This window comes from Parashewanella hymeniacidonis, from assembly GCF_016900895.1.
GTDB lineage: Bacteria > Pseudomonadota > Gammaproteobacteria > Enterobacterales > Shewanellaceae > Parashewanella > Parashewanella hymeniacidonis.
In genome coordinates this window covers 1-57,671 of sequence record NZ_JAFEUN010000003.1, presented here as the reverse complement: position 1 = coordinate 57,671, position 57,671 = coordinate 1, and the positions used below count along the sequence as shown (strand labels likewise).

The 57,671-nt window shown below is 39.4% G+C and carries 43 protein-coding genes and 3 tRNA genes (1 of these 46 running past the window's edge); 27 read left to right on the top strand and 19 right to left on the bottom strand.

Annotated elements, in window-relative coordinates; genetic code table 11:
• The 3 genes from JQC92_RS01255 to JQC92_RS01245 all read left to right on the top strand — a co-directional run.
• Positions 1-1,222, top strand: partial view of a type I restriction-modification system subunit M gene (locus JQC92_RS01255; RefSeq protein ID WP_204997935.1) — the 3' portion only. It extends 1,229 nt beyond the left edge of the window; the window shows 1,222 of its 2,451 coding nt (coding positions 1,230-2,451); its start codon lies off the left edge, out of view; its stop codon occupies positions 1,220-1,222.
• A gap of 11 nt (positions 1,223-1,233) precedes the next feature.
• A complete protein-coding gene (locus JQC92_RS01250; RefSeq protein WP_204997934.1) occupies positions 1,234-2,502 on the top strand; it encodes a restriction endonuclease subunit S in 1,269 nt (422 codons plus the stop codon).
• Positions 2,503-2,566: 64 nt separating this feature from the next.
• A complete protein-coding gene (locus JQC92_RS01245; RefSeq protein WP_204997933.1) occupies positions 2,567-3,154 on the top strand; it encodes a hypothetical protein in 588 nt (195 codons plus the stop codon).
• 21 nt (positions 3,155-3,175) lie between these two features.
• Here JQC92_RS01245 and JQC92_RS01240 read toward each other — a convergent pair whose 3' ends face one another.
• Positions 3,176-3,889, bottom strand: coding sequence for a Crp/Fnr family transcriptional regulator (locus tag JQC92_RS01240; RefSeq protein WP_204997932.1), 714 nt, complete (start codon positions 3,887-3,889; stop codon positions 3,176-3,178).
• 172 nt (positions 3,890-4,061) lie between these two features.
• On the opposite strand from JQC92_RS01240, the gene JQC92_RS01235 reads away from it, so the two are divergent.
• From JQC92_RS01235 to parC, 9 genes are all read left to right on the top strand, one after another.
• Entirely contained in the window at positions 4,062-4,730 is a 669-nt protein-coding gene (locus JQC92_RS01235) for a hypothetical protein (protein ID WP_204997931.1), read from the top strand.
• A 197-nt stretch (positions 4,731-4,927) separates the two neighbouring features.
• The gene (locus JQC92_RS01230) at positions 4,928-6,202 is read left to right on the top strand and encodes a hypothetical protein (RefSeq protein ID WP_204997930.1); all 1,275 of its coding nucleotides are present in this window, start codon (positions 4,928-4,930) and stop codon (positions 6,200-6,202) included.
• Positions 6,203-6,368: 166 nt separating this feature from the next.
• The gene (locus JQC92_RS01225; protein WP_204997929.1) at positions 6,369-7,808 is read left to right on the top strand and encodes a DUF262 domain-containing protein; all 1,440 of its coding nucleotides are present in this window, start codon (positions 6,369-6,371) and stop codon (positions 7,806-7,808) included.
• Between the two features lie 2 nt (positions 7,809-7,810).
• Complete coding sequence (locus tag JQC92_RS01220) at positions 7,811-9,784, top strand: DUF262 domain-containing protein (protein WP_204997928.1); 1,974 nt, start codon at positions 7,811-7,813, stop codon at positions 9,782-9,784.
• Positions 9,785-9,795: 11 nt separating this feature from the next.
• Complete coding sequence (locus tag JQC92_RS01215) at positions 9,796-12,555, top strand: NERD domain-containing protein/DEAD/DEAH box helicase (protein ID WP_204997927.1); 2,760 nt, start codon at positions 9,796-9,798, stop codon at positions 12,553-12,555.
• Complete coding sequence (locus tag JQC92_RS01210) at positions 12,548-13,969, top strand: tetratricopeptide repeat protein (RefSeq protein WP_204997926.1); 1,422 nt, start codon at positions 12,548-12,550, stop codon at positions 13,967-13,969. The genes JQC92_RS01215 and JQC92_RS01210 overlap by 8 nt, the downstream gene beginning before the upstream one ends.
• A gap of 18 nt (positions 13,970-13,987) precedes the next feature.
• Positions 13,988-17,089, top strand: coding sequence for a type I restriction endonuclease subunit R (locus JQC92_RS01205; protein WP_204997925.1), 3,102 nt, complete (start codon positions 13,988-13,990; stop codon positions 17,087-17,089).
• A gap of 257 nt (positions 17,090-17,346) precedes the next feature.
• Positions 17,347-18,495, top strand: a complete 1,149-nt coding sequence (locus JQC92_RS01200; protein WP_204997962.1) for a PQQ-dependent sugar dehydrogenase — start codon at positions 17,347-17,349, stop codon at positions 18,493-18,495.
• Positions 18,488-20,761 (top strand): DNA topoisomerase IV subunit A, encoded by a 2,274-nt coding sequence (gene parC, locus JQC92_RS01195; RefSeq protein ID WP_204997924.1) that lies wholly within the window; start codon positions 18,488-18,490, stop codon positions 20,759-20,761. The genes JQC92_RS01200 and parC overlap by 8 nt, the downstream gene beginning before the upstream one ends.
• 56 nt (positions 20,762-20,817) lie before the next feature.
• On the opposite strand, the gene JQC92_RS01190 is transcribed toward parC, so the two are convergent.
• On the bottom strand, positions 20,818-22,185 hold the full coding sequence (locus JQC92_RS01190; RefSeq protein WP_204997923.1) for a hypothetical protein: 1,368 nt from the start codon (positions 22,183-22,185) through the stop codon (positions 20,818-20,820).
• A 175-nt stretch (positions 22,186-22,360) separates the two neighbouring features.
• Complete coding sequence (locus JQC92_RS01185) at positions 22,361-22,747, bottom strand: hypothetical protein (RefSeq protein WP_129948533.1); 387 nt, start codon at positions 22,745-22,747, stop codon at positions 22,361-22,363.
• A 137-nt stretch (positions 22,748-22,884) separates the two neighbouring features.
• On the opposite strand from JQC92_RS01185, the gene JQC92_RS01180 reads away from it, so the two are divergent.
• Both JQC92_RS01180 and JQC92_RS01175 read left to right on the top strand, forming a co-directional pair.
• Positions 22,885-23,763, top strand: a complete 879-nt coding sequence (locus JQC92_RS01180; RefSeq protein ID WP_204997922.1) for an AraC family transcriptional regulator — start codon at positions 22,885-22,887, stop codon at positions 23,761-23,763.
• 163 nt (positions 23,764-23,926) lie between these two features.
• On the top strand, positions 23,927-24,532 hold the full coding sequence (locus tag JQC92_RS01175; RefSeq protein ID WP_239480261.1) for a fumarylacetoacetate hydrolase family protein: 606 nt from the start codon (positions 23,927-23,929) through the stop codon (positions 24,530-24,532).
• On the opposite strand, the gene JQC92_RS01170 is transcribed toward JQC92_RS01175, so the two are convergent.
• The 6 genes from JQC92_RS01170 to rsgA all read right to left on the bottom strand — a co-directional run bounded on the left by JQC92_RS01170 (position 24,521) and on the right by rsgA (position 32,014).
• Entirely contained in the window at positions 24,521-25,447 is a 927-nt protein-coding gene (locus JQC92_RS01170) for a D-2-hydroxyacid dehydrogenase (protein WP_204997920.1), read from the bottom strand. The genes JQC92_RS01175 and JQC92_RS01170 overlap by 12 nt on opposite strands.
• A 25-nt stretch (positions 25,448-25,472) precedes the next feature.
• Positions 25,473-26,159, bottom strand: a complete 687-nt coding sequence (locus JQC92_RS01165) for a glycerophosphodiester phosphodiesterase (RefSeq protein WP_204997919.1) — start codon at positions 26,157-26,159, stop codon at positions 25,473-25,475.
• The gene (locus tag JQC92_RS01160; RefSeq protein WP_204997918.1) at positions 26,159-29,380 is read right to left on the bottom strand and encodes a mechanosensitive ion channel domain-containing protein; all 3,222 of its coding nucleotides are present in this window, start codon (positions 29,378-29,380) and stop codon (positions 26,159-26,161) included. The genes JQC92_RS01165 and JQC92_RS01160 overlap by 1 nt, the downstream gene beginning before the upstream one ends.
• 92 nt (positions 29,381-29,472) lie before the next feature.
• Positions 29,473-30,009, bottom strand: a complete 537-nt coding sequence (locus JQC92_RS01155) for an RNA methyltransferase (protein ID WP_204997917.1) — start codon at positions 30,007-30,009, stop codon at positions 29,473-29,475.
• A gap of 68 nt (positions 30,010-30,077) precedes the next feature.
• Positions 30,078-30,941 (bottom strand): archaetidylserine decarboxylase, encoded by an 864-nt coding sequence (gene asd / locus JQC92_RS01150; RefSeq protein ID WP_204997916.1) that lies wholly within the window; start codon positions 30,939-30,941, stop codon positions 30,078-30,080.
• 14 nt (positions 30,942-30,955) lie between these two features.
• Entirely contained in the window at positions 30,956-32,014 is a 1,059-nt protein-coding gene (gene rsgA, locus JQC92_RS01145) for a small ribosomal subunit biogenesis GTPase RsgA (RefSeq protein ID WP_204997915.1), read from the bottom strand.
• A gap of 86 nt (positions 32,015-32,100) precedes the next feature.
• Here rsgA and orn point away from each other — a divergent pair, with 86 nt between their 5' ends.
• From orn to JQC92_RS01115, 6 genes are all read left to right on the top strand, one after another.
• A complete protein-coding gene (gene orn, locus JQC92_RS01140; protein ID WP_204997914.1) occupies positions 32,101-32,646 on the top strand; it encodes an oligoribonuclease in 546 nt (181 codons plus the stop codon).
• 114 nt (positions 32,647-32,760) lie between these two features.
• Positions 32,761-32,836: transfer RNA gene (locus tag JQC92_RS01135), tRNA-Gly, on the top strand.
• A gap of 19 nt (positions 32,837-32,855) precedes the next feature.
• Positions 32,856-32,931 (top strand) — tRNA-Gly (locus tag JQC92_RS01130).
• A gap of 19 nt (positions 32,932-32,950) precedes the next feature.
• Positions 32,951-33,026 (top strand) — tRNA-Gly (locus tag JQC92_RS01125).
• Positions 33,027-33,368: 342 nt separating this feature from the next.
• Positions 33,369-35,249, top strand: a complete 1,881-nt coding sequence (locus tag JQC92_RS01120) for a DUF294 nucleotidyltransferase-like domain-containing protein (protein WP_204997913.1) — start codon at positions 33,369-33,371, stop codon at positions 35,247-35,249.
• 16 nt (positions 35,250-35,265) lie between these two features.
• Entirely contained in the window at positions 35,266-35,988 is a 723-nt protein-coding gene (locus tag JQC92_RS01115) for a 3'-5' exonuclease (RefSeq protein ID WP_204997912.1), read from the top strand.
• Between the two features lie 36 nt (positions 35,989-36,024).
• Here JQC92_RS01115 and JQC92_RS01110 read toward each other — a convergent pair whose 3' ends face one another.
• A complete protein-coding gene (locus JQC92_RS01110) occupies positions 36,025-37,596 on the bottom strand; it encodes a BCCT family transporter (RefSeq protein WP_204997911.1) in 1,572 nt (523 codons plus the stop codon).
• Positions 37,597-37,892: 296 nt separating this feature from the next.
• Here JQC92_RS01110 and JQC92_RS01105 point away from each other — a divergent pair, with 296 nt between their 5' ends.
• From JQC92_RS01105 to JQC92_RS01095, 3 genes are all read left to right on the top strand, one after another.
• Complete coding sequence (locus JQC92_RS01105) at positions 37,893-38,954, top strand: hypothetical protein (protein WP_204997910.1); 1,062 nt, start codon at positions 37,893-37,895, stop codon at positions 38,952-38,954.
• Between the two features lie 154 nt (positions 38,955-39,108).
• Complete coding sequence (locus JQC92_RS01100; protein ID WP_204997909.1) at positions 39,109-39,426, top strand: hypothetical protein; 318 nt, start codon at positions 39,109-39,111, stop codon at positions 39,424-39,426.
• Positions 39,427-39,917: 491 nt separating this feature from the next.
• Entirely contained in the window at positions 39,918-41,102 is a 1,185-nt protein-coding gene (locus JQC92_RS01095) for an MFS transporter (protein ID WP_204997908.1), read from the top strand.
• On the opposite strand, the gene JQC92_RS01090 is transcribed toward JQC92_RS01095, so the two are convergent.
• On the bottom strand, positions 41,086-41,868 hold the full coding sequence (locus JQC92_RS01090) for an AraC family transcriptional regulator (RefSeq protein WP_204997907.1): 783 nt from the start codon (positions 41,866-41,868) through the stop codon (positions 41,086-41,088). The genes JQC92_RS01095 and JQC92_RS01090 overlap by 17 nt on opposite strands.
• Positions 41,869-41,968: 100 nt before the next feature.
• Here JQC92_RS01090 and JQC92_RS01085 point away from each other — a divergent pair, with 100 nt between their 5' ends.
• The 3 genes from JQC92_RS01085 (at position 41,969) to JQC92_RS01075 (ending at position 45,757) form a co-directional block, all read left to right on the top strand.
• A complete protein-coding gene (locus JQC92_RS01085; protein ID WP_204997906.1) occupies positions 41,969-43,165 on the top strand; it encodes an MFS transporter in 1,197 nt (398 codons plus the stop codon).
• A gap of 700 nt (positions 43,166-43,865) precedes the next feature.
• On the top strand, positions 43,866-45,119 hold the full coding sequence (locus JQC92_RS01080) for a DUF418 domain-containing protein (RefSeq protein ID WP_204997905.1): 1,254 nt from the start codon (positions 43,866-43,868) through the stop codon (positions 45,117-45,119).
• Positions 45,119-45,757, top strand: coding sequence for an HAD hydrolase-like protein (locus JQC92_RS01075; RefSeq protein WP_204997904.1), 639 nt, complete (start codon positions 45,119-45,121; stop codon positions 45,755-45,757). Before JQC92_RS01080 ends, JQC92_RS01075 begins: the two co-directional genes overlap by 1 nt.
• 80 nt (positions 45,758-45,837) lie before the next feature.
• On the opposite strand, the gene JQC92_RS01070 is transcribed toward JQC92_RS01075, so the two are convergent.
• The 8 genes from JQC92_RS01070 to JQC92_RS01035 all read right to left on the bottom strand — a co-directional run bounded on the left by JQC92_RS01070 (position 45,838) and on the right by JQC92_RS01035 (position 56,604).
• Complete coding sequence (locus JQC92_RS01070; RefSeq protein ID WP_204997903.1) at positions 45,838-47,478, bottom strand: phosphoethanolamine transferase; 1,641 nt, start codon at positions 47,476-47,478, stop codon at positions 45,838-45,840.
• A gap of 219 nt (positions 47,479-47,697) precedes the next feature.
• Complete coding sequence (locus tag JQC92_RS01065; protein WP_204997902.1) at positions 47,698-48,582, bottom strand: DUF3014 domain-containing protein; 885 nt, start codon at positions 48,580-48,582, stop codon at positions 47,698-47,700.
• Between the two features lie 82 nt (positions 48,583-48,664).
• Positions 48,665-50,740: an ATP-dependent DNA helicase RecG gene (gene recG, locus JQC92_RS01060; protein WP_204997901.1), complete on the bottom strand. Its 2,076-nt coding sequence runs from the start codon at positions 50,738-50,740 to the stop codon at positions 48,665-48,667.
• A 983-nt stretch (positions 50,741-51,723) separates the two neighbouring features.
• On the bottom strand, positions 51,724-52,245 hold the full coding sequence (locus JQC92_RS01055; RefSeq protein WP_204997900.1) for a GNAT family N-acetyltransferase: 522 nt from the start codon (positions 52,243-52,245) through the stop codon (positions 51,724-51,726).
• A 58-nt stretch (positions 52,246-52,303) separates the two neighbouring features.
• The gene (locus JQC92_RS01050; RefSeq protein WP_204997899.1) at positions 52,304-52,942 is read right to left on the bottom strand and encodes a peroxiredoxin-like family protein; all 639 of its coding nucleotides are present in this window, start codon (positions 52,940-52,942) and stop codon (positions 52,304-52,306) included.
• 74 nt (positions 52,943-53,016) lie between these two features.
• A complete protein-coding gene (locus JQC92_RS01045; RefSeq protein ID WP_204997898.1) occupies positions 53,017-54,300 on the bottom strand; it encodes a DEAD/DEAH box helicase in 1,284 nt (427 codons plus the stop codon).
• A 43-nt stretch (positions 54,301-54,343) separates the two neighbouring features.
• Positions 54,344-54,724: a diacylglycerol kinase gene (locus JQC92_RS01040; protein WP_204997897.1), complete on the bottom strand. Its 381-nt coding sequence runs from the start codon at positions 54,722-54,724 to the stop codon at positions 54,344-54,346.
• Between the two features lie 74 nt (positions 54,725-54,798).
• A complete protein-coding gene (locus tag JQC92_RS01035; RefSeq protein ID WP_338049478.1) occupies positions 54,799-56,604 on the bottom strand; it encodes an ankyrin repeat domain-containing protein in 1,806 nt (601 codons plus the stop codon).
• Between the two features lie 122 nt (positions 56,605-56,726).
• On the opposite strand from JQC92_RS01035, the gene JQC92_RS01030 reads away from it, so the two are divergent.
• On the top strand, positions 56,727-57,671 hold a 945-nt coding region (locus tag JQC92_RS01030; RefSeq protein WP_204997895.1), incomplete at its 3' end, for a transposase.

The window sequence follows — 57,671 nt, the reverse complement described above, 5'->3', positions numbered from 1 at the left end:
TATGCTCGATGCCATCGTGCAGCTGCCTAATAACATGTTCTACAATACAGGTATCACTACCTACATCTGGCTGCTAAACAATAACAAACCAGCAAAGCGCCAAGGCAAAGTGCAGCTGATTGATGCAAGCCTGTTGTTCCAAAAGCTGCGTAAAAACTTAGGCAATAAAAACTGCGAGTTTTCACAAGAGCACATCAAGCAAATCACCCAAGCTTATCTAGATGGCAAAAGCATTGAGCGCCTAAAAGATGAAAATAACGAGCCAACAGGTCTTGCAACTAAGGTATTCGACAATGCAGACTTTGGCTATTACAAGGTGAATGTTGAGCGTCCAGACCGTCGTAAAGCACAATTTAAAGCTGAGTTGATTGAGCCATTACGCTTTGATAAATCGCTGCGTGAGCCAATGGAGTACATTTACAGCGAGTATGGCGATAAAGTTTATCAGCAAGACTTTCTACAGACTGAGCAAAAAAACATTCTAAAATGGTGTGAAGAGAACGACATCCGCCTAAATGCCAAAGCCAAGAAAAAGCTGTTTGCAGAAGATACATGGCAAGAAACTCGTTTATTGGTTGAGCTGGCCAATAAGCTAAAACAAAGCATTACTAGAGAGTATAACGACTTTAATCAATTTAAAGTCGATGTTGAAAAAGTCTTTAAGCCTTTAGCTCCTAAGTTACTGGAAGACATCAAGCCTGCCAAACGTAAAGCTTTTTTCACCAGTGTGGTAAATGCAGTGAGTTGGTATGACGAAACGGCTGAAAAAGTCATTAAAAAGACGGTGAAGTTTAAGCAAGAAAAACTGGACGAGCTGCTGCATCACTTAGGCTGTGAGCAAGCTGATTTAGTGGATTTTGGTTATTACCTCAATGAAAATGCTACAGCAAATGCCAATGAGTTTATCATCTATGAGCCAAGCTCTGATTTACGTGATGCTGAATCTGTACCGCTAACTTACTCAGCTAAAGATACGCTTCAAAACACTGACAACAGTGAAATTCACCAATATTATCTTGATGAAGTGAAACCTCATGTAGATGAAGCGTGGATCAACCTTGATTCAGTGAAAATCGGCTATGAGATCAGCTTTAATAAATACTTCTATCAGCATAAAGCACTGCGTTCACTGATTGACGTTGCCAGCGACATTATTGCCCTTGAGAAAAAAGCCGAAGGTTTGATTTCAGAGATCTTGGGTATCGAAGTAGCTAAAGCATAGGAGGCATTGTGATGACTGAATTAACAATGATGCCTAAGTATGAAAAGTACAAAGATTCGGGTGTTGAATGGTTAGGAGAAATTCCTGAGAGTTGGAAAGTTAAAAGATTTAAGTTTCTCGCTTCAATAACAACGGGTGAAAAAAATACTGAAGATAAAGAAGATGATGGTCAATATCCTTTCTTTGTTCGTTCTCAAACTCTTGAAAAAATTAGTACATACGCTTTTGATGGTGAAGCGATTTTGACTGCTGGAGATGGGGCTGGTGTAGGTAAGGTTTATCATTATATAAATGGCAAATTTGATTTTCACCAAAGGGTTTATAAATTTTCTGATTTCTCAGAAGTGATCGGCAAGTATTTGTATAACTATTTATATGTTAATTTTTTCAATGTTGCTATTTTGGGTACAGCTAAATCGACTGTAGATAGCCTTCGACTGCCTTTAATTCAAAATTTTGAGGTTTGTTATCCAGAGTGTGAGTCAGAACAGGAAGCTATCATACACTTCCTCGAACAAAAAACAGCGCAGATTGATGAAGCCATTGCCATTAAACAGCAGCAAATTGAGCTGTTAAAAGAACGCAAGCAAATCATTATCCAGCAAGCCGTTACTCAAGGACTCGACCCAAACGTACCAATGAAAGACTCAGGTGTAGATTGGATTGGAAAAATTCCAGAGCATTGGGAGGTTAAACGGGTTAAGTACGTTTTAGAAGAAAGGAATGAGCGTTCAAAAACTGGCGAAGAGCCATTATTCATGATGAGCCAAGTTCATGGCTTGGTGGTAAGGGCTGATTATCATGACAAAGCTGAGGTGGCGGCTTCAAATATTGATAATAAGATAGTTTATAAGAATGATTTAGTGTTCAATAAGCTAAAAGCACATTTAGGTGTGTTCTTTAAATCAAATATTGATTTTAAAGGACTCGTAAGCCCCGATTACGCCGTCTATAAACCCAAGGCTTTTATTGCAGATGTGAAGATGCTTGAGTTGTTATTCCGTCATCCACGTTACATTGAGCAATTTGTAATTCGTGCAACTGGAATTGTTGAAGGGTTAATTCGTTTATACACAGATGATTTGTTTGATATTGCAATTCCTATTGCACCAATTAAAGAACAAGTTCAAATTTTAGAATTTATCGATGCTCAGAATGGGAAATTTGATATAGCGATTAAATTGCAAACAGAGCAAATCGAAAAACTCAAAGAATACAAAACCACACTAATCAACAGTGCAGTAACGGGCAAAATTAAACTGCCAACGGCGATATCATGATGATGTCGCTTATGGGGCTTTGAAAAACCTAATCATTTGCTTGTCTACGCCTTAAAGGATATTTATGAACCCAGTGTTTGTTGAGTTGTTGATGAGTATCGCAGAAAAAGCCTTATTAGAATTATCTCAAAATGAAGAACTACAAGAGAAAGTGTTGTTGAACGTCAGAGGGATAGCAGACTGGATACAAGAGAAGCTTGGTAAAGTAAATAAACATGATCTAGAAATCGCTATTCAATTAGCGCTTTATTCAGCGATTAAGCGAGATAAAGAAACGGTTTGCGAAATACTCAGTGTAATTACAGCACTTTATGCTGTTGATGATGTCAGGCGTGGAGCAGTTACGGGAGGTACATTATTACAGTACTTTGGTGATGATGTGTTTCCTCATATTGATAAACGAGAACTGCGTTTTGCTGTGACTATAAACGAAAAAATACTCGCTCACATAAGTGATTCGGTGGCGTCAGAATTTGATAAAACGATTGAGCAATACCAGTTAAAAGAATATGCCACATTTGAAGGTGTCAGCGCTTCTGGCTACTCAAGTGCGGTATGGGACACCAGTTTTGATAAATACGCCAAGTCTATGATGCGTCATGGTCATAGCGTGTTTAAAGCGGTAAAAAGTGCTATCAATTTTTCCAAATAATTAATTCTTTTTTACAGTAAGTTACTTCTGTTTTAATAACTTTCTAGGATCCCTAAAGCTGAGGTCTACATTGTTGAGCTTGTTTGTCAGTTGACTCAAATCTCGAATGGTTATGTTACCCCTTGAAAGCTTGAGAATATCTTGAGCTTCAAGTAGATTTAGAGCCTGATTTATTCGCTGTCTTGCGGCACCAGTAATATCGCTAATGGCTTGTTGGGACAACTTGATCTGATGTGTATCGGAATGAATGACAAGCTCAATTAATAGATAAGCGATCTTGTTCTCTAGTGTTTCATTCATAATGAGCTGTGATTGAAGCCACTTACTCTTTGGCGTTAAGTTTAGATAATAGTGCCATTTGTAAAACTCGTTGTTTGAATCTGCAATTTCTTTTAGTTTTAATGTGCTTAGGTGTAGCACTTTTGCTTTTTCAATTTCGATAATAAAAAATGGTTGGTTGATATTACTGGCTTCAAATTCACCAAAGCTTTCACTTTTACCTAAAACCATAAAGTTAACGGTTTTTAGGTTTGGTGAGCAAATTCCTACTATAACCGTTCCTTCCATTATAAAATTAATCCCGTTTAAGTGTTTGTTCTTTAAAGCAGATAGTTTTCCTTTTGGTGTTTTTTCAACTTTGGCGATTTTTATTAGCTTTTCACAAAAATCATCTGAATAAGAAGTTCCTTTAAAAAGAAAACGCTCAACGTCAGCTAGTAGAAATTTTGATTTCATATTGGGCAAAATTGTGAAATGGATTTGAGTTTTAACTTTAGCTTTTACAATTCTATGCCTTTTGTCACTTAGGTGACATAGCAAAAAGCACTTTCTTCATAAAATAAGCTTTATAACAAGGTTTACTGAAATTTATATAAGTTAACATTCGGTTTGTTCAGATTGAGAAGATATGAAAATTAAAAGCTTGGTTTTATGTGTTGCTGCAACTCTTGGAGTAACAGCTTGTGGTGGCGACAGTGGTTCAGCTCCACTAGTAAGAAATATCGAAGTTTCGTTTGATGTTGAGACACCTAAATTTGAAGGCTTTGACGATGAAGTTAAGGTGTTTAAACGTGGTTATACGGTTTGTTTTTTTGATGAGTCTGGCGTTAAAGAGTGTGAGGAAGGGATTGATATTTCTAACCCGATAAAGTTATACAGTGTTACTGGTGATGCAAAGATCACCGCGGTGAGGTATGAGCGCCATAACAGTTATAGTAATCAGTGCACTGAAAACAGAGAGTTTGATGGTTATGTTGCGACTTGTGCTTTGTTGCAAGGCGTCACAAATATAACTGGGAAAGCTGATGAGGCTACCGTGTTACTCAAAAATGAGAAATATGGCTTGGTGTCTTATCAAAGCTCAGAAGCTCAAAAAGGCTTGTACTCCGATGTGATCATTAATGGTTCTTTGTCCCGAGGTAGCAGTGATTATCCAGTGAATTTATATGTTAAAAAAGAGTACCAAATTCAAGTTGACGCACAATCTGGAAGTTATCGATTAGAAAATGTTGAAATAAATAGTGGTGAGTTGCACAAATATGATGAAGCAGGCAGGATGGCAAATACAACCAACTAACAAGGTATTTTCACAGTATTAACTTGTTATGCGGTTTATTTGAACTGGGTTCCACTTTTACTAATTAAAAGATGAATGAAGTTTTTTGTGTCACGTAAGTGACAAAATAAAAGCAGCCACTCTTATAAAATGAATAGAGTAAAAGCTCTCTTAAAGGAGCTGTTAATTTTTAGTTCTATTCATTTTATGGGAAGTGTATGAAAGCAAAATATTTGGCTTTAACTGTCATTGCATCATTAGGTCTTGTTGCATGTGGAGGTAGTGACAGTGAACAATCCGATGCACCAATGAGAAATATAGTCATAGGGTTTAAAACTAAACTCAATTCTAGTTCTAAACTAATGGCTAATGAAGAACATACTCTCCCTAACCATACCTCTCAAATTTGGAAAAGTAATTATCGTTTTTGCGCTAATGATACTATCCATGACCGCCAATGTGTTGAAGTAGTTGAAATAAAAGATACAGCCAGTGAAAACACACCTGTTAAATTTTATAATTTGACTGGCGATGTTGCATTAACAGCTTTTGCGGTTGATTATTGCGAACAATTGGATGGCAATTGTTCAGATGGTGGGTTTAATAAATCAATCCCTCTATATTCATCAGCTAGTGTCGGTGCTGACGAAACGACTGCGAATATGGAGTTTTTCAACAAGGATTACAGTTTAATCACCGTTGAGAAGGGGGTATTTGTTCAACAAGCTCCTATGCTCAAAAAGACAATTGGAGTAGCAGATTTTGCTGCTATGCACGAGCAAAATGACCATTACTATGCTTATGTCAATCAAGCTACAAGTTTTGAGCTTAAAATCACAACCCCTCAGGGGGAAGAGCATATCGCTCAATTAGACAAAGACTCTCTCGAATCGAATAAACAATATAACTTTTACGTTGGTGGAGATGAAGGAAACCTAACCGTAAATTTTAGTATTGCAGACATCAACTTTAGCAATGGGGATGATATCTGCTTAGGCGAACATTGTGATGATGACAATACGCCAATACCAGACCCTGAACCTACTCCTGTAGATAGTTCTGACATGGTGACAGGCTTTCAAGGTAAGTTTGTACGTCAAAGCGGTGCAGTAGATTATGTAAACCCAATCGTAAATGGTGGTATTTTTGTTCGGGCAATGAGTATGCCTTCTAACGGTATTGCTATTGGTGACTTCAGTGCCTCTATTGATTTTACCGCAACAAATATTACTTCAAGCAACTCAGGATATGAGAACTTTACGTCTCAGCAGTGGACGTTTAGTGAAAGTGGTAACAATGAAATCCATTGCAACAAGTCACTGAGTGTTTGCCGTTACGAAGTCGCAGGGCACGATATTGAAACTAATATTAGTTTTTCTTCATTAGCATCTAAGTACTCTTCTGTATCAATTGAACGAGCTAGCTTCTTTATTGGCTTAGCAAAAACAGATTCTTTATTAAAGATTGATTCGTTTGAAGTAAGCGCTCAGTAAGCGCTAATGAATTATTTATGGATTATAAACAATGCATGGAAGCATTGTTTTATATGAAAACTTAATAAATGGTGTTGATTGAATAGATTTATCAGCGTTTTTTTTAACTACAATATCCCAGCTTAATTTTGATATGCTCAAATATCTATAATAACAAGGACGTAGCATGACGGTTTCTGTTGCCAGTTGTACTTTAGCGCAACTGTTTCAAAACGATAATATCATCGATTCTGATGGCATTCCCATATCGGGAAAGCTCACCATTCCTGAATATCAAAGACCATACCGCTGGACAGAGAAACAAATTCAAAGGTTGTTGAGTGACTATCAAGATTATTTGGAAGTCTTACGCTCAAAGCAATCCCAATATTGTTATTACTTGGGGAGTGTGATTCTGCATCAATCTCCAAGTGACAATTGTTTGAATATCATTGATGGTCAACAAAGGCTTACAACTCTCGCATTACTGAGTTATTTCAAATTGCAGTTATTTGGCAATGGCTTTGAAGTAGATATTCAATTTCACTCGCCTGAATCACAACAACAAATTCAGAAAAATTGGCTTTGGATTAAAGAGCAAGCAGCTTCTTTTTTAGAAGAGCTTGATGAATCTAATATCAATCTAACCTTAGTGGTAACTCAATCGGAAGATGATGCATATCGTTTTTTTGAAACACAAAATACAGGTGGTGTTCGGCTTGGCGGTGCAGACATTATTAAGGCGCATCACTTAAGAGCCATTGAGCGAAAGTATCAAAATGATTTTGCGAGTAAGTGGGAAGCGCTAGGTAATTTAAACCCTGTTATTAGTAGTTTACTCAAAGGACGCTACTGGCAAGCTTTAAATAGGCGAGAACTCCCTTCTCACCGTAAACCACAGCAAGTTAGAGCTGCAATTGTCGAAGAACTAGGTGAAGACACCATGAACGGTGATGATGTAGCTTATGGGCGGTTCTATCGTGTATTGCAACAAGATAGTAGTTACCTAGAGCAGCATACACAAAATGGATATGAAATGCGCCAACCACTCAATACAGGTATTAATAGCATTCACTATTTGTCTTATTTTGAAACCTTAAGAGTTAACTACCTGACAATCAACTCAACTTTAGTCAGCGCTGAATACGAAATCTTTGCTGACTTTTATCAACATTTAGTTTGTAAGCTCGATGGCTGTAGCTATTTAAAAGGTTTGTATGACACGTGTTTATTGCTTTATATCAGTCAGTTTGGGGAGGAGCAATTAATCGTCGCAGCGAAGAAGATTTTTCGGGTTGTTTATTCACGTCGAGTCTCTAACCAAAAAGCAGTTCGAGAAACCTCAATCCCTTCTTTTGTTAATAAACACCCTGTTTTAGATTGGATAACAACAAGCTATACGCCAGAAATGTGTTTGGAGTGGTTTGATAAGTTTGAACTAAAAGTAGATCCAGCGAGCCTTGAAAAAAATAGTGTTAAAAAGCGTTTTATCTATAAAACAATAGAGTGGTTTAACATCGAGTTATCGGAAAAGTGTTCAGCAACCGAACTTGCAGAGAAATATAGAACAAGTATTGACCAAGCAGTTATTCATAACCTTCATAGAAATAAAGTTAAGGAAGACTAAAAATGGATTTCGAACGGAATGATATAACACAAAAAGACTTGGTCAAGTCTCAGGTGCTTACATTGGAAAAAACCTATGAACAGGGGTACCAGTTTAGTATTCCTAGCTATCAGCGCCCATATGTATGGTCAGATGAAGCCGTATTGAAATTATTTGATGATATCTGCAAAGCACAAAACGAATGCGAAAGCAGTTATTTTATTGGTACGGTGTTGACCTCAACGCATCAGTTGGGCAACGGTGAAAAAATCTATGAATTAATTGATGGTCAGCAACGTACTACGACATTAATGCTGATTGCTATTGCCTTCAAAATGGCAGGTGTTGACGCTAAGATTACTCATGTTCCTAAATTGAATCAAAAACCAAGATTACAGTTTGATATTAGAGAGCAAGTGCAGCAGCTATTAGGTAATTTTGCAGGTTTGAAGGAATTTACGTCACCAAGCTCTGAAGAAATAAATAAGGATGAATACCTAAACAGGATATATGCAGCATTGGCAGTATTAAAGCAGCGCATAAGTTCGCTTGCGGATGATAAGCAAAAATCAGTGGCTGATTATATTTTCTCTTCAGTCCAATGGGTAAATAACACCGTACCTGTGTCAATGGATCTGAATCGTTTATTTGCAACCATGAATACTTCAGGCATTCAACTAGAACAAACGGATATTCTTAAATCAAAGTTATTGGAGCGAATTAAGTCAGACAAATCGGTTTATGAATCTATGTGGAGTGCTTGTGAACACATGGACAATTACTTTGAAAAAAACCTTCGCAATTTGTTTCCCAATGCAGATTGGAATTCAATTGAATTTGAGTCGTTGGTAACATTTAAGTCTGAATTATTCGCCGTAGATAAAAGTACTAAAGAATCGACAGAAGGTTTAACTATTGCTGAATTGATAAGGGAAGAACCAAAACCTGAACATGCCAAAAGCAAGAGCAGTAATGCTGTAGAGATCACAGCGGAAACTGTATATTGTCGGCCTATTATTAACTTTTCTCTATTGCTTATTCACACCTATCGCATTCATTTAGCACAACTTCAGCAAGAAGATATCTGCCATCGAATTCACCAAGATAAGTTATTGCAATCCTTTGAAGCTTTGACCTCGAGCAATGAAGAAGAGGTTAAAAATTTTATAAAATTACTTTGGAAAATACGGTTTCAGTTTGATCGTTGGGTCGTGAAGTGGGTTGAACGTGACGACAGCGATGATGAGCAATTGAGATTAACTTATCAATCTCGAAGTCAGTCAGGTTCAAATTGGTATATTAATCGTAATCAGCGGGAAGTAGAGGAAATTACTTTACTGCAAAGTGTTCGTAACTTCACTGGTGAGCGTAGCGCACAGTACTGGTTAACGCCATTTTTAGCTGAGTTAGTAGAGAATCAATATACAACTCATGACCAAGTTGTTCGCCTAATTGAGAGAATCGATAATAGTTTGTCACTCGCAGGTGAAGACGAAACTCAAAAAACTGCCAGTTTTAAGTTGGCTCAACATCAAAAGCCTATAACTGTTGCTTGGAAACAAAAGAGTGAGTACTTGACTCAATCCAGAGGCACATCATTTGAGCATTACTGGTTCCAGAAGTTGGAATACTTGCTTTGGAAACAGATCAAAACAACATCAAATGGCGATAAAAATTTTTCGAAGTTTAGGATAACATCAAAAAACTCCGTTGAGCATGTTCACCCTCAACATGAGGAATATGAAAGTGTGATGGATAGGGATTTTCTTGATGCGTTCGGTAACCTAGTCTTACTCAGTCCGAGTGAAAACTCTTCATACAGTAATCAGGCAGTAAAAAAGAAAAAAATTGACTTTGAAAACAAAGATTATTACGACTCTTTAAAGTTAAAAATGATGTTCGATTTACTGGGAGAACAAGAGGATTGGGACGAAGAAAAAATTAAAGCGCACCAAAAAGATATGCTGGGTGTTTTAGCAAAGCATTACATAAATTAAGAGAGTACAGTATGGGTTTTAAAGCATTTTTAGGTAGTACCTTTAATCATAGCCACGAAAATCAGGCGTTTAATGCCTTACACGATACTCTTCGTAATGACTGGCAAGACAAAGATGAGCAGCTTTATCTATTTGGAAATTTCTTTGTAGCAGGTAAAGAGTTTGACGCTCTTATAATCAAACACAATGCAATTATTGTTATCGACTTTAAGAACTTTGGCGGTACTTTAAGCTTTTCAGAGAATGGGCATTGGCAGTGTGGTGATGTCATTGTCAAGGGAGGTAACAGTCGAAATCCATTTTTGCAGATAAGAAATAATAAATTTGCTTTGTTAGATTATGTCAAAAGTGGTTATGTGAATCTCCTGTCGAAGCCTAATTTAGGTCATATTGCTGGACTCACTCTATTCCATCAAGATATTGATTTTGATGAGCAGCAACTTCCTCAGCAAATTAGAAGTTGGTTTCACATTTGTGATATGCAAAGAGCCTTGAGAACAATCAATGGTATTGCAAGTGCAGCGATTGATCTCAGTGCTAAAGAAATGGAGTTATTGGTCGAGGCATTTGGAACTCAAGAGTATTTCCCTGATGGCAGGCCGTCAACGAAGGAGTTAGCTTCAGAGCAAACAAGTGAAAGTAGCAAACCTTTTTCTCCTATTGGCTCACAGAAGCAAGCTTTTAGATCCATTGTTGACTGGGTTGACTCAGGACAAAGTGCGCTGACTCTTAGTGGTATGGTGAGTACAGGAAAAAAAACGTTACTTACTGAAACAGTTAAAGAATTACAGCGGTTGAATAAAAACTTTGAATTGATTGCTCCTAATGCTCGGTTGGCTAAGAAGTACACCGAATTGGGTTTGGGTGAATTTAGCTCTGTCTATCAATGGCTGTATAGCAGTAAAAGTGATGGGGTAATTACAAAATCCAATGGAGTGGAATTGGCTGTGCACCCTGTAAGTCTTACTTTCGAAGAGTTAGCTGACAAAGTCATTATTTTTGTTGAAGCCCATTTGATAAGCAACAGCTATTACGATCTGGATAATTCAATTTTTGGTTCTGGTCATATGGTGAGTGACCTATTAAGTGTTTATGGTGAAGAGCAACCAAAGTTATTTATCGTTGGTGACCCTTATCAATTATCTAGGGGGGATACCGAACAAAGTTTGATTTTTGCCCAAGAGATAAAAGCGCAAGAACTAGGCGTAACGGAGATACTCCTTGACCAACAGATAGAATCGGAACCGATTGAAATCTCAAAATTCCAGTTTGAAGTTGTTCAGCAAATGGTTCAGAAGCAATTTAATCGGCTTCCTCAAAAGTTTGAAGGAAATGTTGTTAGTAAAGTTGATGGTAATCAGCAGGTTGGTCAAGAGCTTTCGCACGGAAGGTTTAATGCTGTTTATTTAACAGCACTTAATGAAACAGCTCAGAAGGTTAATCACTCTGTTAAACAAAGATTCTTGAACCACCAGAACCCTAATACTCTTACTGTTGGTGATCTAATCGACTTTCATAACAGCACGCCTGAACAAGTTGAAAATCAGCTAGCCGTTGATATAAATCCGAAGTGGATTCACTCTGGTGAAATCGCTGAAGTCACAAAAGTTTATGATCATGTTGAAGCTATCGAATTTAGCCTTAAAGGTAGGAATGCTCCTACATATATAAGGATTGGTGAACTCGAGTGCCGTATCCCTTCTGTTGGCGAGTTTAAAATAAAGTATTTGGTTGATTATCTTCAATCAGACAAACCTGAACTAACTCAAGATCAAATCTTAACCTTAAACATAGTTGCAAAGCAGCAAGCAGAGTCTCAGTTAGGGTATTTGAAAGATGAGCTTAAGGCTCTTAAAGATGCAAAGTCAAAGGATTATTCATCTAAGAAAAAGCAATATGATGACTCTGTTCGAGCGATTATTGCCAATAGCCCTCTTTTAAATGCAGCAAGAATTAGATTTGCATATGCGATGACAGTGCATCGAGCGCAAGGAAGAACTTGGGACAAGGTTTATTTAGATGCTTTTAGAAGCCCAAGTGGTGAAGCAATTACTAATGATGCTTACTTTAGATTTATTTATACCGCTAGTACCTGTACTGAAAGTAAACTGGGGTTGTTGAGATACCCTAACTTGACCCCGTTACATCAAACTCAATTTATCCCTAATCAGAACTTGAAAATTGCTGATTTTCAAGTGAAAAAAGGTTTTCATTTTGATGTTGTAGATGCTGCAAAGCTAGAGGGTTTTGACTTCCCTAACGGTTTTGAATCTGACATTATTGAATTGAAATCTCTATGTTTTTCTATTTGTAATCGACTGAATGAGAGTGAATGGAAAGTTTTAGGAGTAAAGCAAAATAGCTATCAGGAACTTTATACTTTTGCTCATTCTTCGGGACAGACATGTCGAGTACGATTCCATTATGATAAATCAGTAACTGTTACAAATATGGTTTTTCTAGATGAGAAAGTAAATCAAAGTCTATGTAATGGATTAAAACAAAAATTAGATAGTTCGCCAAAACTATCGTCAACGAGGCTAAATATAGCTCTAGATTCACTCGAACACTTTTTCTTAGAAAAAAACTTTAATGTTGTAAGTGCAAAGCAGCGTTCTGAGTGGGAAGTCATGGTTGGTGTGAGAAATGAGACAGAGACTATAGAGTTGAAAGCTTGGGTAGACAAAAAAGGGTTAATAACCAAAATAATGCCAGAGAAAGCAAGCTCAGAAGCTTTAGTTGAACAAGTAAAAGGATTTATAAATGAGTAGAGAAGTATTTGCTCAAATCAGAGAGTTGAAACAAAAAGGTCAATATGTAGAAGCATGGAATATTGGTTTGCCTGTTTTTCAAAATGACATTCACAACACTTTTTTAAGAACTTCTTTATTTTGGGTGTGTTTTGCTGCAATAAAATCAGTGCAAACTCAGGTGCAGAATAGGCAAAATAAAGCTCCAAACCAACAAGAGCAACAAACAGTTAATGCGTGGATTAACTGTATTTCTCAACTTAATTTACAAGTACCCTGCGAGGAGCTTGATTACCGATTTTTTAATTTATTCCGTGGCTGCGGTGAACATTATGAAGTTTACATTCAAATGTTGACCTATTACGGAGGGGCGTTATACCAAGCAAATGATTTTCAGCCATATCAATCGGATAAAGGTGAATCACCAAGTTTGGTTGTAAGACTGGCAAGGCAAGCAAGTAAGGCTTGGTTACAACATCATGGGCATTGGAATCTTAACCTAGATAGTGTTTTGAACTTACTGAATTTTGCATTAAAAAATGCAAAGGATAGAAATAAAACATGGTTACAGTTCGATATTTCTCGATGTTTATCTAGCGCAGGTAGGTATGATGAGTCACGTAAATTTGCTTTAAATGTTTTAAAACAAAAAATGTCAGAATCGTGGGCATGGGCTGCTTTAGCTGATACATACTTTGCCAGCAATTCATCAGCTGCAATAGCTTGTTATTGTAAGGGGATAAGGGAAGCTCATGAGCCTAGTTTTAGAATTCCAATGTACTTTGGATTAGTGAAGGCTTATGAGGAATCGGGTGAATATAACTTAGCATCGGCGTGTTTAAGTATGTTAATTGATGTTTATTCGAAGAATGGTTGGCCTCTAAAGTCAGAATATGAAGACTTCATCCAAAGATCTTGGTTTGATGCTGCCTATATTGAACTCTTTGATTTTGAGTCTCATATAAGTAAGTTTGCAGATAAAGCATTGCAGTTTGCAACAGAGAAGATGGAATCAGCGATAGGAATCGTTGATTCTCATCATCGTTCTGGTAAAGGTTTTAGTATTTATTTTGATATTGAAAAAAAAGTTAGCGCCAGAAAAGGTATTTTCTTTGGTAAAGGTCTTCCCGACATAGGTACATGGGTTGAAGTAAAGTTAGCGATAGATGATAGTGAAGCTTCTGCTCTGGAAGTTCATAGAGTTGATCCGCAAGTTAGTGAGAGGGTTATTTATGTTGAAGGCGATCTAAAGCTTAACCCTAAAGGCTTTGGTTTTGTGAATGATGCTTTTATAGCACCCTATCTATTAAGTGATTTTAAAGACGGAGAAAATGTTAGTGCAATTAAAGTTTGGGATAGAGACCCTAAAAAAGGCACGCCAAGCTGGAGGGTTATAAAATTAGCCAAGCTATCATCGAAAGCTGTGACCTATTAAGAAAAGGGTAGAATTAAAATGGTTAGCCAAACAAATGAGCAGGCACTAGAAGCTGCGATAGAAAAATACTTAACAGGTAGTAGCATAGAAGAAATCAAAGCGGGTATTAATGAGGTTAAGCCTGACTATGGAAATCAAAAGTATCAGCATGGAGCGCCAGCTAACTTTGATATGCACTATGCCTTGGATACGCATTACTTCTGGCAATTTTTAGATTCGACCCAAGAAGAAGAGCTTGAAAAGCTTAAGCGAAATAGTCCTCATGACTGGCAAAGAAAGATTTTAGAGCGTTTTGATAGGCTGATCAAAAAACACGGGGTTTTACATCTATTAAAGAAAGGCTTGAGTGTTGATGATGCTCACTTCACCTTAATGTTCCCCGCACCATTAGCCAGCAGCAGTGAGCGAGTAAAGCAAAACTTTGCGAGTAATGTTTTTAGTGTAACTCGTCAGCTACGTTTTTCTTTAGCTAATCCTCTCCAAGAAATAGATATGGTGCTGTTTATCAACGGCATCCCACTCATTACTCTTGAACTAAAAAATCATTGGACTAATCAGACTGCTCGTTATCACGGTCAAAAACAGTATCGTGATGACAGAGATGTTACCCAACCTTTACTTCAGTTTGGTCGTTGCCTTGTTCATATGGCGGTAGATACCGATGAAGTTTACATGACCACAAAATTAGCGGGTAAGAGCACGTTCTTTTTACCTTTTAATAAAGGTCATAATCATGGTCAAGGTAATCCTCCAAATCCAAATGGGCATAAAACCAGTTATCTATGGGAAGAGGTTTTTGCTAAGGAGAGCTTGGTAAACATTATTCAGCATTTTGTTCGCTTAGATGGCAGCAGCAAAGATGAGTTAAGGAAACGGACTTTATTCTTCCCTAGATACCACCAGATGGATGTTGTCAGGAAGTTGGTTGAGCATGTTGCAACTAATGGTGTGGGGCAGACATATTTGATCCAACATTCGGCAGGTTCAGGTAAATCTAACTCGATTACTTGGGCTGCATATCAGCTGATTGAAACCTATCCTTTGCATGAGAATATTCAAGGAAGCAAAGGAGTTGATGTTCCGCTGTTCGATTCAGTGATTGTTGTCACTGACAGAAGGTTACTTGATAAGCAGCTTAGAGAAAATATTAAGGAATTCTCAGAGGTTAAGAATATCGTAGCGCCAGCGTTTAAGTCATCTGAGCTTAAGTCGGCGTTGGAAAACGGCAAGAAAATCATCATCACTACTATTCAAAAGTTTCCATTTATTATTGATGGCATAAGTGATTTAAGTGATAAACGTTTTGGTGTAATTATTGATGAGGCACACAGCTCACAATCTGGCTCGGCACACGACAATATGAATCGTGCTATGGGTAAGTCGGAGATTGAAGAGGCTGAGGATGCCCAAGATAAGATTCTAAAAGCTATGCGTTCAAGAAAAATGCGAGGTAACGCTTCATATTTCGCATTCACTGCAACGCCTAAAAACACAACCTTAGAGAAGTTTGGGCAAAAACAAACAGACGGAACCTTTAAACCTTTTCATTTATATTCAATGAAACAAGCTATTGAAGAAGGGTTTATCTTAGACGTTATTGCTAATTACACCACATACAAAAGTTACTACGAGATTGAAAAGTCGATAAAGGATAATCCTCTTTTTGATACCAAGAAAGCGCAAAAGAAGCTACGTGCCTATGTAGAGCGAGAGCAGCAAACCATCAATATTAAAGCTGAGATCATGCTTGATCACTTTATCCCTCAAGTTATCAATGCGAAGAAGCTACGTGGTAAAGGAAAAGGTATGGTGGTAACGCAAAATATTGAAACTGCTATTCGGTATTATAAAGCTTTAACACGTTTACTAGATGAAAAAGGCAATCCATTTAAAGTAGTAATTGCGTTTTCAGGCACTAAAGAGGTTGATGGTATTGAGTATACCGAAGCTGAAATAAACGGTTTTCCTGAGGGTGATACCAAAGACTACTTTGATGTAAATTATAAGCGTAAGAATTCACAAGAAAAGATTCCTAAAACCGTAAATCAAGATGAATATAGGTTATTAGTTGTTGCCAATAAATACTTAACTGGCTTTGATCAACCTAAGCTTTGTGCAATGTACGTTGATAAAAAACTGGCAAGTGTTTTATGTGTGCAAACCCTATCACGCCTCAATAGAAGTGCGCCTAAACTGGGTAAAAAAACAGAAGATTTGTTTGTTCTGGATTTCTTCAATGAAACGGGTGATATCAAGACAGCATTTGACCCTTTCTATACTTCAACCACCTTATCTGAAGCAACCGATGTTAATGTGTTACATGAACTTAAAGATGCAATGGATGATGTTGGTGTTTATGAATGGCACGAAGTTGAAACCTTTGTTGAACGTTACTTTGATGACGCTGATGCTCAGCAATTAAGTCCAATTATCGATATAGCGGCCAATCGTTTTAACTTTGAGTTAGAGCTGGAAGATGAAGATAAAATCGACTTCAAAATTAAGGCCAAACAGTTTGTTAAAATCTACGGGCAAATGGCCTCTATCATGCTTTACGAAATTGTCGCATGGGAAAAGCTTTTCTGGTTTTTGAAGTTCTTAATTCCAAAGCTGATCGTGAAAGACCCTGATTCTGAAGCTCTAGATGAGCTTCTGGATTCTGTTGATTTGAGTTCATACGGACTTCAGCGAGTTAAGTTAAATCACTCAATTGAATTAGACGATGATGAAACGGAGTTAGAGCCTCAAAACCCAAACACTCGTGGTACTCATGGTAATGATGAGGATAAAGATCCGCTTGATGACATAATTAAGGCATTTAATGAACGCTGGTTTCAAGGATGGAGTGCAACGCCTGAGGCACAGAGGGTAAAGCTTATTGATATGACGGAAAGCTTAAAGAAGCACCCAGATTTTGAAAGTAAATATTTGAATAACCCAGATGCATTCAATAGTGATTTAGCGTTCGATAAAATGTTGAAAGAAGTTATGCTCAGAATTCGCAAAGATGAACTTGAGTTTTACAAATTGTATGCACAAGATCCTGCGTTCAAAACTGCATTGACGCAGAGTTTGAAGCAAACAGTTGGAATTGAAAGTTTAACTAAGAGAAGGGTGTAAATTGGTAGTCGTGATCCATAATTCTGAAAATATAGATTAGATTTTCAATTAAAGTAGTTCTTATATATTATGGCTTACTACAGAATGATTACTTATGTTAAAAAATAAAATGCAATTATATGGTGTAATTTATCTCATTCTGTGCAGCTATATGGAGGAAAAGTGATTACCTTGATTTTTTTAAAGCCTGAGTTTACAAGTACTTTAAGGCGTGCCTTATGCAAACTTATGGTGTAATCACTAAAAATGGTGACTTTATGTTGAGCAGTCTAAATAAATTTAGAAATTATGTTGTTGCCGTCGCATTATTAGTGACGACGACGGCAGTCGCTTCCCAGTCGTTACATATCACTGTAACGAAAGGGTTTGGGGTGAGCTTGTATGCCTCGGGTCTCGGTGACGCTAAGCAGTTGGCCATTGGCGATAGAGGAACTGTATTTGTTGGTTCTGGTAAAGCAGGCATAATTACCGCCTTGGTTGATAGCGATCATGATGGTCGAGTAGAAAAGCGTTATGTTATTGCTAAGGGACTGAAATCCCCTGAGGCGATTGCTTTTTATGATGGCGATTTATACGTTGCAGTCGAAAATCGGATCCTGAAATATCGCTCAATTGAGCAAAGATTACGCCGCCCAGGACGCCCACAAATCATTTATGACAAATTACCAAAACCTAAAAAGCGTGCACATCGAGCCATGCACTTTGGTGATGATGGGCGTCTGTATGTATCGTTAAGTGCGCCTTGTAATGTCTGTGAAGCTGAGCAGCCTTTTGGTGGCATTATTGCCATAGACGTTAATACGGGGTCTACGGAGCAAATCGCGACAGGAATTCGCCGTATAAGAGGTTTTGATTGGTCACCAACTGACGGCGCTTTGTGGTTTGCTGATAGTGGCAGAGACTGGATGGGAGATAACATTCCTGCCGATGAAATTAACCGTGTTACTTATAAAGGCGAGCACTTTGGCTTCCCGTATTTACATGGCGCATCGGTAAAAGAACGCGCCTATATCAAACCAAAAAACTTACAAATCACCTTGCCTGAGTATGAGTTACCTGCGCATGTTGAGCCGATTGGGGTAAAGTTTTATAAAGCAAAACAATTCCCTGAAAAGTATCACAATCAACTTTTTGTTGCTGAAAATGGTTCATGGAATCGCTCAAGTAAGGTGGGCTACCAAATTGTTTGGCTACAGCTAGAAAATAATAAAGTGATCAGTCGCAATACACTAGTGAGCTTTTTAGATGGTGAGTTCCCGGTTGCAAGACCTTACTCATTGGCGATTGCTCAAGACGGTGCGATGTATATTTCTGATGATCTCAAAGGCAATCTATATCGCCTGTTTTATAAAGGTCAAAAAGAAGAACAACAATCTTCACAAGAACAGGATTTAGATAATGAGTGATGCCATTGACTTGAGCCTTGATGGCGTTGAGCAAATGCCGCTGAGGCGTTTTACCGAAGATGCCTATTTAAACTACTCCATGTACGTCATCATGGATCGAGCTTTACCACACATTGGTGATGGCTTAAAACCAGTACAGCGCCGTATTATTTACGCAATGAGCGAGCTCGGCTTATCAGCTGCAGCAAAATACAAAAAATCGGCTCGGACTGTAGGTGATGTGCTCGGCAAATATCATCCTCACGGCGATAGTGCTTGTTATGAAGCTATGGTGTTGATGGCTCAGCCGTTTTCGTATCGTTATCCATTGGTTGACGGTCAAGGTAACTGGGGTGCGCCAGACGATCCAAAATCATTCGCAGCAATGCGTTACACTGAAGCGAAATTATCTAAGTTTTCTGAAGTTTTATTAAGTGAGCTTGGGCAAGGGACTGTCGATTGGGGCGTTAACTTTGATGGCACGATGAAAGAGCCGTTAGTGTTACCGTCACGCCTGCCGCACATATTGATAAACGGTATTACGGGTATTGCTGTTGGCATGGCTACCGATATACCTCCACATAACGTGCGAGAGTTAGTGAATGCTAGCGTTGAGCTTTTAGATAATCCTAAAGCTGATACTGAGCGTTTGATGGAGTTTGTACCAGCGCCAGATTACCCGACTGAAGCTGAAATCATTACTCCTGCTCCAGACTTACGTAAAATTTATGATACTGGACGCGGCTCAATAAAAATGCGGGCAGTGTATGGCATTGAGCATGGTGAAATTGTCATTACAGCCTTACCTCACCAAGTCGGTTGTGCCAAGTTAATTGAGCAAGTTGCATCACAGATGCAAGCGAAAAAGCTGCCAATGGTTTCAGATATTCGAGATGAATCTGATCACGAAAATCCAGTACGTTTAGTCATTGTACCTCGTTCAAATCGTATCGACTGTGAACAGTTGATGGCGCACTTGTTTGCCACGACAGATTTAGAAAAAAGTTTCAGAGTTAATTTAAATGTTCTCGGGCTTGATGGTCGCCCAAAAGTAAAAGGTTTACGCACGTTACTGACAGAATGGCTGGTTTTCAGAACCGAAACCGTTCGTCGTCGCTTACAATTCCGCTTAGACAAAGTGTTAGCCCGTTTGCATGTGCTTGACGCTTTGATGGTGGCCTTCCTCAATATTGATGAAGTGATCGAGATCATTCGTTTTCATGATGAGCCGAAAGCGGAGTTAATGTCTCGCTTCAATTTATCTGATAAGCAAGCTGAAGCGATACTCGACCTTAAATTGCGACACTTAGCCAAGCTCGAAGAGATGAAAATCCGTACCGAACAAGATGAATTGGCTAAAGAGCGTGATGCATTGCAGTTAACGTTAAGCTCAGAGCGACGTTTAAAGACTCTTGTTAAAAAAGAGCTGGTTAAAGATGGTGAGACATTTGGTGATGAAAGACGTTCACCTGTTGTTGAGCGTCAAGAGTCTAAAGCGTTGTCTCAGCAAGACTTAGTTCCAAGTGAAGCGGTAACGGTGGTACTGTCTGAAAAAGGTTGGATACGTTGTGCTAAAGGGCACGATATTGATGCAACAACATTAAACTATAAATCAGGTGATGCTTATCTGAGCAGCGCTATTGGCCGAAGTAATCAACAAACCGTATTTATTGACTCTTCCGGTAGAGCATTCGCAACTGAGACGCATACCATGCCATCGGCTCGAAGTCAGGGGGAGCCGATTACCACTCGTTTCAATGTTGCTCAAGGTGAGCAAATGGAGCATGTGGTCATGGGTGAAGATAAGCAATGTTACTTAATGGCAAGTGACGCAGGGTATGGCTTTATTTGTAATTTTGCCGATATGGTGTCGCGAAATAAATCCGGCAAGGCTTTGTTATCGCTACCAGTAAACGCAAAAGCATTACCACCTCGTAAAATTGATAACTCTGATGGTGCTTCGTTGATTGCGATTACCAACGAAGGTCGGATGCTGTTGTTCTCCATTAATGCATTACCTCAGTTAAGCAAAGGTAAAGGTAATAAGATCATCGGTATTCCGAGTGCCAAAGCGAAAGACAGAGAAGAACTACTGACGCATTTACAAGTGATCCCTGCTGATACGCCTGTGACCTTATGGGCCGGTAAGCGCAAGTTAACGCTTAAACCAAGTGACCTTGAGCATTATCGAGGTGAACGTGGTCGCCGTGGTGCTAAATTACCAAGAGGATTACAGCGAGTTGACCTTGTTGAAGTTGGCGGCGTAGAAGCTGAAACTGTAATTTAAAAAGTGTGTGTCGCTATGAAGAAGAAAGAGACCCTACGTCAAAGACGTTATCTTTCTTATTTATAACATCTGAGGTCGTCAACTTTTGCATATTTAGGGGAAAGTTGGCGAACCAGTTTTTGAGCTTTTTGAGCTGAAGTGTTGAAAAATAGTAGCTGCACCTTATCTGCATTATTCAGTTTAGAGTAGTGCTTTAGATTTATGTCAATGGACGCACTCTCAGTTTTATAGCTCAGAAACTTATTTGCATCTCTTAAAAAGCCAGAAGCTTCTGGTCCTACCGTTAAAACAACAAAGGGATATTCTGTATTTTCAAATAGTGTTGACCACATACCTTTTACTGGATGGCAGGCTAAATACAAGGTTGTATTCTTTTTTGCTCTTTCTCTATCCAAAACAGATGTTTTTCCATCTTTCGCAGTGATTGTTACTGTTGGGTAAGGTCTGGGATTAATAATGGGGTCGGTAGTTTCTGCAACGTTTTGTTTAATAGCTTGAAAACAAGCCGTTTGTTGTCCTCGGCCCGCTGCGAGCTCAACTGCGGATTTAAAGCCTAGTTCGTTGATAATTCTACAAACGTCTCTTGCGTACTTTTCACTAAAATGATCATAAACACCTAGATGCAAGCAGCTTGCAGATCTAGCGACACCGAAAAAAGCTGCATACTTAAAGTATTGTGGCGTTGTTGTCATTGTATATTCATCGCTCGATTCATTATATTGATACTTGATGTTAAATTGTAAAGCTAACCTAGACATTGAAATACAGTCTTTAGGTATAGTGCATTGAGCTGCATGGTTAAGCCAAGAAACACACTCCCATAAAGCGCCTTGCTGGGCTTTTGATAAGTCACCAGACACTTCTTGAATGAACTGGCTTAAGCCAGCTATATATACACTAATTGGCAAATCGGTATTGATATCTGTTTGCAGGGTTTTGTGTAAGCCCTGACAGATATCATGCTGTAGCTTTGATAAGTGTTGCGCTTTTACTTCGGCGAATGCCCATTCTACATCTGGTCTTTTCGTAACCTGTTTATTTAAAGTTGCTGGGACACTGGCATTTAATAACGGGCTAGCTTTAGAATCTTGTTGTGTAGCGTGAGGTTCACTTTTGATTGAGTTAGTTTTTGATTTGAGCTGTGCATTATTAGAGCTTTCGTTTTTGGTTTCTGATTCTCTCGTTTTTTGCTGCATGACCGGTGTGGGTTGAATTTCTGCTTCCCGAATGATGAAGCTACCATCGTAATGACTGAAAAAATCATCATCTTGATTAGCAATTTCCGTATCAGGCTCAATGTCATAATGATGACCTGAAATTTGATTTTCCTTTGTATCTTGACGTTCAGTAGAAATCACTTCTTCATTATCATCGTATTTAACAATTTCAGATAATTGTTGATAAATAGGACCAAGTTTATCCACAGATTTATAGGTTCTTAAGAGGTTTACACTAATATGAGTGAAATTGGCTCATAGAGTAAGTTAAAGTCCGTTAAGCTGAAGTTTAGTTAAAACTAAAAAAGCCCTCTAGATTGAGGGCTTGGGCTTCACTTTGAACGTTAGGGAAGTGAATAAGGTTGATGAAAACTCATTAATGTTACTTAATTACGTCCATGTCGTACCAAGGTGTTGGGTTGATAGGGCAACGGAAACGCACACCTTCTTTAGTCACTGTGATTACATCAGTACGTTTTGTTTCACCAGCTTCAATTGGAAACATGTCTAATTGCTCACGAGTGGTAAAGTTTTGTAATTGAAAACCAACTAGCTTGCCGGCTTTGTTGGTAATTTCAAATTGATATTTACCTTCTTTTAAACCTGCAAGGGTATCTTTCGCTGAGAAATGACCACCGTGCTGGTCTAAGTAAATGACGGTAACACCATCTTCATTTTTTTGTGGTGTTCCTGCGCTAGCAAAACCGGCAAATAATGTAGCTAAACCAAGTAGGGCAACGCTGGCAAATTTAGTGATAGATTTAAACATTTCAATGTACCTCAAAGTTAACAATTCAAATTTAGTGGGGTTGATGTTTATTGAGTACATATTAGATAAAGCTTCATGAGTGCGGTATGCTCATCCGTCTGCAAATTATGTTCGAGTGTCTAGGGATAAATTAATCGATGAAATTACTGGAACAAGTCTTGAATCGTTTTCATCTCAATGCAACGATTTTTCATCGCGCACGGATGTGCAATACATGGTCTACGGATACTTCAGGTTCTGGGCTGGCGAGTTTTCACTTTATCTCTAGCGGTAAAGCCTATTTACACGCTCATGAGTTAAAAGGTATTGAACTTGTTGCTGGCGATATGGTTATTTTTCCCCATGATGCCCAACATGTTATTGCTGATACCCCTGAGACTGAATTAGGTGCTCCTTTCATTAGTCATCCTATTGAAAAGTCCATCGACAATAGCACTGGCTTAGTGTGCGGTTTTTTCGATTTTGCGGAAGATGCTGCTCACCCTTTATTGATGCAGTTACCAAGTTGTATTGTATTAAAGGCAAAAGACACGAATGGCTTAACCAGCCACTTAATTCAAGCGTTGGTCGCTGAAGCAGAATCAGGATTGGATTCAAGTAGCATTTTGCTGTCTCGTTTGAGCGAGGCGTTTTTTATCGCAGTCTTGAGGGGGTTAGCGAAACTCGATAATCAAACGGGTTATTTCAAAGCGCTGCAAGATGTTAAAATGAGCCGAGTGTTAGAAACCATTCAGCAAAATATCGCAGACAACTGGACAACGCAATCGTTAGCCGATACTGGTGGGTATTCCAGAGCCAGCTTTGCAAAATACTTTAAAGAGTATTTTGGCACCAGTGTCATGGACTACCTGACTCAATTAAGACTTTCTGAAGCACAGAAGCGTTTAAGGAAAGGTGATAGTGTTTTTGAAGTAGCGCTTGATGTGGGTTATCAAAGTGACGCTTCATTTGCTAAAGCTTATAAACGACACTTTGGTTATGGACCTGGTGAGAGTCGCAAAGCTAAAGTTAAGTGAATAGGTATTTTTTGTTTTATACAGGTTGATGTGCCATCTTCTCTTATGCATATAAGGGAGGCTGTGTTTACAGTTTCCTTTAGTAAAAATTACCTTCATGCTGTTTTCATTAACTTTTATTGTAGTATTATGCCGTAACTTTTGGCTTAGTAGAGAGAGTTCATTGCACTTCATTAAATTCAAGCATCAGCACATTGCCCCTTCTAAAATTGTTTGTATTGGCCGAAATTATGTTGAACACATTCATGAATTGAGTAATGAAATCCCCGATGAGCCTGTTATTTTCATTAAGCCTAATTCAGCATTGAGTAATGAAATACAATGGTGCGATGATTTGCATTATGAAGGTGAACTTTGTTTTCTGATTAAAGGTGGTAAGTTCGCTGCAGTGAGCTTTGGTATTGATTTAACCAAACGTAACCTACAGTCGCAATTGAAGTCAAAAGGGCTGCCATGGGAAAGGGCAAAAGCATTTAATGCATCTGCGGTGCTCGGTAAATTTGTGAACCTGCCTGAAGATCTTTCAACACTCAGCTTTACACTTCATATCAATGACAAGCTTATACAGCACGGAACTGTGGATTTGATGATGTTTAAACCGCTGCAATGTCTGGATTCGATAAAACAAGATTTTGAGTTGCTCGATGGTGATATCATCATGACAGGAACGCCGAAAGGTGTCGGCGCTGTGCATCAAGGTGATAGCTTCATTGGTACCGTGTTTAACGGAGAGCAAAAGCTGATTGAAGCTGCTTGGTCAGTAGCCTAATTTAAAATCAACTTGGTATTGTAAATCTACGCCTTTTAACCAGCGACGATAGTTCTCTGCGAAAATATCAACGACTTGTTCTGGTGTACTCGGAGCGGCAATATGAGGAGTGATGACGACATTATCTCTTTGCCATATCTCATCTTGCTTTGGTAACGGCTCTGTCTTAAATACATCTAACACTGCAAGCATATTCGGCCGCTCAATTAATGCGACATTGAGATCATAAAGGTCGACGGCATTACCGCGGCCAACATTAAAGAAAATGACATTCTCTTTCATCTTTGAAAAACGAGCTGAATTAAAGATATCGTCAGTTTGCGGGCTGCTTGGTAAAACGGATACCACTACATCTGCATAAGGGAGCTGCTCATCGAGTTGATAAATATGAGTGCATTCATCAAAGTTGGCTTTTTTATCGCCAGAGCGACTGACGCCTATGACTTTCATACCAAATAGTTTTGCAGTTTGAGCTAAGTGTTGACCAATCGATCCCGTACCGAGGATCAACATCGTTTTATTTCGCAATTGTTGATCAGCACAAGATTGCCATACTTGTTCTTTTTGGCTGTTAAAGTATGAGTTGTGGTGGCGTAAGTGTGAAATCAAATAGCTAAATACATATTCGCTCATCATTGGGCCAAAAATATCACGCACATTGGTGAGTAGATAGTCCGAACGCTGTTTGACTGAAACTATCTTATCAACACCCGCATAGGTAGCCTGAAGCCATTTTAGATTTTTACCAATACCAAGCAGTGGGGCTGCTAACGGTGGGTCAGCAAGCCAAATATTGGTGCGAGCAATATGTTCAGGAGTATCGTCGACAATTTCTAATTCGGGTAGATTTTGCTTTGTTAATAGCTCAATATACTTTTCGTTACTTTGAGTGAGCAATAACAATTTATTGGACATTGAACGATCCTATTTTAGAAAATACTTACTTAAAGAAAGCTAAAGCTTTATCTGGGTAATCGGTAAAAATACCATCTACGCCCATATCTGCAAGCATTTGCATATCTTCTTTATGGTTCACGGTAAATACGTTGACGAGCTTCCCACGTTGATGTGCATCGTCAACCATTGTTTGATGGACAAAGTTGAGTGATAAGTTGACAGCTGTGGCATTAAGCGTCGTTGCAGCTTGTGCGAGATCCAAAGGCACCCCGTCAATCAGTGGCGCAATATTGACTTCCGGAATGGCTTGTTTGAGCTGTTGCAATTCAAAGTGCTTAAACGATGAGAATAACAAATCTTTCGCTTGAAAATTTAGCTTGGACAACACTTTAGGATAAAGGTTAATGAGTGGCTTTACCGTATTAAAACCTTTTAACTCAATGTTGACTTCACATCGTCCAGCAACAAGATTTAGCACTTGCCACAGTGTTGGAATGGTTTGGTCTTCAATATTAAGACTTAAAATTTCTTTTGTGGTTAAGCTAGAAAGTAAGCCTTGCTGCTGAGTGAGCTTATCAATACGTCTATCGTGAAATACGATCAATTCACCCTCAACATTATGTATGTCTAACTCAATGGCAGACACGCCCATCTGAACCGCTTTTTCAAAAGCCAAAAGCGTGTTTTCTGGATAATAACCGCTCGCACCACGATGCGCATATATCTTCATCAGCTTTTAATCATCCCTTGAGCCAAACCGGTCTCTTTGGGAATGCCTGTGTTGAGGTGAATTTCCATTTGAGGATATGCCATTTCCAAATGATTATCCTTGAGTTTTTTGGTGATCTTTTTATGAAGCTCGTGACGTAACGGCCAACGTGTTGTCATGTCAGTTGCGTAAGCTCTGATCTCATAATCTTGAGTGTGCTTGCCAAAGCCTGCAAACCAAACCTCAGGTTCAGGTGTTTTGAGCGTATGTTGGCATTCTTCAACGGCTTGATATAACGCCGCTTCCACTTTGGCCGGATCGGAATCCCTTGCCACTGCAACTTGAATAGTGACACGAGTGATCGGGTCAGACAAAGACCAATTCACTAACTGTTCAGTAATAAACGCTTTATTAGGGACAATGATTTCTTTTCTATCCCAATCGATGATCGTTGTTGCCCTGATTTTTATCTTACTCACAGTGCCGGTTAATTCTCGAATTGTTACTGTATCCCCAATCCGCACCGGTTTTTCAAATAGGATAATCAGGCCTGAAATGAAGTTGGCGAAGATTTCTTGTAAGCCAAAACCTAACCCTACTGAAAGTGCGGCTATTAACCATTGCAGTTTTGACCATTCAACGCCTAGCGTATTAAAGCCGATTAAACTACCAATAAACAAAACTAAATATCGAGTTACGGTGGTGATGGCATAACCCGTACCAGAAGAAAGCTCTAGTCGCTGTAAAATCGTTAATTCTAATAAGCCGGGTAAGTTTGTCGCTATCATCATCGAAAAGCCAAAGATGATGATGCCATAGAGAAGGGATTTGATGGTGATCGGGATCTGTTGCTCGATTCCGTTTACCGTCGCAGTTGAACTCCACAATGTTATCCCATCAAAAAATGAAAATAATGCGGTATGAGTCTGGGTCCAAAGACCAATTAAACTGGCGAGTAATCCAAGTAAAAGCAGAGAACGAACCAGACCTAAAGATTGGCTCGAAATGGTTTCAAGGTCGACCTCAGGTTCTTCATAAAATTCACTATTTTCTGTTTGGTTAACGGTTTCACCCTTTTCTCGTTGTGCCAGTATTTCCGCACGTTTGTTTTTTGCACGATCAAAAGCGATTCTACGACGCTCAATCAACATCCAGCGTTTTATCAGTTGGTATAACATTAGGAAGCCAAGCGCAATGACCACGGAAAGTACTAATTGTTGCATCATTTGATAGGCAGAAAAATAATAGCCCATAAAGGATAAAATCGTTGCGGCGAGAGGGGCGACGGACAGTGCTCCCCAGAGCATTTTTTGCAACAGTCTGGCGTTGGTTTTATCACTTTGTTGCTTATAGTCTTCCATTAAACGGTTCAAGTGGCGAACAAGAAAGAAGAGTTGCAAACAAATTAAGATAAAAGCACCACGGCCGAGGCTGTTACGCAGTAGAGATTCATCGATCAACTGAGTGAAAGCAAGGGTGCCGATGAGTATGATATTGATGTAATAAAAACGCTTAATGTATTGATAACCACGGGCGACCATTTCTTGTGGGCGTTTGAAGTGACCAACCAATAGTCCCTCCGGCAAGGTAAATACATAAACTAACCTTTGCAGAAGATAAAAAAGCCCAATACCAAATAGTGCACCGCCGGTAGCGTAAACGATATTGCGCTCGGAATGTAGCATAAGTACACCAGCTAAAATAACCGATGTTGGTTTTAACAGGCTGTAACCTATCGTCGTTAATAAGGTCTTAAATGTAGCGCTGAAGGTATCTTGAGTTACATTACCTACGTGGTCCATATTTGCTCTTAAAACACGACGGAAACGACTTCGGTTCAAATCTTGGCTGACGGTGCAAAGGGTTAAAATGAGCATCCACAACAGCCAATAGCTTTGTTGCTCTTCCCAAGAATACTTTAGATCATTCCAAGGGGCTTGAGTTAATAACCATTGGAAACTTAAACCAATATCGATGAACCACTGTTTGCCAATTGTATTGGCATTAGGAACCCAAAAAAGTTGCTCGTTTAATATACTCGCAAGTTCTTGATGCTGGGCAATCAATTGGTTATAACTTACTTTGAGACGATTGAGCTCACTTAAATATTGATCATATTCAAGCAAGAGTTTTGTCGTAAGTGAGATTTGCGCTTCTAATAACTCTCGTTGTGGTAGCGTAAGCGCTAAACTGGCCGCTAAGCGATCTTTATTTTGAGCTTGTTTCTGGCTTAAGGTGTAACGTTTTAAGCGGTTATCCGACAGTCGAGTTTGTAATTTTGTTATGTTTGGCGGTTTTGGAAGCGATTCTAGCGTTTTTAAAAAATGCTCGCCAAACGTTGAATTTAACGTTACCCAAGAGAGTTGCTCTTTAATATTGGCCAACTGCTTCGATTGCAATTGATATAAATTTTCAGCTTTTTCTTGTTGTTTGACGGTCTGATTTATTTTGTCGGTGAGTATAACTAAAGACGAAGCGAAAGATTGATTCTGAGCGTTAAGCTGTTCGGCAAGTGGGTCGTTAATGTCTGTCTTAACATTGATGGCTTTCGCTATCGTTTCGGCCGTTTTCTGTTGCCTTTGTTGACTTAATTTTTGATTAAGCGCTTCGATCAACTTTTCTTGATTTGTTAATTTGATTCTTACTATCTGCAGCTCTAGCTGAGTTAACCTTAGACGAACAGGTAAGCTGGCGAAGTCAGTTTCTAGCGTATCAATACTCTGCAGATATAACTCACGCCTCTTTTGTTGCAGTTGACCTGTAGGTGTGCCGATTGGGGCGAGAATGGTTTTCTTATGCTGGTTTAAGTTACTCTTAGCATTAAGGATTTCGTTTGGCAATTCATTGCGCTTATCAAGTAGCTCAGTAATTTGCTGTGATAAATCTGACTCTTGTTGTTTTAAATCTGTTAAGTCGAAATTAGCCAGAGAGGCTTGTTGGTTAAGATCTTGATCCTGCTCAATCGAAACCCCTTTATTAGCATCAACAATTTGCTTTTCAAGCTCGCTCTTTTGTTGCTCAAAGCTCGCTTGTATTTGCGAAAAGTGATTCGCTTGTTCTTCAAGTTGAGCAATGCTCTGCTCTATGGACTGCTGCATGTTGTCAGAGGAAGCGGTTTTGTCACTTTGTTGGGAAGTTATACCCAGTTGTTTATTAATACCCAAAGCATTTTTTGCTTCAGTAGCATTAGTAAAAATCAGAAAGAGTGAAAGTAGAGTGCACAACCAATATACACGTTTCATTTACGGCATTTAATTCAAATAAAAAAACTGCCTTAATATTAGATAACTTAGCGTGAATTTGGTATGACTAATTTAAGTATATTTCATTAAATTTAATTACGAACTTTCACTCTGTTGTTGGTATCGCGGTTTTGTTGGATATGTTGATTGTGATTCAATGACTCTGAACTCGTATTCGATGCTTTCGATAAGCGATCATAAAGCAAAACGTTAACTGAAGCAGCCAAGTTCATACAACCTATCGTTGGCACATAAACCACAGCATCGGCTCTATCGACCAACTCTTGTCGCACCGTACCATCTTCGGGGCCGAAAATATAAAAGGCATTTTCTGGGTGTTCAAACTCAGGTAGGGGTGTAGCGCCTTCGACAAAATCAACACAGATAATGTTGCAATTTTCAGGAACATCGGCTTCTAACAGCGACTCTACTTTCTTCATTGGAATATGTTGTGCAGCTTTTTTAGTATCAACCTGATACTGAGGACTTGATCTCAGCGCCAGTTCATAGCGACGACCCGTATAGAAAACAGCATTAGCCTGATAGCAACCGCAAGCCCGCATAATGCCATCAACATTAATTGGTGTTTTAGGGTTTTGTAAGCCGATAGCAACAAAAGGTTGGGACATTGAATCATACTCAGTAGAACTTTTTTTGTGTTTGCCACACCAATTGTTACTGGTGTGGCAATGTGTCTTTATCTAGTAATATGCGCAAAAGGTGCGCCCATTCGTGTGACTGATTGTGGCTCAACGTCGTCAGCGAATTTTTCAATAGCGCCTTTTTCGAAACACATCACAATGGTGCTACCTAGTTTAAATCGGCCCATCTCAGCGCCTTTTTCTAGGGTAATTGCGTCTTCACCTTCCGTTGGATACTCCCATGTGAATACTTGCTTACCCGCTGGTGGTGTTACCGTGCCAGCCCAAACGGTTTCAATGCTGGCTACAATCGTTGCACCAACTAATACCATCGCAATCGGTCCAACTTCAGTCTCAAAAATCGCTACCACACGTTCGTTACGGGCGAACAGTCCCGGCACATTTTCTGCCGTTAATGGATTTACTGAAAATAAATCACCCGGTACGTAGGTCATTTTAGATAACGTACCTTTAATCGGCATATGTAAACGGTGATAGTCTTTAGGCGCAAGATAAATGGTTGCAAAATCACCGTCTTCAAAGCGTTCGGCGTCTTTAGGTTGATCACCGAGTAGAGCGAGTGTGGAGTATGAGTGGCCTTTTGCTTGGAAAATCTCACCCGCTTCAATCGGGCCCAACTGGCTCACGGCGCCATCTACTGGGTGTGCCAGCATATTTTCATCTTCACAAAGAGGACGAATGCCCGCTTTAAGAGGGCGAGTAAAAAATTGATTAAATGATTTATAAGCCTTTGGATCAGATTGTCGAGCTTCACTCATATCAATCTTATATTGCTTGATGAACCATGAAATAAAAAATGTCGTGACTTTACCCAATTGAGCCGCAGCCAACTTTCCGACTAAGCGCGAAACCAGATGCTTAGGCATAATATATTGAAGTGCGATTTTAACTTTATCCACTGTTGTACTTTCCTTTATAGTTCTTTTCCAGTTCTGAACTGACGTGCATGACGCTGTTCATCTAAACTGGCGATAATTCGATGGAAATTTTCAAGACGTTCTTCGTCGATTTTACCTTGTTCACAGGCTTCTCGGATAGCGCAGCCTGGATCATCTTGGTGTTTACAATCACGAAATTTACAGCCGCCTAAAAACTCGCGGAATTCAACAAATCCCCAAGCAACTCTTTCGGCAGGAAGGTGCCATAATGCAAATTCACGTACCCCGGGCGAATCAATTAAGTCTCCGCTATCTGCTAACGGCAAAAGTTTTGCCGCAGTCGTAGTATGTTGACCTAACCCAGAGTTTTCGGAAACATCGCCTATGATCAACTCAGCTTCAGGCATTAATGCATTAATAAGTGAGGACTTACCAACCCCTGATTGCCCGACAAACACGTTAACTTTGTCAGCAAGTAAATCTTTTAATTCATCAACACCTTCACCAGTATGACTGCTGACTTGATAAACCTGATATCCGAGATCTTTATAGACTTCTAATGATTCATCTAAGATGTCTTTTAACTCACCTTCTAATAGGTCAATTTTATTGAGTACGATGACAGGCTGAATTTCGGTATCCTCTGCTGCCACCAAATAGCGATCAATAATTTGGCTACTGAATACAGGTACTACAGAGCTGACAATCAAAATTTGATCAATATTGGCTGCAATAATCTTAACGCCATCGTAAAGATCTGGGCGGCTTAAGCTCGAGCGTCGAGGCTGAACCGCTTCTACAACACCAGCAATCTGAGAATGCTGAGTTTCATCAGCGATACGTACGATGACATCATCACCAGTTACGAGGCTAGCAATGTTTCGACGAATATTGCAGCGGTAGATATTGCCGTCAACAATTTCAATGTCAACGTGTTGACCAAAACGAGAAACCACTCGACCGGGTTGTTCTGGACCTAACTTTTCGCTTTCAATCTCCGCAGCAGGGGCTTCTTTATTACGTTGCAGGCGCTTTTGGTGATTCGCCTTCATACGTCGTAATTGACCTTTGCTTAGGGGCTTCTTTTTACTCACAAGATTCCTAAGGTGATTTTTAGTTTATTCAAAAAAGCGTATGATACCTTTTTTTTTAAGATATTTCCCGACTTGGAGTAGCAACAATGTCACTAAATGACAGCAATTTAATTTGGATTGATTTGGAAATGACAGGCTTAGAGCCAGCGACGGATCGTATTATTGAAATTGCGACCTTGGTGACGGACAAAGAATTAAACATCATTGGCGAAGGGCCAGTGATTGCGATTCATCAAAGTGATGACGTTTTGAATGCGATGGACGACTGGAACCAAAAACACCATGGTCAATCAGGGCTGATTGAGCGTGTAAAAGGCAGTGAGTACAGTGAAGAGCAAGCGATGAAGGAAACGATAGAGTTTCTGAGAGCTTTTGTACCCGCAGGCAAGTCACCTATTTGTGGAAATAGTGTTGGGCAAGATCGCCGCTTTTTGAATAAATACATGCGTGAACTCGAAGATTACTTCCATTATCGCAATATCGATGTCAGCACGATTAAAGAGTTAGTGAATCGTTGGCAGCCAGAAATCCAAAAAGGCTTTAAAAAAGAAAATACACACCAAGCATTAAAGGATATTCAAGAATCCATCGCAGAATTAGTTTATTATCGCAGCAAAGTATTTAAAATTTAGCCAAACAGTAAAAAGTATTAAAATAGGGCTTGCGTCATTTTAAAATAGCCCTATAATGCGGCCTCATCTTTCGGGGATACACCAATACTTCGATAGAGTTTAGAATTAAAATATGCGACATTAGCTCAGTTGGTAGAGCGATACCTTGCCAAGGTATAGGTCATCAGTTCGAACCTGATATGTCGCTCCAATTCTAAACAAATTTGATTGCGACATTAGCTCAGTTGGTAGAGCGATACCTTGCCAAGGTATAGGTCATCAGTTCGAACCTGATATGTCGCTCCAATCAAATTCAAACCGAGATGCGACATTAGCTCAGTTGGTAGAGCGATACCTTGCCAAGGTATAGGTCATCAGTTCGAACCTGATATGTCGCTCCAATCTCAACCTCTATATCAATCTAAAAATTCAAACTAAACCTAAAGCATTTATATCGATAGTTAGCTCAGTTGCGCTATTTGGGTGTGAACGATACCTTTTCTTTCTTAGGTATAGGTCATCAGTTCGAACCTGATATGTCGCTCCAATCTCAAAATCTTAAACTCTCAAACTTCTATATCTGATAACAATATTCTTTAATATCAATGTTATTGATGAATCCGCTTAAAAGTAAATCAACTGTATTGTCTATCTCAGTTCTCCATACTATCAAGCACCTTAGCTTGTCTTTTTACCTTTAAAAGCTCACACTCACGTTATCTTACCCAATATTTCAGACGCTAATGGAAGCTGAATTAATAGAAATTTCTAACTTTCTTAATGAGTATCCACCATTCGATGCCTTGCCTAAGGACACAGTGACTAACGTCGCTCGCCAAATTGAAATTGCATACTTTAGTGAAGGTAAAAAAGTTATCGAGTTTGGTGATCACATCCATGATCTATTTTTGGTGAGAAGTGGTGCAGTGGAGGTCTATCGTCGCAGTGGTGAACTTTACAATCGTTTAGATGAAGGGGCGATATTCGGTCAGATGGGCTTACTGACCCATAATAAGGTACGCTTTCCTGCCAAAGCCATCGATGACACGCTCATTTATTGTATTCCCGAGGTGCTTTTTCAAGAGCTCTATGATGAGTTTGACAGTTTTGCTGATTTTGTTGAAGTCGAAGATAACACCCGGTTACGACAAGCAGTCATTGAATCAAATGAGCAAAATGATTTAACCACCTCTAAAGTGAAAACCTTGCTGACTCATGAAGCTGCATACATCAACAAGCATCAAAGTATTCGTGAGGCGGCAGAGAAAATGGCCGATGATAGTGAGTCTGCACTATTGATTATCGACCCGAGTATTGAAGCTCAAGATACAGAACAAAATTGTGTGGTTGGTATTATTACAGACAGAGATCTTTGTACTCGTGTTTTAGCTAAAGGTGTTTGTATTGACAATGAAATTGCTTCTGTAATGACAACTGATGTTGTGACGCTTGACCACAATGCTTATGTCTACGAAGCAATGATGGTAATGCTTCGTAATCAAGTACATCATCTACCTGTAATCAAAAATAAAAAACCGATAGGCATTGTGACGACAGCAGACATCGTACATTACGAGTCTCAAAATACCTTATTACTGGTCAATAATATCTTCGTACAGCAAAGTGTTGAAGAGCTTAAAGATGTTGCCTATCAAGTAAAAGAAAGTTTTGTGCGCTTGGTAAATGAAGATGCCAATAGTCACATGATTGGTACTGCGATGTCAGTAATAGGGCGCAGTATAAAACAGCGTATTATCGAGTTAGCAGAAGCGTCACTGGGAAAACCACCCATACCATATTGCTTTATCGCTTTAGGTTCGATGGGAAGGGATGAGCAAACGATCGTAACAGATCAAGATAATGCCATTATACTTGATGAGCATTACCAAGAGTCAGAACATGGAGCGTACTTTGCAGCATTTTCGACCTTCGTTTGTGATGCGCTCAATGAGTGTGGCTACCCTCATTGTTCAGGGCAAATTATGGCATCAAATCCGCTTTGGAGAATGACAATATCACAGTGGAAACAACGATTTTCGAGTTGGATTGACGATCCCAAGCCTCAAGCTTTACTTAACGCTTCTATTTTTTTCGATATAGACGGTGTTTATGGACGAATCAAATGGGCAGATCAACTGAGTTATTTTATTTCGCGTCGCGCTAAAAGTAACAATCGATTCTTGGCCTGTTTAGCAAGAAATGCCATCAACAGAACCCCGCCTTTAGGGTTCTTTAAAGACTTTGTGATGGAAAAAGATGGTCGCCATAACAACTCAATTAATATTAAGCGACGGGGGACTGCGCCCCTAACAGATCTTATCCGAGTTCATGCCTTAGCAATTGGGTCAACAATCAATAACTCTTTTGAGCGACTTGATGAAGTTATTGAGGCTAATGTGTTGCCAGAAGGGAAAGGAGAAGATCTTAGAGACGCATTAGAGTTCATTTCTATGGTGAGAATACGCCATCAAGCGAAAGACATTGAAAATAAAATTGAAGCTGACAATAACATTGAGCCTGAGAACTTATCTGACTTTGAACGGCGAAATTTAAAAGATGCATTTCAGATATTAAGTAATGCGCAGAATTTTTTAAAGTATCGCTACAATGCGAACTTGAAGTGATATTTAGTAGGTTTATATGTTTGGTTTTACGCACAGAAAGCCACAGCTCGATTGGACGACACGCTTTGAATCAGCCAGTGTGGGTTCTGTTCATCCATTATTAAAACATTATTACTCTGATTCAATATTACCTAAGCTAAATACGCCTTTATCTGAGTGCGAATTCTTAGCGATGGACTTCGAAACAACAGGTCTAAATTCAAAGAAAGATTCCATTATTAGCGTGGGCACAGTGCCGTTTAATTTACAGCGTATTTACCTCAATGCAGCTCGGCAGTGGGAAGTGAAACCAAGAACAAAACTGACGTCAGACTCCATTGTGATTCATGGGATCACTCATAATGATATTGCTGATGCACCTGATTTTTCTAACGTGATCCCAGAACTGCTTGAAACGATGAAAAGTAAGGTGATTGTGGTTCATTATCATCCTATCGAGCGGCAATTTCTTAATAAAGCCTTATTGCATGCGTTGAAAGAAGGTATCGAGTTTCCAGTTATTGACACATTGGAATTGGAACATCAGATCCAGCAACAAATAGCATCTGGATTTTTGAACCGCTTGAGAGGAAAAAAAGTACCATCGATTCGGTTGCAACAAAGCAGAAAGCGTTACGGTTTACCCACTTATACGCCACATCATGCATTAACGGATGCTATTGCAACCGCAGAGTTGCTGCAAGCTCAAGTTGCGAAACACTATTCAGAGAGTGCGTTTATTGAAGAGTTTTGGATTTAAAGTTGCACTTTAAATCCAAAACAACAGAGGGAAACTCTAAAACTTTTCTGTTTTTAAGCCGAGATATAAGCTTAAACACATACACAGTAAGATAAGCGTAAATGGGAGTGCGGTTGAGATAATTGCGGCTTGCATCGCTTGTAATGCATTAGCGCCACCAATCCACAGCAAAGCAACGGCAATTAAGCCACCAATTAATGCCCAAAGCACACGTTGGGTAACTGGCGCATCCATTTTGCCTCCAGCAGTAATGCTATCAATCACCAGTGAACCAGAGTCAGATGAGGTGACAAAGAATACCAGAACCAGTGCAACAGCTATCACGGATAAAAATTTACCCCAAATTAAATGGTCAAACATTTGAAACATAGCCAGTGAGATATCCGTGAGCCCTTTGGTTCCTAACTCTCCTACTTTATGCATTACTTGATCGATAGCCAAACCACCAAATACTGACATCCATATGAGCGTTACGAGCGTTGGGATAAGTAAAACTGCAACCACAAATTCTCTGATCGTTCTGCCTTTAGAGACTCTGGCAATGAACATACCAACAAATGGTGACCAAGAAATCCACCAAGCCCAATAGAAGACCGTCCACCCATGAAGCCAGCCGGTATCTTCACGACCAAAGGTATTGCTTAATGGAAGAATGTTTTCGATATAGCCAGTTAAGGTTGTCCAGATGGATGCAAACGAAACATGATAGCCAATGATGGTTACGACAGCGAGCAGAGCAAAAGCGATAATCATATTGATATTGCTCAATAACTTAACGCCTGAATCAATACCGCGCCACACAGAATACACTGCCACTAAGGTGACGAAAGTAATGATACCGACTTGTAAGCCTAGGCCATTTTCAATGCCAAATACATAGTTGATACCGCCCGCAGCTTGCTGGGCACCCAGCCCTAAAGATGTCGCTAAACCAAATAAGGTGGCAATCACTGCGAGAATATCAATAACGTTACCCATCCAGCCCCAAGCTCTATCGCCTAAAATTGGATAGAAAACAGAGCGCATAGATAATGGTAAGCCTTTGTTATAAGTAAAAAAAGCTAATGATAGTGCAACAATGCCATAGATGGCCCAAGGGTTCAGTCCCCAGTGATACATGGTGGCTGCTAAAGCTAATTTAGCGGCTTCTGGTGTATTAGGGGTTACATTTAATGGTGTATGAAACCAGCCTGTGAAGTAGGCGACGGGCTCTGCAGCACCCCAGAAAACAAGACCAATGCCCATGCCTGCGGCGAACAGCATGGCTAACCATGTCCACGTTGAATGCTCAGGCGTTGCTTTATTGCCGCCTAGGCGTATTTTCCCAAACGGGGAAAGTGCAATGGCGATAATGAAGACTAGAAAGAAGTTGGCTGACCAAATGAAGAGCCAGTCGAAGTTGTTAATGATGTCCCATTTTACGCCGTCTAAGAGTTGTTTTGCTGTCGTTGGTTCAACAAGCGCAGCGGTAATTAGAAACAGAGCAATAATGGCAATGCTGAATCCGAATACAGGATTGTGAACATCGAACCCCCATTTTTGCACATTATCTTGGCCAATGGTGTAGTCAGTATTATCGATACTGTACCGATCAATTTTTTTACTCATTACGTATCTCGATAAGAGCACAAGTCATTACATCATTAGGCAGAAGTGAAAATTTGTCTAACTTAAAAAATAAAACACGCTTTGAAAGAAGAGTAATTAGTCACAACACTAATTAAGTTGACTTGAGTATGAATTTTGAACCGATGGTATATAAATGCATGCTGAAAGTCACTAGTGGCTGGTAACATAATGGTTTATTTGAAAGTGAAGTTTTTTACAACTGAGAGGCTAATCACAAACTCAAAAAGCAATTTCATTAGAATAGTTCGCCCTCTAACTAAATGATGAATTGAGATATGAAGTTGTTTACTCGCACACTGATGATTTGTAGTGCACTGTTTGTTGCGCCTGTTGCGTTTTGTTCTAACCAAATAAGCGGGGGAGTTTGGTTTAATTATGAAAATGTAAAGCATGACAAAGACTCAAATGGTAATTTAGGGAACGAAGCTTTTGTGCTTTATGCGGACGGTAAAGCTGATAAAGATAAAGGCAATTGGTCCTATTCAGCTGAGTTAAGAGTAGGCCCCGGTAGTTTTACTGATGTAGATAATAATAGTACCGGCGATAATGTCGCTCTTCACAAAGCATGGATAGGTTTTGATTTATCAGAAAATAATAAAATCCTTATTGGTAAAAGCCAAGTTCCTTTCGGCTGGAAAACCATCAACTTTTGGCCTGGTGATATGCTAGAGGCGGGTTACGGTGACCAAATGGATACAGGAGTTAAATTAATCTCATCAGTAAAAGGAGTAGATGTTAATTTAGCTTATTTTCTTGCTGATGATTGGGGAAAAACCTCAACAGATACCACAGATGATAACCGTCATTGGGGAAGCAGCACCACTTACCGTAAAATCAAAACGGGAGTCGCAGATGTACAATACCCACTTACTGAAAATCAGAGAGTAGGCGCCTCATTTCAATCTGGGAAACTTGAAGATCTTATTTCAAATCAAGAAGACGGTAAACATTCTGCGTGGGCGCTTTATTACCTCGGACAGTTCGGTAATTTTTATACTAAAGCCGAATACATTGATGCTCAAAGAACATTGCCTGAAAGTTATGTTCAGCAGCAAAACTTAACCGTTTCAGAAATCAAAAATCAAAGATTAGCTATTGAAATGGGTTATAAGTGGGATGAGTGGAACTTTTATGTTGATGTGACTCAAGCCAAACCTGACACCGAAGGTTCGACTGTAGATACCGTTACGGCATGGGCTCCAGGTATTACTTATAACTATGGTCCCGGTTGGATATACCTCGAATACTTAGATCAAAATGGGTATGTCGATAGAAATGGTCAAGTGTTCGAAGGCGATTTTGCTGCGACTTATTTGAGTTTTGATTTTTATTTTTAAATCAGACGATTATTGATTTTATTAACCACCTATAAAAGTGGGAACTTAACCTGAGTTCTCGAGTTTAACTTTTTATTTGATATCACAGGTTTGGACACGTTTTTCTAATGCTTCTGTTGAATAATCTCGCTCATTCAACTCGAGGGGAAGTTCAATGGAATCATTAGATAAACTTACTTTATGGTCAATCACTAAAACCTTCAAAGCGAAAATTATCATCACTTGGGCATTGGTCGCAATTGAGAACGCATTGATGGCATTTTACGACCGATATGGCTGTAATAAAGCGGTACCTGGCTGTACATTTAACCCTAAAGTTGCGCCTTTTGCTGTCCTTGGTGTTAATTTTACACTTGCAGAAACCTACGCAAGAATAGGACAAAAACAAAAAGCAGTTAAGTATTTACTTAAAAGCCAAATGCCCCTAATTTTGACCATTGGCGATATAAGTTTGTCGTCAACAATGCCTTAAAAACCCTAATAGTTTTCTGAATCAATTTGCAAAGTCTGGTCCATATAAACAAGTTATGTTCGATATGTATATACCCATGATACCTGAAGATGCTCGATTTCAGCGAGAATGCACAACTTGTTAATCAAGGCGACGGTGTGCGGCAATAGTGAGCTATTGTTAGCACTGGCAACGAAGAGTAACAAGCTGTGCAACTCGCACTGCGTGGACTTCTCAGCGCCAATTCTTCTTTGTTACATTAGCTCGAAAGAATCCCGATATTCCTTCGCTAATGCGCATCAAAGAATTGGCGCTGAAAAAGTCCTGAAACATGCATCTTCAAGTATCATAATGGGTATATCAATAAAAATCGTAGTTGTTTGTTGTGTCATGGACATTCTTAACTGTACTGTTTATTGCTTATTTTTATCAATATAATTGATTAAGCATTCAGCTTAGGTCTACATATTCTGCTATACAGTTATAAATACTGTTTATCATTTAGTACACCTATGAAATCAAAAGCTGCGATTCAGCAATTTGTACTGCTTAATCTTGGGCATGCCCTAAACCATTATCTCGTTCTGATATTTCCTACTGCTGCATTGTTTTTGACTAAACTATGGAATATATCTTATCCAGAATTGTTAAAGCTTGGAAGTTTTGGCGCTATGGCGTACGGCGTGAGCGTTATTCCAGCGGGGTGGCTGGCCGACAAAATAGGCCGTCATAAAATGCTGAATATTTTTTTCATTGGGATTGGGTTAGCATCTTTGGCTGCGGGCTTTACTCAAACGCCGACTCAGTTAGGCATGGCGCTTATTGCTATTGGGGTTTTCGGTGCGATATATCATCCTGTTGGAATTGCATTAGTCTATCGGTTATCGGATAAACCCGGGCGATTACTCGCATTACATGGAATTGCTGGAAATATCGGTTTATCCATGGCTGCGATTGGGACTGCTGCTCTGGCGCACTACTTTAGTTGGCGTATTGCATTCATTTTACCAGGTGTGATTGCGATACTTGCGGGATTCATTTTCATTGTTGTGAGTAAGAATAAATATCATGCAACGTCAGTAGAATCACACTCTGAGCATGAACAGACTCCAAAAGCGGTCATTAAAATTTTATCTTGTATCGTTGTGACTTCAATTTGTGGTGGGTTGAGTTCTAATGCGTTTATTACTGGACTGCCAAAAATTCTAACGCGGTTTGACGAATTCAAAACAGACTCGTTGACGCATATCGGTTCGGTTGTTACGGGACTTTTACTATTTGCATCTGTTTCACAAGTAGTCATCGGGGAGTTATTAGATAGAGTTCGGCCTGAAAAGTTACTGCTCAGTGTTGTTTTTTTACAAGTACTTGCATTGGCAATGCTTAACGTATTGCCGCAATCTATGCTGTTAATTGCAGCAATACTTTTTTTGACCTTTGCTCAAATAACCATCAATGATGTCATTATTGGACAACGCTCTCACGACAGTTGGCGATCCACTGTTTATGCTGTCAAATATACGGTATTTCTTGGCGTTGCGGCTGTCGCATATTGGCTAGTGGCTTTAAGCTTGCAGCATTCAAACGACTTTATTTTTATGTATCAACTTCTCGCTGCTGTAACGATAGTTTCAATGGTTTTCTCAATTTTTATCTATCGATTAGCGTCATTGAGTCGCATCAGCAATTCGCATTAAAGTATTGTTTCGGTGTGACTCCAAAAGCAGATTTGAATAACCGAATGAAGTTACTTTCGTTACTGAATCCAAGACTGTAGCTTACTTCGGTGACCGATTTGTTTTGTGCGAGTAATTCGATAGCTCTGATTAAGCGGATTTGTAAGCGGCATTGACGATATCCCATATTCATTTCTTTACTGAACAGCCGAGATAAACTTCTTACGCTCATATGAAAGTTATTGGCCCAATGCTCGATTGAGGTAGTCACATGTGGCTGTTCTAAGAAATGGTTGATGATGAGCTTTATTTTGGGGTGAGAGCTTTTAGGATATAAAAGAGGTTCAACTGACATCAATTTAATTTGATCAAAGAAAACCTCAATAAGTCGTTGGTTTTGTGGGGCATCCACTGGCCACTCTTGTGAATGGCAATGTAAAACGATTTCTCTCAATAATGATGATACGGTAATAACTTGGCATTGTGTCGGTAAATGACTTTGTTGATACTGTTCTGTTATAAGCAAACTCTTTACTGCAGCAGCTTTCACTATTTCAAGCTGGTGCTCAGTATTTGCTGGAATCCAAATCGCTCTTAATGAAGGAGCAACCCAACAGCCTTGATGTGTTGTAACTCTAATCACGCCACTCGCAGCATATAAAAACTGCGCTGTACTGTGCTGATGCCAAATTACTTTTTGTTTTGTTTGATACAAATTACCAGTTGCTTGAACATTATGGTGCTGTTCAAGTAATTGAAATTGATACCGTTCGCTGCTCGTTTTCATTTTGTCCGATAACTACCATTTATTGTCTTAATTGTAGCTAGAGTTGATCGTAATTTCTTTCTAAATTTACATTAAACATGAATCGAAAGAGATCATAACCATGGATATGGAAAGAGATCACCGACATCACTTTTCACTGCTGAACATGGGTCACCTACTGACACATTATTTAGTTTTGATATTCCCAACCGTTGCTCTATTTTTAGTGAAACCTTGGCAGATGAGTTACCCACAATTACTGAAATTGGGTAGCTTCGGTGCGTTAATGTATGGGGTCGGGGTTTTACCCTCTGGTTGGCTTGCCGATAGACTCGGTCGGGCTAAAGTGATGGCGATTTTTTTCTTTGGTTCAGCACTAGCCTGTGTGATGGCTGGTGTGAGTCAATCACCGTTTTCCTTGATGGTTTCTACTGGATTTATTGGCTTGTTTTCTGCAATTTATCACCCTGTGGGTTTATCTATTATTTATGGCTTATCAAAAAAGTCAGGACGATTGCTTGCTATAAACGGGGTATATGGAAACTTTGGGTTGGCGATTGCAGCAGTATGCAGCAGTTTTTTTGCGACACAATTCGGTTGGCGTTGGGCTTTTATTATTCCAGGAGTTGTGTGTTTTATTATAGGGCTGTTTTATTTAAAAGGCTTTAAGGCATATACCAATAGTAACAGTCTAGGTAAGCAAAATATGCCTGAACCTGAACCTGTAAATATGAAAGCTATTTTTTCTTGTATCTTAGTTATAGCGGCTTGTGGTGGTTTAGCGTTTAATAGTTTAACCACGGGGTTGCCCAAAATACTCAGTGTTGAGGATACGCTTAAAGCATATTCACTCGTACAAATTGGAGGTATCGCAACGACGGTTTTATTCGTGGCTTCGTTAGCTCAGCTTGTAGTCGGTGAATTATTGCATCGCTTTCAGGCTGAAAAACTCCTATTCACCATTGTGGCAATACAAGCAATTACATTTGGCATTATGGCAGTATTTCAAGTTTCACTCGTTGTACTTGGCATTAGTGTGTTTTTTATTATGGCTCAGCTTCCTATTAATGATTTTATCATTGGAAAGCATGCCCATGATAAGTGGCGCTCTCTATTCTATGCTTTGAAATACACGTTATCCTTAGGAAGTGCGACTGCAGCTTATTGGTTATTGGCCTCGACTTATAACCCTGTTAGTCATTTTAAAGTACTTTTTGGGCTTTTATTTTTCTTTACAGTTGCTTCGGTGATGGCTGGGTTATCAATGGTATTGATAAAGGAGAAATCATTTAATCAGGCTGTGAGTACTGTGAATTAGGTTTACCAAGGAGAAGTCGAGCCCAAACTTATTGATAATAAGAATTTTATAGACAGGTATAACAGACCCAACTTTGTAATTACTCATCAGGCTAGGCAATCATCAATACTGTGGTAGTTAATTGTTTTTTAATGCTTATAACTTTTTCAAACAAATAGCGGTGTTAGAAAGTGAATTCGTAATAAATAATCATTAATTTGCGATTTAAAGCATAAAACTTTACCGTCTCGTTGTCTTATTTTTAGAGCATTAGAGTTGATTATGTTTACACTTTCCATTGATTTTTCTGCTGCGGATATGAGAGAAGTAATTGGCGCCGCAGCTTCATTTTTTTTCTTTCTTTTTTTGACACAGACATGACAAAGTTGCGAGTTTTCGCAATCACATGCAACGTATTATGTATTTCTTATGCTGTTAGCAGGCATTTACCGCCGATTTGGATTCTTCATTGCGCATTATTACCTCTAAATACTTACCGATTGATACAGCTTAAAGGGCGAGTAAAAGAGAGTCATAAAGCTCATATCGCTCCCAACCATTAAATGATTCATTGATATGAGTACACGTACTTTGTATAAACGCAATTGTAAGAAATGAAGTGTTTCAGTCAGTGAGGTAAACTGGGGTTTGATTATTCGCTTTTGATTTTAAGAGTAGAAAACTTTAAGGTGATGTCACAAATCTATAACAAAATAATACTATGCAACGGATTGACGCTCTTGATGTATTGAGAGGATTCGCACTTTTAGGCTTGCCTCTAATGAATTTAGTGGCGTTTTCTATGCCGTTTTCAGCTTATATTAACCCACAAGCTTTTCATGGCGATAATACGCTGAACCACTTTTGGTTTAGTCTGTTTTATATTTTCGCAGATCAAAAATTCATGGGGATCTTTTCAGTATTATTTGGTGCTGGTCTGGCTTTACTTTATGAAAAATTTAAGTCAGAACCTTGTGTTGAAAAGCAGAGAGGCGCAGGAACGATTTATATCAGGCTTTTTGTGTTGCTGATATTCGGATACCTTCATCTGAATTACCTTTGGTCTGGTGATATTTTAATGTTCTATGCTGCTTGGGGGATGGTGTTATTTCCATTTCTTGGGAGTTCAAAAAAAGGGCTCACGATTTTATTTGTCGTATTGTATTCAATCGTCATATTAGGTGCGTTAGGCACGAGTTTTGATGCAGGGGATCTTTCTCAGACTGAGTTGTCACAGATGTTGGTTTTCTTTAAGCCAACCGTAGAGCAGATCAATCAAATTGTTCAGATTTATCGTGGCTCCATATCTGATATTACTGATTTTGGTGAGTCACTAACCCTAGATGGTAAAGATATGGGAATGGGGGTGCTACTGTTACTTATGATGGATAGCATTTCTGGTTTAGTCAGAGCTGGCGCTATGATTGCACTTGGTTTCCTACTTTATAAAAATGGCTTTTTAACCGAAAAGTGGTCTGAAAAGTCCTATAAAATGTCGGCCATGATAGGTATCGCAATCGGAGTCATTGTAAGTTGTCTAGGGCTTATTTATAACTATTCTCATGATTACAGTGACCCTCAACAATATTTTGGTTTAGGAAATACATTCATTGTGATTAGCTCGCCATTTATGGTGTTAGGTTACATCGCTTTAGTGCAACTCTTACTGAACCGCTCAGAACTTGCTCGTTGGACGCAAGCTGTCTCAAAAGTAGGGCGAATGGCACTCACTATGTATTTGATGCAATCTGTTATTGGCGTGTTTTTATTTTGGGGCGTTGGTTTAGCGTGGTTTGGTCATGTTGACAGAACTGAACTTGTATTCATCACTCTGTGTATTGCCTTAACACAATTAGGTATCGCCAGTATTTGGCTGAAATACTTTCAATATGGACCGATGGAATGGTTGTGGCGCTGTTTAACGTATCGCAGTTTTGTCAATATTCTTAAGTTACGTCAGCCTGAGTTGGCTTAATGGCGATTAAATTATTGTTTGATTTGGATGGAACGATTAGTGATCCCTTAGAGGGGATCGCTAATAGTATCAATTACGCTTTAGAAGCTTTTGGTTACTCACAATCTTCGCAAATTGAACTGGCTAACTATATTGGTCCTCCGTTGGATAAAACCTTCAGTGATATCACCCAAACTGATGACAAGGCGCACATCCTAGCCTTAGTCACTAAATATCGAGAACGTTTTGCTGTATTAGGTTACAAAGAAAACCAGCTTTATGACGGCGTTAAATCGATTCTTCTTGAATTAAAAAAGAGAAATATTTCTGTAGCCGTTTGTACATCAAAGCCAGAGCGATTCGCTGTTAAAATACTTGAACATTTTGATTTACTTGATTGCTTCGAGTTTGTTAGTGGGGGTGAGGTTGGTGTCGAAAAGTGGCAGCAAATTGTAGATCTAAAACACCAAGGGCTCGTTGACGAAGATACGATAATGATTGGTGATCGTGCAGTCGATATCACTGCCGCAAAACATTCTGGATTGAAAACCTCAGGGGTTTTATGGGGTTATGGATCGATACAAGAAATTGAAAGTGAGCAACCCGATTATATTTTTGAGTACGCCGGTGAGCTAATGTCTCTAATTCAGCCTGCTTAATGCAAATGCTTAGATGAATATTCGGCGTGCCTATATCCACAGATGCTTATTGGGAAACGTTAAGCTAAGTATTAAGGTATTCATTTTCTACAAGCTGCAAAAATATCCAGCTTGGTATTGTAGGCCCTAGTTTTGATATCCATAATCCCTAAAACAGAGTGAAAGACATAATCTTGAGATAAATGTTGTGTTTTTGCTTGCTGGAGTAAACATTCTCGATTCAAATGTTTGGTTTGTTCAAAACCTTTCGATGCCCAAAAAATTAGTGGAACATGAGTTTGATAGTCTGGGGCTAAAGAGTAAGGTGTACCATGAAGAAACAGCCCATCTTCTCCTAAAGACTCTCCATGATCAGAGATATAAAACAAAGCGGTATTAAATTGGTTTTGCATCGACTTCAATTGATTGATGACTTGAGACATGAAAAAGTCGGTATATAAAATGGTGTTGTCATAGGAATTGGTGATTTGTTCGATGCTACAGTTTTCAATATCTGAGCGCTGACAGTCTGGTTGAAATTTTGCTCTGTTTTTAGGATAACGTTGAAAATAGGTTGGACCGTGGCTTCCCATCATGTGCATAAAGAAGACTCGATTTCCTGTTAGTGTTTGAACATATTTTTTAAAACCATCCAGTAATTCAATATCGTGACATGAGCGACAATCGCACTCTTGATTACCTTGAGATGTATCTAATTCTTTTTCTCGAGTATGCTTGGCTACGTCCTTATCGCCCTCATCGTTATCAAGCCAAAAAGTACTTACTTTGGCTCTATTCAAGATGTCAATGAGATTATCCTGTTGCGCCGCTCTTCTAGCGTTATAGTCCGCTTTTGGGAGTGCTGAAAACATACAGGGCACCGAAATTGCTGTGGCAGTTCCACATGAGGTCACATGTTGAAACGCAATTACGTTTTGCTTTTCGGTATAAGGGTTAGTATTTCGCTTGTACCCATCTAAATGATAATTTTGAGCTCTTGCGGTTTCACCAACCAGAAAAACAAGTAATGTCGGTTTTTTACTTGCAGTTATCAAAGCTGTTGGAGCTTGGACTGCATCTGTGCCCAGTTGTTTGTATGTAAGAGGAGGTAATAAATAGGTCTTAGTTAAATATTCTATTGTGCTGTAAACGTATTGAGTTGGAATAATAAGCCGATTTAGTAACTTGTGATTTCGGCCGACAGACGCATAATCTTGATAATATAAGCTCGCAATCAGAACTACCGTAAGCACTGAGATAATTATTGAAATAGATTTCGATAATAGAAGCTTTATGAAGGTTTGTTTTTTATTTATAGGAGTTTTTATCAGTATCAGAGCAGGAATAACGCCCATCAAAAATATCCAGCCAATCGAACTCCAGCTAAGATAACTTAGAGCCTCCCCTGAATTTGTTTCAAAAATATTTTCCATCATGCTTCTATCGAATAGCGTGCCATAATTGAAACTTGCATAACTCACCATTGAAGATGAAATTAATAATAATACAAAGATAGGTTTTGTAAGATAAGGCCAACTGAATAGATTAAAAACTAAGTTAAATACAGCCAAGAAAAGAATAGGTATAGAAATGATAAAACCTATTTTTACCGCTTGAGAATGGTCAAAAATAGTTCTTAGTTCGGCATATACGGGGATATTTACAATTGTCGTGTAGTAAAGAGCGGTAATGAAAGCGAGGCTAGAATAGGATAAAGATTTTCCCATAGTAAGTAACTTCATAGAGTGCCCTTACACCTTAATAATATAAAAACATGCCGAATAAACTGACAACTATTAAGGAGTTTAGTTCACCTTTAACGTCTTTATACAAAGAAAGTCATTAAAAATGGGTGCTCTGGATTGATATGAGATTTAATAACAGAAGGTATTGCAATGCTTCTATGGAGAAAGAAGCATTGCTTTTCGGACAATATCTTTTGCTGTAATTGATATAACGGGTTAAGGCAGTTTTTTAAGTACTTCTCTAAGCGCTGCTTTCACTTTTCGGGTGTTTTCTGGTCCCATTCTGATCATCAACTTTTGAGCATCTGGTAGAGCTTCTAAATTTGCATTTTTAAATTTGTAATTAACGCTGATTGAAGTCAGTTCAATAGGTTGCTCAATAATCGGTGCATTGAGCATTTCTTTGATTGCCGCTTTAATGCGTTGATTAAATGTGACGTCTTCATAGCCTAACTCCGCAAATGCGTCGTTTAAAATAGGCAATAACAGTTTATACGAACTGACGATAGACTGAGTGTTCATTGTTTGTAATAAGTCAGCATACATGTCGTATCGATGATAACTGTCTGGATCTAAGTAAATTTTGTCAGTAACATCTAATGCATCAAAACTTTGATTAGGGCCAACTAATGGGCTAGCTTTACGAGCCAACTCACCATGGGCTAAGTTATCAACAAAAACAACAAACTGGCGAGCTAGGTTCTTATTCAACAGCACATTGTTAATCGAAAGCCCTTTAAAGGCCTCGAGAGTTTGTTCGCGAACAAAGGCGTCACTCTGATTTAACTTTGGTAATTCAGGTTTCGCCGGTTTTGGCTCTTCTTTTATTGGTTCTGGCTGAGGTTCCGGTGCTTTGACTTCAGGTTCAGGCTCTGGTTCAGGAATCGTCTCTGTAGGAATTGGCTTTTCAGGAAGCACATCAGGCACTTGAACCGTCGTGTCTTCTGGTGTTTGAGTCTGAGTTGGCTCTTCAGGTTGATTTAAGTAGTAATACCCACCAACAGCAGCAATCGCTAGTAAGGCAGCAACGGCAATAACAACACCTTTGCCGCCCTTGGTCGTCTCTGACTGGGTAATTCTGTCATCTTGATTTGCTTGCATATCTCTTCCTACTTCCTGAGCGTCATGCTCTCAATCATGCTGAATTGAATGTGAATGTCAATCCGCCATTTGTTTCATTTGATTACGCTTGTACGTATTTATCTCTATCACCAAGCCAACGTTGGATAAGTGCATCGACGTTTTCTGGTGCTTGACTCAAAACGTGGCCAGCCAATTTTTGCACTTGTGGAATTAGCGCTTGATCTCGAGTTAAATCAGCGACTTTCATATCTGCTAAACCTGTTTGTTTTGTACCAAGAACTTCGCCAGGGCCTCGTATTTCAAGATCTTTTTGTGCGATAACAAAACCATCATTACTTTGTCTCAGTACGCCTAAACGCTGCTTAGCCGTTAGAGTCAATGGTGATTTATAAAGCATTACACAATGACTTTCGATGGCACCACGACCAACACGACCTCTTAATTGATGTAACTGTGCTAACCCCAAGCGTTCTGGATTTTCAATAATCATCAAACTTGCGTTAGGTACGTTTACACCAACCTCAATAACGGTCGTCGCAACGAGTAAATCAATTTCACCTGTATTGAATTGATCCATGATCGCTTGTTTTTCGCTACTTTTAAGGCGTCCGTGAACCAGTCCTATCTTTAGTTCCGGTAATTGCTGTTTTAGTTCCTCAGCGGTGTCTTCAGCTGCTTGACATTCAAGTACTTCAGATTCGTCAATCAGAGTACAAACCCAGTATGCTTGGCGTTTATCCTGAGTTACTGCAAGCCTCACTCGTTCAATCACATCTTGGCGTCGACTGTCGGCAATGGCAACAGTTGTCACTGGTGTACGTCCTGGTGGTAACTCATCGATAACGGAAGTATCAAGGTCGGCGTAAGCTGTCATGGCCAAAGTTCTTGGGATTGGTGTCGCCGTCATGATCAGCTGATGCGGATAAAAGCCTTGATGAACCCCTTTTTCTCTCAAGCCCAATCGCTGATGAACACCAAAGCGATGTTGTTCATCAATAATAGTTAGGGCGAGGTTTTTGTATTCAACCGACTCTTGAAAAATAGCGTGAGTGCCAATAACGATATGAGCACTGCCGCTCTTAATACTTTCTAGTGATTGCTCTCTTGCCTTTCCTTTGATTTTACCTGCTAGCCAGCCGACACTGAGTCCGAGAGGTTCAAACCATTCTTTAAAATTATTGGCATGCTGCTCTGCGAGCAGTTCTGTTGGTGCCATCAGCGCAACTTGATAACCATTTTCGATGACTTGTAATGCTGCGAGAGCGGCAACTAATGTCTTTCCAGAGCCTACATCGCCTTGGACTAAACGCATCATAGGTGATGTTTGTTCTAAGTCTTGGCATATTTCGGCAACGACTCGTTGTTGGGCATTCGTCGGTTTGAATGGCAACTCTTTTAAAAACGGATTAAGTAACTGACCTGAAGCGGTAACAGGTTTCGCTGCATCTTGATTACTTTTGTGCCTCAATTTCAGCATACTGAGGTTATGCGCTAACAACTCTTCTTGTACGAGACGTTGTTGCGCTGGGTGTGTGCCGTTTTCTAGATCAAATAACGACACATCACAAGTTGGTCGGTGCAGAGTTCGAATCGCATCGGCTAAGGATACTTGATTAGGCCTTAACTCTGGAGGTAACAATTCAGTAAGACCACCGTCGTTAAGCATATCGAGTGCTTGATCGGTGAGTTTTATCCAACTTGCTTGTTTTAACCCCTCAGTGGAAGGGTAAATTGGTGTTAAGGTCTCTGCCAAATCAATGGGTTGTTCAGCGCTTTGAATTCGATAATCAGGGTGAATGATTTCGGCCTGATATTTCCCTGCTTTTAACTCACCATAGGCTTTAATCATGCGGCCTTTAAGCATGGAGTTGTGCTGAGCTGCTGAAAAATTAAAAAAGCGTAGCGTTAAATTTCCTGTCTCATCTCTCACATCACAGGTCAGCATACGTTTGCGCCCATAAATGATTTTTGAAGACTGAATTTCAGCGAGAACTGTACCGTGCATTCCTGGCATTAAATCTGCAATTTGATAGATTCGAGTGCGATCTTCATAGCGTAAAGGTAAGTGAAACAACAGATCTTGAACCGTGCGAATACTTAGCTTGTCGAGTTTTTCGGCAACCTTTTTTGCAACTCCTTTGAGCTCGGTTATTGGGGTTTGATCCAATCGCTGCAAGATATTCGCATCCAAGTACTGTGAATTTATACATATATTAACAGAATGGATGGCTTTGACAATTTGAAATTAAATTCATTCTAAATCGTGCGAATAGTGACCGTTTAATAGTAGTAGGACAAGCTTAATAGATTGACTGGGTGATGGTTGAATGTTGAGGTACTTTATTGATTTCAATATTAATAAGCACTTAAATCATTACAAAGTTAGAGTTCATAATTCGGTTTCCTCAATTTCATCAGTTTTACTTATATGTGAATGAAGGTAAGAAATATCCGTTTGCTCCAAAGTCATTGGATAAAATGTTACTAATGCTTTTTTCACGACGTTACTGTTCTGGCTTGGGGTAGCAACTGGATAGAGTGTCCAACCAGTCTTGTTTTGGGCCTATGGCTTGCTCGACGAAGACGGGCTTATACTCAAACCAATCTGAGTTCATTCGATCACGTTCTTTATTACTGCAGAGGATATTGAATTTATATTGATCATTAATGTATATACCCATGATACTTGAAGATGCATGTTTCAGGACTTTTTAAGCGCCAATTCTTTGAGGCGCATTAGCGAAGGAATATCGGGATTCTTTCGAGCTAATGTAACAAAGAAGAATTGGCGCTGAGAAGTCCACGCAGTGCGAGTTGCACAGCGTGTTACTCTTCGTTGCCAGTGCTAACAATAGTTCACTATTGCCGCACACCGTCGCCTTGATTAACAAGTTGTGCATTCTCGCTGAAATCGAGCATCTTCAGGTATCATGGGTATAGAACATAGGCGCCGTCTCCAGTGCCTCTTGGGCGCAAGCTATTTGGGTTTTGATTGATGTATCTCGCTACATAATCTGAAGTTAGAGACATGTTAATACTCTATTTAGAAAAGACTTAGACGTCATCATGGTACTGATTAGTATGGGGTAATCGATGTTTAGAGTAAAATTAAAAGGGCTTAATCTTTATGAGTGAACATGATTTTTAAAACAATTACTTTCATAGAGATAACAGATAATAACCACGATCTTCAAATTCAAAAAAGTCCAATACCTGCATTTTTCCTTTTTTAGTATGAGCGAAGTAAGAGTGTTGATTCTCTTCAGCAATGAAGGTCATCATGTGCTGATATTGACTAGAGCTCAATCGTTTTATCTCAGTAACGAGTTGTTCAAAAATAGAGTGGCCACGATGATTTTGATGTATCCATATAGGACCATATTGGCAGCTGTTTTTGTCTGAAAACTGAGGATGCTCAAGTGAAACGTGTTTGAGGATGCTTTTATAGATAGGCCAATGTGTAAATGCCTTCCAATCTGCAGCGATGACATACCCGACGATATTTGAGTCAACTTCAGCAACGACTATCCAGCCATGATTTAGAAACGATTTGAGATCATTCAAGCTAAACCCTTGTCCAAGCATTTGTTCTGAAGCTGATGACAGCTCGGCGTTAAGGTGAGTTTTTTCTAATTGAGCGAGTGTAGCGAGATCATTTATCGTAGCTGGGCGTATTTTCATATTAATGATAAGTTTCAGAAAATACGCCAATTATCTTTCAAATGACAAGATAAAGCGATTACTTTTGCTTGTCTGCAACAAGTTTTGCAGCTGTTAATAGCAATTCAGGTTCTGCACGAACTCTGAAGTTAGGGTTCACATATTGAAAGTGAATGAGGCCTGATTTATCACTCAAGAAAATAGCAGGAACTGGCAGGATAATGCGCATGTCGCCATTGCCAATATCAACGAGCTTTTCTTTCAAGTCAGGAACTCTAGCATAGCGAGCTGTGACCTTCTTACTGGTGTAAAACGCAACCCCAAATGCTTGTGCCGCTTTATTATCAGAATCAGAAAGCAACATATAATCAAGCTTATTCTTGGTCATCGATTTACGCAGCTTTTCTGGCGAATCAGGGGAGATGCCAACTAACTGAAAACCCATTTCGATAAGTTTAGGTTGAATGCCTTGTAACTGTCCCATTTGCATATTACAAAATGGACACCAACCGCCACGATAGAAAAAGAATATGGTTGGTTTTTGTTGAGCAAGATTTTGAAGGTTGACGGGTTTGCCATCTAAGCCTTGAAGAGTAACATCTGGAATATCATGACCATTAAGTAATGGTGCAACGTCGTTATCAGAATGGGCAACAGGTTTTGCAGCGAGGCTAAAGCTCATTGTGAGTGCAAAAGCTGCAACAATTGGTCGTAGCATGGGGCAGATCCTTTTTTTTGTTGTTGATGTCGAAATCGTCAACAAAGACCTGCCCAATAGAGCATTTATTTCAATTATTTCGCTTTTTTAGTCGCGTTGAGTTTTACGCGACGCCCTGAAAGGTTTTTCTCAGCAACGACTTGCTCACGAACATTATCCGTACGTTCACGTTTTTTACTAAAACTACGACGCTTTTGTAGCTGTTTCAGTAGCAAATCACGATTACTTACTTCATAGCCTGGTACCATGATACGACGAATTTTTTGACCGATAAGCTTTTCAATATCTTTTAAAATACGTTCTTCTTCACGGCTAACAAATGAAATCGCTACACCTGATTTACCTGCACGACCTGTACGCCCTATACGATGAACGTAATCTTCCGCTAAAAATGGCATATCGAAGTTAACGACGTATTCAAGTTCTTGGATATCGAGACCACGAGCAGCAACTTCGGTCGAAACCAATACTTTTAGCTTGCCTTCTTCAAATTCACGCAAAGCACGACGACGACTACCTTGGTTTTTCTCGCCGTGAATCACTTTAGATGGAATACCATCTAAATTCAGCTCTTTATTCAAACGATCCGCATCTTCACGAGTCGCACTGAAAACAAGAATTTTGCTCCAGTTCTTTTTACCGATGAGCTCAGAAAGTAATTCACGCTTACGGCGTTGCTCAACAGGGTAAACCACCTGGCTTACGGTTTCGGCAGTAGTGTTTTGTTTATCAACACTGATAACTTGAGGCTTGTTCATCAAGTCATTGGCGAGACGCTTTACTGCACCGGAAAATGTTGCTGAGAACAGCATGCTTTGCTTTTCTTTGCTGGTGGCCTGCAGAATTTTGTGGATATCAGCACTAAAGCCCATATCCAGCATACGGTCAGCTTCATCCAATACTAAAAATTCGATGTTCGCTAAGCTGATGTTTCCAGCCATTAAGTGCTCTAGCAGACGACCAGGCGTTGCCACAATAATGTCCACACCTTGACGTAGTTTTTCTGCTTGTGGGGTCGCTTTTACTCCACCATAAACGGTGGCTAAAGTAATCGGTAGATATTTGCTATATGCCTCGATATTTTTAGCTACTTGAGCGGCAAGCTCACGAGTAGGTGCAAGTACCAAGGCTCTAGCATTGGCTTTTGATATTGACTTTGGGTTTTCTACAAGCTTATGCAGAATCGGTAATGAGAAAGCGGCAGTTTTACCCGTTCCAGTTTGTGCACTGGCGATGACGTCATTGCCACGGCGAATGGCAGGGATCGCTTTTTGTTGAACTGGTGTTAGCGTTTTATAGCCGCAATCGGCTACTGCTCGTAACAGTTCAGATGGAAAACTAAATGACTCAAAGTTCATAGCAATAACCTTAAAATAACCCAAAAACCAGAACGGCGGCGGATTATAGCAGGTTTTGATAGATAACAGTTAACCAAACGAGCACAAATATCAACAGGCTGATGAAGACAGCTGCAGAGCCTAGGTCTTTAGCTAGACCTGATAGCGGGTTCATTTCGTAACTAATTCGGTCGACAGTGACTTCAATTGCTGTATTGATGATTTCGGCAAAAAGAACTAAAAGAGCAGCACAAAAGATGGCGAACTTTTCGTAAAGAGTAATGTTCCAGAAACTTAAAATAACAATGGTTACTAAGACCATTATGATTTCTTGTTTGAACGCTGATTCATTATTAATGAGCCATTTAAATCCTTTTACGGAATTTGGTAGAGCAAGCCAAATGCGCCTTAAGCCCGTAGGTTTGTTGTTACTGTTAAACTCCATTTAAGATAATCCATGTTATAGCAAACTTGTCTCTAACATAGTATAAAATTTTTAAGCTAAGAATGTTTTTTAGGTTATTGTGTATGCTCTGGCTCATCAGTCCTCTCAAATACATTTAGTTCGATTTGTTCAGGACTCACTGGTTCTCTGTTGGTCGTAGCGTCAGGCATTTTATGAGCGGTAAGCTCTTGAACTGAATACTCGTCAGATTTGACTGAGAGTATAGCCACTAAATTTTGAATCAATTGCCTCACTTCTCCAGATTTCAAGCCTGCAGATATTGCGCTTAAATGTGCCACCTCAGCAGAGTTAAGTTTGTGTTTGGACGAGCCACTCGAGTCTGAAATGGCCTTATTTACGAGTATTTGAACGATAGCACTATTATTTGTCGCTATTGCCATTGCAATTAAATCTGCATTTACAAAGAAAAGATAAGGCATTTTAGTAAAGCAATAACATAAGGTAGAAAGGTCGTTATTTTGAATAAATTGTTTCGTCAGTTGATCTGCTAACTCTTCAGTTAGCTCGGTATTTTGAAGCAAAAAATGTGTTAAAGGCGGGTTAATTCTTTTAGCTGACAACAATACAGGACTTGTCAATACATCATCAGGGACTTCAAGGCACGCTCCTGAGTTGACGAGTAATATGGCTATTTCATTATGACCATGCTTAGCGGCATGTTGTAATGCAGTCCAACCATTTTTATCTTTGATGTCTATTCCTTTCGGATAGTAATCTATGATTAGTTTTGCACACTCAAGCGTTCCCTTTTTGGCGCAGATGATGAGCGCTGGTGAATTCTCAGAATATGTTATTTTATTCTTAGCTTTTCGGTATGCTGCAGTAACAGTATCTACTTGGGGCTTTTGGTCTAATATGAGTTTTAATTGTTTTGGGCGGTTATAAAGTACTGCAACTTGAATTATAGATAAGCCATTTGGGTTGAAGGCATTGATATCTCCACCATTATTTAACATGAAGCGAAATGATTCACGCTCACTGTCAGAGCCGTCTGCAGTAATGCCTACGAGAAGTTTGTTGAATTGAGTAAATGGTTGTTGTCTGATACTTTCATTGGCAATTCCTTTAATAGCCCATTCTATCACTTTTTTACTGATTCCCTGAATGTGGGCGAGTTGTACCTGTATGCTGGGGATATCTTGTAATAGAATTCGTTTTGTGAATATTTGCTCTTTGTTTCTTATACAATACTGAATGATATAGAGAACTTGCTGCTGGCATCCTGTTAGATTTGAAGTGGACTTATAAAGTTCAGTAGCTGTTTTCCCGCTTAAGCAGATGCCAGTTAATGCACTTAGTTGATTTGTTGTGATTAAATGGTTTATATATGAAATTGTGCGCATCACTCTTTGATTTTTGATTAATAAACTGAGGGGAGACTCTCCGGCTTGGTTTAATGTCAATCTGGGGTTAGCTTCCAGAATCGCTTCTAAATTCTCTAAGCATCCCTTAATGATCGAGTGATGAAGTGCTGAATTTCCTTTGTTATCTACAGCATTCACGTCAGCGTCTTTTGAGAGCAAAAGTTTGCAAAGCAAAAAATTCCTATTTTTAGCTGCGAGCATCAAGGGAGTAAGGCCCTCTTTATTAGCTATTGATGTGTCTGCATTTAACTCTAAAAGCACCTGTACTGTAGCGAGTTTTTGTTCTCCAACCGCTATAAATAATGCGGTTTCTCCCTTTTTGTTGGTGGCGTTAATATTTGCCCCTTTTTTGCAAAGAACAGGAAGTAAAGCCATTTGATGAGTAATGACGGCCAAATGAACGGGCGTATTTCCATTCCCATTAGTTGTATTAGGCTCGATTCCGCTTTCGAGCAGTAACAGTGTGATGCCATAGTGTTTAGCATCGACAGATATATTTAATGCACAACTTATCTGCGGAACCCATCAAACATGGGTAACAAATTAAGAAGAAAAATCTGAGGAGAAAAGCTTTATTTTTGAGATAATAAGTCAACCACGACAACTATCAAAATAAAATGGCGATTCTGAACAAAACACCTCTCAACTCCTCAGACAAGCATGATCTTCTCTTAAAAACGCTTTCATGCCAAGCCCATGGTGACATTTCTTTATTAGCTGAAGAGTTTAATGTCTCTCGTAAAGCGGTTTACACCGCTAAAGCTTGTGCGAACAAAGCCATCCAACAAGTTGTTAACTCTGATAATATCCCCGATGTTATTACCACCGCTTATGTTGATGTCGCACACCTTCGCCGTGCGATTGTCGCTCTCTCAATAACCGCCCCTAACTCTATTCGTGCGATACAAGAGCAAATACCTGTTCTTTTCCCTGGTTGTAAAGTCAGTTACGGGTACATACAAGGCGTCATCGTTGAAGCTCAGGAGCAAGCCAAGAAATTTAACGAGCAAGTGCCTCTCTCCAAGATAAAAAGTATTGCTCTTGATGAAATGTTTAGTCAGGGCTCGCCTGTTTTAGCTGGAATCGACCTTGATAATGGTTATTTATTCTCACTCTCACATGAAAACAAACGAGATGGGGAGGTTTGGGCTAAGGTACTCACACAATCGCAACAACAAGGGTTGTCTCCAATGCATGTAGTAAAAGATGGAGCGAAAGGAATGGCAAAAGGTGTCAATGATGTTTTTCCCCAAACAGAGCAAAGAGACGATGCGTTTCATGCCCTGTATATTGCAGGCAAAGCGGTGCAAAAATTAGAGCGTCTTGCCTATCGTTACATTGAGAAAGAGGTTCAGATGCAAAAACAGCTGGAGCGTGTAGATAGGACTGACCAAGAAGCGCTTAAACAAGCCGAAGACGAATTACGCACCTGCCAATATAAGTGCCAAAAACGGATAGTGCAATACGACAATGCAGCCAAAGCCATACGTTATGTTCGTCGAAGCTTTGCTTGTATTAACCTAAAGACAGGTGCTTTGATGACGCAAGAGCAAGCACAAGAA

What these genes read in the sequence shown, in the direction of transcription:
- JQC92_RS01250 (WP_204997934.1), top strand. Translation starts at nt 1,234, where the DNA reads ATGACTGAATTAACAATGATGCCTAAGTATGAAAAGTACAAAGATTCG.
- JQC92_RS01245 (WP_204997933.1), top strand. Translation starts at nt 2,567, where the DNA reads ATGAACCCAGTGTTTGTTGAGTTGTTGATGAGTATCGCAGAAAAAGCC.
- JQC92_RS01240 (WP_204997932.1), bottom strand. Translation starts at nt 3,889, where the DNA reads ATGAAATCAAAATTTCTACTAGCTGACGTTGAGCGTTTTCTTTTTAAA.
- JQC92_RS01235 (WP_204997931.1), top strand. Translation starts at nt 4,062, where the DNA reads ATGAAAATTAAAAGCTTGGTTTTATGTGTTGCTGCAACTCTTGGAGTA.
- JQC92_RS01230 (WP_204997930.1), top strand. Translation starts at nt 4,928, where the DNA reads ATGAAAGCAAAATATTTGGCTTTAACTGTCATTGCATCATTAGGTCTT.
- JQC92_RS01225 (WP_204997929.1), top strand. Translation starts at nt 6,369, where the DNA reads ATGACGGTTTCTGTTGCCAGTTGTACTTTAGCGCAACTGTTTCAAAAC.
- JQC92_RS01220 (WP_204997928.1), top strand. Translation starts at nt 7,811, where the DNA reads ATGGATTTCGAACGGAATGATATAACACAAAAAGACTTGGTCAAGTCT.
- JQC92_RS01215 (WP_204997927.1), top strand. Translation starts at nt 9,796, where the DNA reads ATGGGTTTTAAAGCATTTTTAGGTAGTACCTTTAATCATAGCCACGAA.
- JQC92_RS01210 (WP_204997926.1), top strand. Translation starts at nt 12,548, where the DNA reads ATGAGTAGAGAAGTATTTGCTCAAATCAGAGAGTTGAAACAAAAAGGT.
- JQC92_RS01205 (WP_204997925.1), top strand. Translation starts at nt 13,988, where the DNA reads ATGGTTAGCCAAACAAATGAGCAGGCACTAGAAGCTGCGATAGAAAAA.
- JQC92_RS01200 (WP_204997962.1), top strand. Translation starts at nt 17,347, where the DNA reads ATGTTGAGCAGTCTAAATAAATTTAGAAATTATGTTGTTGCCGTCGCA.
- parC (WP_204997924.1), top strand. Translation starts at nt 18,488, where the DNA reads ATGAGTGATGCCATTGACTTGAGCCTTGATGGCGTTGAGCAAATGCCG.
- JQC92_RS01185 (WP_129948533.1), bottom strand. Translation starts at nt 22,747, where the DNA reads ATGTTTAAATCTATCACTAAATTTGCCAGCGTTGCCCTACTTGGTTTA.
- JQC92_RS01180 (WP_204997922.1), top strand. Translation starts at nt 22,885, where the DNA reads ATGAAATTACTGGAACAAGTCTTGAATCGTTTTCATCTCAATGCAACG.
- JQC92_RS01170 (WP_204997920.1), bottom strand. Translation starts at nt 25,447, where the DNA reads ATGTCCAATAAATTGTTATTGCTCACTCAAAGTAACGAAAAGTATATT.
- JQC92_RS01165 (WP_204997919.1), bottom strand. Translation starts at nt 26,159, where the DNA reads ATGAAGATATATGCGCATCGTGGTGCGAGCGGTTATTATCCAGAAAAC.
- JQC92_RS01160 (WP_204997918.1), bottom strand. Translation starts at nt 29,380, where the DNA reads ATGAAACGTGTATATTGGTTGTGCACTCTACTTTCACTCTTTCTGATT.
- JQC92_RS01155 (WP_204997917.1), bottom strand. Translation starts at nt 30,009, where the DNA reads ATGTCCCAACCTTTTGTTGCTATCGGCTTACAAAACCCTAAAACACCA.
- orn (WP_204997914.1), top strand. Translation starts at nt 32,101, where the DNA reads ATGTCACTAAATGACAGCAATTTAATTTGGATTGATTTGGAAATGACA.
- JQC92_RS01120 (WP_204997913.1), top strand. Translation starts at nt 33,369, where the DNA reads ATGGAAGCTGAATTAATAGAAATTTCTAACTTTCTTAATGAGTATCCA.
- JQC92_RS01115 (WP_204997912.1), top strand. Translation starts at nt 35,266, where the DNA reads ATGTTTGGTTTTACGCACAGAAAGCCACAGCTCGATTGGACGACACGC.
- JQC92_RS01110 (WP_204997911.1), bottom strand. Translation starts at nt 37,596, where the DNA reads ATGAGTAAAAAAATTGATCGGTACAGTATCGATAATACTGACTACACC.
- JQC92_RS01105 (WP_204997910.1), top strand. Translation starts at nt 37,893, where the DNA reads ATGAAGTTGTTTACTCGCACACTGATGATTTGTAGTGCACTGTTTGTT.
- JQC92_RS01100 (WP_204997909.1), top strand. Translation starts at nt 39,109, where the DNA reads ATGGAATCATTAGATAAACTTACTTTATGGTCAATCACTAAAACCTTC.
- JQC92_RS01095 (WP_204997908.1), top strand. Translation starts at nt 39,918, where the DNA reads ATGAAATCAAAAGCTGCGATTCAGCAATTTGTACTGCTTAATCTTGGG.
- JQC92_RS01090 (WP_204997907.1), bottom strand. Translation starts at nt 41,868, where the DNA reads ATGAAAACGAGCAGCGAACGGTATCAATTTCAATTACTTGAACAGCAC.
- JQC92_RS01085 (WP_204997906.1), top strand. Translation starts at nt 41,969, where the DNA reads ATGGATATGGAAAGAGATCACCGACATCACTTTTCACTGCTGAACATG.
- JQC92_RS01080 (WP_204997905.1), top strand. Translation starts at nt 43,866, where the DNA reads ATGCAACGGATTGACGCTCTTGATGTATTGAGAGGATTCGCACTTTTA.
- JQC92_RS01075 (WP_204997904.1), top strand. Translation starts at nt 45,119, where the DNA reads ATGGCGATTAAATTATTGTTTGATTTGGATGGAACGATTAGTGATCCC.
- JQC92_RS01070 (WP_204997903.1), bottom strand. Translation starts at nt 47,478, where the DNA reads ATGAAGTTACTTACTATGGGAAAATCTTTATCCTATTCTAGCCTCGCT.
- JQC92_RS01065 (WP_204997902.1), bottom strand. Translation starts at nt 48,582, where the DNA reads ATGCAAGCAAATCAAGATGACAGAATTACCCAGTCAGAGACGACCAAG.
- JQC92_RS01055 (WP_204997900.1), bottom strand. Translation starts at nt 52,245, where the DNA reads ATGAAAATACGCCCAGCTACGATAAATGATCTCGCTACACTCGCTCAA.
- JQC92_RS01050 (WP_204997899.1), bottom strand. Translation starts at nt 52,942, where the DNA reads ATGCTACGACCAATTGTTGCAGCTTTTGCACTCACAATGAGCTTTAGC.
- JQC92_RS01045 (WP_204997898.1), bottom strand. Translation starts at nt 54,300, where the DNA reads ATGAACTTTGAGTCATTTAGTTTTCCATCTGAACTGTTACGAGCAGTA.
- JQC92_RS01040 (WP_204997897.1), bottom strand. Translation starts at nt 54,724, where the DNA reads ATGGAGTTTAACAGTAACAACAAACCTACGGGCTTAAGGCGCATTTGG.